This is a genomic window from Paenibacillus mucilaginosus 3016, assembly GCF_000250655.1.
In the GTDB taxonomy this organism is placed as follows: Bacteria; Bacillota; Bacilli; order Paenibacillales; family NBRC-103111; genus Paenibacillus_G; species Paenibacillus_G mucilaginosus.
The window spans coordinates 257,501-313,947 of the sequence record NC_016935.1; the positions used below are offsets into that span (position 1 = coordinate 257,501).

Sequence of the window (56,447 nt, forward strand, 5' to 3'; positions counted from 1 at the left end):
CCGATAGTGAAGCAGTACCGTGAGGGAAAGGTGAAAAGAACCGCGGGAGCGGAGTGAAAAAGAACCTGAAACCGTGTGCTTACAAGAAGTCAGAGCCCGTTAATGGGTGATGGCGTGCCTTTTGTAGAATGAACCGGCGAGTTACGTTCCCGTGCGAGGTTAAGGTGAGAAGCCGCAGCCGCAGCGAAAGCGAGTCTGAATAGGGCGACATAGTACGTGGACGTAGACCCGAAACCGTGTGATCTACCCCTGTCCAGGGTGAAGGTGCGGTAACACGCACTGGAGGCCCGAACCCACGAATGTTGAAAAATTCGGGGATGAGGTGGGGGTAGCGGAGAAATTCCAATCGAACTCGGAGATAGCTGGTTCTCCCCGAAATAGCTTTAGGGCTAGCCTCGGGTTAGCGTTGCGGAGGTAAAGCACTGATTGGGTGCGGGGCCCGCCAAGGGTTACCAAGTCCAGTCAAACTCTGAATGCCGCAAACGTGATGCCCGGGAGTCAGACAGTGAGTGCTAAGATCCATTGTCAAGAGGGAAACAGCCCAGATCATCAGCTAAGGTCCCCAAGTGTGTGTTAAGTGGGAAAGGATGTGGAGTTGCACAGACAACCAGGATGTTGGCTTAGAAGCAGCCACCATTGAAAGAGTGCGTAATAGCTCACTGGTCGAGTGACTCTGCGCCGAAAATGTAACGGGGCTAAACACACCACCGAAGCTATGAGTCCAAGGTGCAAACTTGTTTGCACCCGGGCAGTAGGGGAGCGTTGTATGCGGGTTGAAGGTTGATCGTGAGGACAGCTGGACTGCATACAAGTGAGAATGCCGGTATGAGTAACGAAAAGATCAGTGAGAATCTGATCCGCCGAAAGCCTAAGGGTTCCTGAGGAAGGCTCGTCCGCTCAGGGTAAGTCGGGACCTAAGGCGAGGCCGAAAGGCGTAGTCGAAGGACAACAGGTTGAAATTCCTGTACCACCGTGAACCGTTATGAGCAATGGGGTGACGCAGAAGGATAGTGACGCGAGCTGATGGATGCTCGTCCAAGCAGTAAGGCTGATGTGTAGGCAAATCCGCACATCGTAAGGCTAAGCTGTGATGGGGAGGGAAATTTAAGTACCGAAGGTCATGAGTTCAGGCTGCCAAGAAAAGCCTCTAGCCAGGGAGAAGGTGCCCGTACCGCAAACCGACACAGGTAGGCGAGCAGAGCATGCTAAGGCGCGCGGAAGAACTCTCGTTAAGGAACTCGGCAAAATGACCCCGTAACTTCGGGAGAAGGGGTGCCTCGGTAGGGTGAATAGCCCGAGGGGGCCGCAGTGAAAAGGCCCAAGCGACTGTTTAGCAAAAACACAGGTCTGTGCGAAGCCGCAAGGCGAAGTATACGGGCTGACGCCTGCCCGGTGCTGGAAGGTTAAGGGGAGCGGTTAGGAGCAATCCGAAGCTGTGAACCGAAGCCCCAGTAAACGGCGGCCGTAACTATAACGGTCCTAAGGTAGCGAAATTCCTTGTCAGGTAAATTCTGACCCGCACGAATGGCGTAACGACTTGGGCGCTGTCTCGACGAGAGATCCGGTGAAATTTTAATACCTGTGAAGATGCAGGTTACCCGCGACAAGACGGAAAGACCCCATGGAGCTTTACTGCAGCTTGATATTGGACTTTGGTACGATCTGTACAGGATAGGTGGGAGCCTGAGAAGCCTGAGCGCCAGCTTGGGTGGAGGCGCCGTTGGGATACCACCCTGATCGTATCGGAGTTCTAACCTGGTACCGTGATCCGGTACGGGGACAGTGTCAGGTGGGCAGTTTGACTGGGGCGGTCGCCTCCTAAAGCGTAACGGAGGCGCCCCAAGGTTCCCTCAGAATGGTTGGAAATCATTCGAAGAGTGCAAAGGCATAAGGGAGCTTGACTGCGAGACAAACAGGTCGAGCAGGGACGAAAGTCGGGCTTAGTGATCCGGTGGTACCGAATGGAAGGGCCATCGCTCAACGGATAAAAGCTACCCTGGGGATAACAGGCTTATCTCCCCCAAGAGTCCACATCGACGGGGAGGTTTGGCACCTCGATGTCGGCTCATCGCATCCTGGGGCTGAAGTAGGTCCCAAGGGTTGGGCTGTTCGCCCATTAAAGCGGTACGCGAGCTGGGTTCAGAACGTCGTGAGACAGTTCGGTCCCTATCTGTCGCGGGCGCAGGAAATTTGAGAGGAGCTGTCCTTAGTACGAGAGGACCGGGATGGACGTACCGCTGGTGTACCAGTTGTTCCGCCAGGAGCACGGCTGGATAGCCAAGTACGGACGGGATAAGCGCTGAAAGCATCTAAGCGTGAAGCCCCCCTCAAGATGAGATTTCCCAGTATGTAAGACCCCTTGTAGACGACGAGGTTGATAGGTTCGGGGTGGAAGCGCGGCAACGCGTGGAGCTGACGAATACTAATCGGTCGAGGGCTTATCCACAAGCTTCCGTAAGGAAGCGGCGGCAGTAATATAGATGTTAGATCTTTAGCTAGCAGTTTTCGTTTCCAGTTTTCAAGGTGCAAGCCTTGAACAACCGTTTGGTGATGATGGCGGAAGGGAACCACGCGTACCCATCCCGAACACGAACGTTAAGCCTTCCAGCGTCGATGGTACTTGGACCGCAGGGTCCTGGGAGAGTAGAACGTCGCCAAGCAGCAGCCCCTGTAAGCCCGCCTATGGGTGGGCTTTTTCATGCGGCTATTTCATAAGGGCCCTTAGCTCAGCTGGTTAGAGCGCACCCCTGATAAGGGTGAGGTCGGTGGTTCGAGTCCACTAGGGCCCACCATATAACTTTATAATCGCATGGGGCCATAGCTCAGCTGGGAGAGCGCCTGCCTTGCAAGCAGGAGGTCAGCGGTTCGATCCCGCTTGGCTCCACCATGATTTTATCTAGTATGGCCCGTTGGTCAAGGGGTTAAGACACCTCCCTTTCACGGAGGTAACAGGGGTTCGAATCCCCTACGGGTCATGTTATCCTGGAGGCTTAGTGAAGTGGCTAAACACGGCAGACTGTAAATCTGCTCTCATCGAGTTCGGTGGTTCGAATCCATCAGCCTCCACCACTTCTTTTCAGTAATCTTATTCCCTGATAGCTCAGTTGGTAGAGCACTCGACTGTTAATCGAGTTGTCACAGGTTCGAGTCCTGTTCGGGGAGCCATATGGAGGCTTAGCTCAGCTGGGAGAGCATCTGCCTTACAAGCAGAGGGTCGGCGGTTCGATCCCGTCAGCCTCCACCATATCGTTTTACTTTGGCTTGGAGCCGTGGTGTAGAGGCCTAACATGCCTGCCTGTCACGCAGGAGACCGCGGGTTCGAATCCCGTCGGCTCCGCCATTTTTAATCTCTTGAAGTAAGGCTCGGTAGCTCAGTTGGTAGAGCAGAGGACTGAAAATCCTCGTGTCGGCGGTTCGATTCCGTCCCGAGCCACTTTCTTTTCCCCAAGAGCCATTAGCTCAGTTGGTAGAGCACCTGACTTTTAATCAGGGTGTCGTAGGTTCGAGTCCTACATGGCTCACTTTTTTTATGCGGTCGTGGCGGAATTGGCAGACGCGCTAGATTCAGGTTCTAGTGGTGTAACAGCCGTGGAGGTTCGAGTCCTCTCGACCGCACCACCTGCGGAAGTGGCTCAGCGGTAGAGCATCGCCTTGCCAAGGCGAGGGTCGCGGGTTCGATTCCCGTCTTCCGCTCCAATTATAAAATTCGGCGCTGTAGCCAAGTGGTAAGGCAGGGCTCTGCAAAAGCCTTATCCCCGTGTTCGACTCCGGGCAGCGCCTTTTTTATAGATCTGTGTTCCCTTAGCTCAGCTGGATAGAGCGTTTGACTACGAATCAAAAGGTCGGGAGTTCGAATCTCTCAGGGAACGCTTGACGGGATGTAGCTCAGCTTGGTAGAGCACCTGGTTTGGGACCAGGGGGTCGCATGTTCAAATCGTGTCATCCCGATAAAAGCAAGGAGCCCAGGCGCGGGCTCTTTTGCTTATGAAATTGATGGATGTTTCCGTTTCTCAGGGTAACGCTTCCAAGGCTTCAGTTGCCATCTGAGGAAAGAGCTTTGGGTTTCTTTTTCGGAGAAAGTTGATGTATAATAAGTTCTGTAGCACGGGGCCATAGCTCAGCTGGGAGAGCGCCTGCCTTGCAAGCAGGAGGTCAGCGGTTCGATCCCGCTTGGCTCCACCAATATGCTTCCATAGCTCAGTAGGTAGAGTGCATCCATGGTAAGGATGAGGTCACCGGTTCGATCCCGGTTGGAAGCTTTTGTGGAGAGGTGTCCGAGTGGTCGAAGGAGCACGACTCGAAATCGTGTAGGCGTGTGAGCGTCTCGTGGGTTCGAATCCCACCCTCTCTGCCAGATTTCTGTTTAGATGCATGGAGAGATACCCAAGTGGCTCAAGGGGACCCTCTGCTAAGGGGTTAGACTGCGCAAGTGGTGCGAGGGTTCGAATCCCTCTCTCTCCGGTTTCTTATAATAATACGATCGCTTAGCTCAGCTGGGAGAGCATTACCTTGACAGGGTAAGGGTCGGCGGTTCGATCCCGTCAGCGATCACCAAACATGCCGTCGTAGCTCAGCGGTAGAGCAACGCACTCGTAATGCGTAGGTCGGAGGTTCGATTCCTCTCGACGGCACCAGACCAGTACCGGGTCCGATCCCTGTGGCGGGGATCCTATGGAGAGGTGTCCGAGCTGGCCGAAGGAGCACGATTGGAAATCGTGTAGGCGTCACAAGCGTCTCGAGGGTTCGAATCCCTCTCTCTCCGTTGGCAGCATCCAAGCCCGCGGCCGTTGGCCGCGTAACCGAGCGGTTGTGGTGGAATGGCAGACACGCTATCTTGAGGGGGTAGTGGGCTTACGCCCGTGGAGGTTCGAGTCCTCTCAACCGCATACAAGTAACGACAACATGGCTGCATTACGCAATACGCAGCCCAGAAAGAAGAGCCCGAGCGGCTCTTTTTTTCGTATCCCGGGTTTTTGCGTAACGTCCCTGCATTATCGTGGGGGAGCATAGTTGGTCGCCGAATAGATGCATGGACGAGGGGCATGTGGACTGCAAGGATTTCAAGGAAGTGTGGCATGCTGGGGTTACTTTGGAAGCAGGAAGAACTCCTTGTACAACCCCGGCTTTTTTGGTATCCTTAGCGAATTAGGGAGTTTGAGAGGTGCTGGCGTGGAAAGCCTTCAGGTACGCAAAGTATTGAACAACAACGTCATCATCGCGGTCCACCCGGAGTACGGAGAGACGGTGGTGATCGGTAAAGGCATCGGGTTCAGCCGGAAGCAGGGGGATGCCATCGCCCTGGACAGCATTGAGAAGATGTTCATCCTCACCAATGAGAAGGCGAAGGAGCAGTATAAGCTCCTGATGCATCAAGTGGATGAGAAGCTGATTGAAGTCATGAACGACGTTATTTTCTATATATCGCAGCACGCCGGGGCGCCGCTCAATGAGCAGATTCACATTGCGCTTACGGACCATATTGCCTTCGCGATCAAGCGGTACAGGCAGCACATTCCGATCCACAATCCGTTTCAGTATGAGACCCGGGAGCTCTACCCGCGGGAATACCTGCTCGCCCAGCACGTCATTGATGAGATCAACCGGCGTCTTGGAGTTCAGCTTCCGGAAGACGAAGTGGGATTTGTGGCGCTTCATATTTACAGCGCTATCACAAACCGTCATGTCGTAGAGGTCAAGGAGCATTCGAGACTGGTCACCGATCTCATCGATCTCATTGAGCGCAAGCTGGAGATCAAGATCAAGAAGGACAGCCTGGATTATGCGCGTCTGCTGCGTCATCTTATGGTAGCGCTTGAGCGGATCCGCCGCGGCGAGCGGGTAGAAGAGCCCACGAAGATTGCCGAGATTATCAAAAATGAGTACCCCGAGATGTATTCGTTTGCATGGACGCTGATGAAGGTGATCCAGCAGCGCATGCAGAAGCCGGTCTATGAAGCGGAAGCCATCTATTTGACCATTCATTTGCAAAGGATGCTCCCAAGCGAGGGGTCTTAGAGGGAAAGTGGTCAAATTTGTGAAGAGGGATTGTGCTCCTTACGGGAGCGTGCTATAATCTCTCGTGTAAAGAGCCTTTTGGTTCATCAAACAACGGAATAGTTTCGTGTTACTGATTCGATCAGGCATGAGTGAGCAAGGTCTGCTAATGATTTGGCCTATTTGGGTTAACCTACCCTTAGGACTTTCATTACACCTTGTTTGCGCATGCCTTTTTTCGTTTGCTGAATCTAAGGGTATATGAAGGATAAAAGGAGAGGAAGGCTCATGTTCAAGCAATTGTTCGGCGTGCTGCAGAAGGTCGGTAAAGCGCTGATGCTTCCGGTGGCCATCCTGCCTGCAGCAGGGATTCTGCTTGCACTCGGGAATGTGCTTCACAATGCATCGCTGCTCGAGCTGATGCCGGCACTGAATGCCGGATGGATACAGCTCATTGCTACGGTGATGGAGCAGGCGGGGAACATCGTATTCTCCAACCTGGCGCTTCTGTTTGCCGTCGGTGTAGCCGTCGGTCTGGCCGGCGGAGATGGCGTCGCGGGGATCGCGGCGATCATCGGATTTTTGATTATGAATGTCACCATGGGCGTCTTCAAAGGCGTTACCCCGGAAATGGTGAAGACGGATATGTCGTATGCGAACGTGCTCGGGATCAATACACTCCAGACCGGCGTCTTCGGCGGGGTTATCATCGGGATACTCGCTGCATCGATGTACAACCGTTTCTTCAAAATCCAGCTGCCTTCGTACCTCGGCTTCTTCGCAGGCAAGCGGTTCGTTCCGATCATTACAGCCGTCTCATCGCTGGTACTCGGGATCCTGATGATCTTCATCTGGCCACCGATTCAGAGCGGCCTCAATCACTTCTCGCATAACATGCTGGATGCGAATCCGACGCTTGCGGCCTTCTTCTTCGGCCTCATCGAACGCTCCCTGATTCCATTCGGACTTCACCACATTTTCTACTCGCCGTTCTGGTTCGAATTCGGACAGTACGTGGACAAGGCGGGCGAAATTGTGCGCGGCGACCAGAAAATCTTCTTCGCCCAGCTGAAAGACGGCGTGGCCCTTACGGCCGGTACGTTCATGGTCGGTAAATTCCCGTTCATGATGTTCGGACTTCCGGCAGCTGCGCTGGCGATCTATCACGAAGCCAGACCGGAGCAAAAGAAGTATGTTGCCGGGATTATGGGTTCTGCGGCCCTCACGTCGTTCCTGACAGGGATCACCGAGCCGCTCGAGTTCTCGTTCCTGTTCGTAGCACCGTTCCTCTTCGCGATTCACGCGGTCTTCGCAGGTCTGTCGTTCATGGTGATGCAGATCCTGAATGTCAAGATCGGGATGACGTTCTCCGGCGGGGTTATCGACTTCCTGCTGTTCGGTGTAATTCAGAACCGTACCGCTTGGTGGCTGGTGATTCCGGTGGGTCTCGTCCTTGCCGTGATTTACTACTTCGGTTTCCGCTTCGCGATCCGCAAGTTCAACCTGAAGACTCCGGGCCGTGAAGATACGGAAGGCGCGGCTGACAAGCAGGCCGGTGCAGCCGATGAGCTGCCATCGAACGTGCTCGCGGCGCTCGGCGGTCAAAGCAACATCGAAAACCTCGATGCGTGCATCACGCGTCTTCGCGTTCAGGTCAAGGAATCCAAGCAGGTGGATAAAGACCGGCTGAAGCAGCTGGGTGCTGCCGGCGTTCTCGAGGTAGGGAACAACATCCAGGCGATCTTCGGTACGCACTCGGATATTCTGAAGAGCCAGATTCACGACATCATGCAGGGCCGCGCGGTTACCGCAGCGCCTGCACCGGCTGCTCCGGCGGCACCTGCAGCAGTGCAGACCACCGATGCTTCCGGCGCGGTAACAGAGGAGCCGATCGTGGCGCCGCTGGACGGCGAGCTGGTCGACATCTCCGAAGTGCCGGATGAAGTGTTCTCCCAGCGGATGACCGGTGACGGATTTGCGATCCTGCCGAAGAACGGCATCGTGGCTTCTCCGGTGAACGGAACGATCTACAACGTGTTCCCGAGCAAGCATGCGATCGGGATCCAATCCGAAGGCGGCAAGGAGCTGCTTGTCCACTTCGGGGTCAACACCGTAAAATTAAAGGGCAAAGGCTTCACGGCCCTCGTCGCCCAAGGTGACACGGTCAAGGCCGGCCAGCCGATCCTGGAGGTCGATATCGACTTCGTCAGAGAGAATGCGCCGTCCATTGCAACCCCGGTCATCTTCACGAACCTGCCGGAAGGCGCTTCGGTGAAGCTGAACAAAACCGGTCCGGTGACCCTCGGCGAGAAAGACATCATCACGATTAAGCTGCCTTAAGACCAATCGGTTTCAAACCAAACCGTAAGGTCCAATACGGAGTAAGAGATTGACGCTGTACCGTCCCCATGGGCGGTACGGTGTTATCTTTTCATAAAATAGCAAGGCATCCAGATTCAGCAGCGCTTCTTAATGCTCAAGACATACCCCAAAAAAAACCATATACGGAGGTACTTATCATGCAAAAAACATTCAAAATTACAAGCGAAGACGGTATCCACGCTCGTCCGGCCACAGCCCTGGTAAACACAGCCAACAAATTCAAATCCGAAGTGTTCGCTGAGTCCGGCGGCCGCAAAGTAACGATGAAGTCGATCCTGGGCGTACTGTCCTTCGGTCTGGAGCCTGGCGACACGATTACGTTCCTGGCGAGCGGTGAAGATGAGGCGGAAGTGATGGCGGCGCTGGAAGACATCATGGTTAAAGAAGGGCTGGGGGACCTGCATGAATAATATTCATGGCATAGCGGCTGCCTCCGGGATCGCCATTGCGAAGGCGTTCCGGCTGGAAGCGGCCCACCTCGATATCCGGAAGGCGGAGGGCAAGGACCCGGAAGCCGAAATTCAAAAATTCGAGAGCGCTCTGGAGCAGTCCAGAGCGGATCTCGAAGCCCTGAAGGAACGCACCCGCGTACAGCTGGGCGACGAGAAGGCGGAGATTTTCGAATCCCACCTGCTCGTACTGGGTGATCCTGAGCTGATCGATCCTGTGAAGGAGAAAATCCGCAGCGAGCGCATCAATGCGGAATGGGCACTGCAGGAGGTTGCAGCCGGATTCATCGCCATGTTCGAGAACATGAAGAGTGCCTACCTGCGCGAGCGGGCGGCCGATATGCGCGATGTAACCAAGCGCGTGCAGTCGTACATGCTTGGCGTAAAGTTCGTGAACCTTACGGCGATCGACGAAGAAGTCGTTCTGATCGCGGAAGATCTCACGCCTTCGGACACGGCGCAGCTCAACCGTCAATTCGTAAAGGGCTTCGCCACGAACATCGGCGGCCGGACGTCGCACTCGGCGATCATGGCCCGCTCGCTCGAAATTCCGGCGGTGGTCGGTACGAAGAACGTGCTTGAAGTCGTGCAGGACGGCGACCTCGTAATCCTTGACGGCCTGACAGGTCAGGTGATCGTGAAGCCGGAGCCGGCTGTCGTGGAAGAGTACCGCGAGAAGCAGGCGCAGTACGAAGCCCAGCGGGCTGAGTGGGCGAAGCTGCGCAGCGAGCCTTCCGTTACAGCGGATGGCCACCATGTGGAGCTTGCAGCGAACATCGGCACGCCGAATGACGTGGCCGGCGTAATTGACAACGGCGGGGAAGCGGTAGGCCTCTACCGTACGGAGTTCCTCTATATGGGCCGCGACAAGCTGCCTACAGAGAAGGAGCAGTTCAACGCCTACAAGGCCGTGCTTGAGAAGATGGAAGGCAAGCCGGTCGTCGTGCGTACGCTCGATATCGGCGGCGACAAGGAGCTTCCTTATCTCGATCTGCCGAAAGAGATGAACCCGTTCCTGGGCTTCCGTGCCGTACGTCTATGTCTGGAGCAGCAGGACTTGTTCCGTACCCAGCTCCGTGCGCTGCTGCGTGCGAGCGTATACGGCAACCTGCGGATCATGTTCCCGATGATCGCTACGCTGGATGAATTCCGCGAAGCGAAGGCGATCCTGCTGGAAGAGAAGGCAAAGCTTATCGAAGAGCAGATCCCTGTATCCGACAGCATCCAGCTCGGCATCATGGTGGAGATTCCTTCGACAGCCGTCATGGCGGATCAGTTCGCCAAAGAAGTGGACTTCTTCTCGATCGGCACCAACGACCTCATTCAATATACGATGGCGGCAGACCGGATGAACGAGCGGGTATCGTACCTGTACCAGCCGTACAACCCGGCGATTCTGCGCCTGGTCCAGATGGTCATCGACGCGGCGCACAAGGAAGGCAAGTGGACCGGCATGTGCGGCGAGATGGCAGGCGATGCTACGGCGATTCCGCTGCTCATCGGTCTGGGACTCGACGAGTTCAGCATGAGCGCGTCCTCGATCCTTCCGGCCCGCTCGCAGATCTCCAAGCTGTCGCTGGCGGAGATGAAGAAGCTGGCTGCAGAAGCGCTGCAGCAGCGTACCGCGGCGGATGTCGTTGCACTGGTGAAGCGTGCTACGGAAGATCAGGTTAACTAACGTGTAAGAGCTCTACTCAATCCTATCATCGTCTCACCAAGGGCACCCGAGAGGGTGCCCTTTGCGCATGAAGCAAGGGTACTGAATGCGGCGCGTATGTCTTGGTTCTTGAGAAGACATGGAACGTCCGGTAAGAACGTCAAAACGGTGATTCCCAATTTGTGGTCAGAGAAGATGTGCTGACTCGGGTGCTCCGGTTTATCAGCGAGCAGGGCATAGGGGAAGGCTCTCCCCGCATAGAAAAGTCCCCTTTCGGGCTTCAAACGGGCTTGTCCATGCCTCTGGCTGGGACAAAAACCGGTTTCCGAAAGGGGGAAGCGGAATTTGGGATCAAACTGCCGTCTCACCGATTAACGTGCTTTTTCTCTGCCGGTTACGGAGCCGTTGGTGGTCGTCGTTGTCGTGTAAGTGTCATGGTCGCGGTCTCTCTCACGGCCGCGCAGACCCATCAGACCGGCGAGACCCAGCAGGCCGAGCCAGCCCCAATCCATGCCGTCATCGTCTGCGGCAGAGGTTTGGTTATAGCCGGTGCCCGTACCGCTTGTACCGCTCAGGTTATTGGAAGTGCCGCCGCTGGATGTGCCGTCACTTGTACCGTCGATGCCGCTGTTGGTGTTGATGCCGCCGGACGTGCTGTCGGAGCCGCTCATCGTGCTGGTACCGGACGTGCTGTCTGTGCCGCTTGTCGAAGTACCCGAGCCTGTGCTATTCATGGTGCCGGTGCTGCTGGTACTTGTGCTGCTGCCCGTCATTCCGGAGTCTGTCGTCCCTGCTGCTCCATCGGACGCCAGGGCTGCTGTTCCCAGAGAAGTGGCCAGTGCTACGGTCAGGCAGGTTACGCGCAATGTTTTCAACATGTTCGATCATCTCCTTAAAAATGGGTTTGAATGGCTTGTCAAAAAGGGACGGTCAGTATCAAATCGTCAGCTCTCCTGACGCTGGCGGGCACGGGCTTCGCCGCCCTTCTCCCCAATCTCCTGGTAGAACTCCTTGTCATGGGATTCTGCGGTAGCTTCGCCGCCTTTGCGACCAATCTCCTGATAGAACTCCTTGTCATGCGTCCTTGCCGTAGCTTCGCCGCCCTTACGACCTGCTTCTTCACGGCTCATCTTGTTGTCGTTGTTCTCTGCCATGGGAATCACTCCTTATCGGTTGTTGGTCCTGCCTAGACCTTCCTTACCCTCCTCAGATTTGGATAAAACAGCCAAATGCTATGGGTAGGGAAAAGAAGAACACTTCCCTGCGATCCCGGGTGTGCGATCCATCGTACGCTCGGGCGGGCGGATATCACGGTCACGAACCCCGGTCAGAGCCGGTTATTAGGGGATAAGCTGGTACCGAAAGCCGCCCCAAACGGGAAGAACCCGCCTAGCACGGAACGTGCGGGCGGGTTCGGATACTCCGGTAACCTGTATGAACGACTTATACAAACTCGTCACTCTCAGGGTCATAATAATCAATCTGATCGGGGAAGGAAGCCCGGCCTGCCAAGGCCGCATTCTGCATGATCTGGAACCAGCGGTCGGTTCCTTCATCGGCTTCGTCCTCATCGCTTCCCTGATGCTGTCCGCTGCCTGCGAACCCTTCGCTCATCTGGGCGCTTGGGCCCGCCGCATCGTTCTCCGCATTCCGGTTTGCGGCCGCCTCCCCTGCAGGGGGATTCATTCCGAAGAGGGCTTCCGCTTCGGCTTCCTTCGATTCGTTATACTCTGTCATATGCCCTGCTCCTTTCCTCCGGCGGATGGTATTTCTTACGATTTCCTATTCCCGCCAGAATTATGAATGCCATCTTAGGCATGGCGTAACACTAAACTCAAATCCGCCTAATAAAAGGCTAACACTTTTTTGATACGATGGCTTGGCAGAAGCTCCGAACCCTGGCGTTCGGAGGAAAAATGCAGGAAAAGGCAGGAGGCGGCTTATGGCAAAGGGAATGAGGACGGCGCAAAGCGTGCTGCTGGTGACTGCGGACGCGGCGCTGGCTTCTTATATCGATAGTATTCTGAATAAAGGGCTCGGCATCCGGATCGTGCATGTCCATTCGTTCGCTGAGGCGCGTACCGGATTCGCTCAAGGAGGCTTCTCTGCGGTATTGGCTGACCTGCCAGACGTCTCTGTAGAGGAACTGGGCTTCTGGAAGACGGAGGTGCCTGTCCTGCTGCTCGCCACGGAGGAAGCGAGACCGGCAGCCCGCCGGGCGGTAGAGGAAGGACTGGCATTGCTCTATATGATTCGTGACGGTCTGTCCCCGGATACGCTGATCGGAGCCGTAATGGATGCAGTTGAGCGTCCGGGGACGCTGTGGTAGCACTGCAGGAGAGCAGAGCAGCCAGGCAGGCGATAGGCGTTAGCCGGGGATGAACGGGATCAAGGCGGACAGACGGCTGGGGAAGGAGGGGATGACATTGAACAAGAGCAAGGGGCCGGAGGAGACCCTGCCGCGTTGGAACCGCAAGCTCCTCAATGCCTATTGGTTTTTTGTCATCTCCATGACGGCGGGCGAGACGGCAAACCTCTTTTTGGCGGAATCGCCGGCGTGGGAGTTTATCGTGCAGTCCATTGTGCGCCCTACCCTGCTTTTCGTTGCGATCATGGCTCTGAGCGAATGGGGTTACCGAAAACTCAGTATGTCCAGTCCCTTGATCGTGATCTTCACGGGCCATCTGCTCATTACCGTGGGCGTGTGGGTGCATGCGGTGGTGGACAGCATTCTGCTGATCTACGTGCTGCCACTGCTTGTGTCGGTTTTTTACTTTCAGAAAAAGTATGTCTACCTTGCCAGCGCATTGAATCTGGCATCCTTCCTCCTGCTGTATCTCCTCAATCCCATTCTCTATGAGCGGACTTCGGGCGTGGAGGTTATGACCACCGTGCTTCTTCTGGGTTATGGCAGTCCTTATGTAGCGGCCAAGATCATGGACCGCGGTGTCGATCTCATGCGGGACCTCAAGACGGACGCGCTTACGGGATTATACAACCATATTACCTTCCACGGGTTCCTGGACCGCGCCTTGGAGCGACAGCAGGCCGGGGCGGGCGGTGCCATGCTAGCCGTGATGGACATCGATCACTTCAAAAGCGTGAACGACACGTACGGGCACCGGGCAGGGGACTTCGTGCTGCGGCGCGTGGCGGCGATCATCCAAAGCCGCATCGGTCCGGATGATACAGCGGCCCGGTACGGGGGCGAAGAGTTCGCGCTCTTGATGCCGTCGAGGTCCGAGCAGGAGGCTTATGCGCTGTGTGAGGACATCCGCCTGCAGCTTGCGGCTGCGGCTCATCAGGAGCTCGACGGCCGGGCGGTCACGATCTCGGTCGGCCTCTGCAGGCTGAGACCGGGGATGGACAAGGAGGCCTGGTTCCAGAGGGCGGATGCGCTGCTGTACCGTGCCAAGCGGGAGGGCCGCAACCGGACAGTGAGAGAGGACGACCCCGGGGGCGCCTGAGCGTTTATTAAAAATATCAGATGACGGAAACGAGCCAAAGCGAGTTATCGCTTCTGATATTTCAAAAAGAAAACCGTCCGGAAGCGTGCCCGGACGGTGTTTTTGGGTATTTGGGGTATACCTGCCGGAGATCGTTCGCGATTACCGGCCTTCCATGTTGTAGAAGGTCAGGAGAACGGCGGCGAGGCCGAGCAGGAGATAGAGCGAAGCCTGCAGGAGCGGGAAGGGGAACGCCATGGCAAAAATCATAAGCCAGACGCCCGACAGCAGCGAAATCCAGTTGAAGAGCGAATCCCAGCCGGATTTGCCGTAGCCAAGCAGACTGGACAGGAGCAGGACACCGCCTCCGATAACGGAAGACCAGAGTGCACCACTGCTGCCGGCAAAGCCCATAATCCACGGAGCCATGATGAACCACAGGCCGATCAGTGCCACGAGCGAGCTGCGTTGAGTCATTGATCTGCACCTCCTTGGGTAGAAGGACATCCGGGTCCTTCTGTGATATAGTATATGTAAGCGTTATCACAAAAGTGACACAAGCTTGCGAAAAATAGGATATCATCCCGCACTATGTTGAAAAACAGACAAGCCGGCCGAATCATGGAGAAGGGATACCCCTTCCCATGTAGAATAGTGTGATCTAGGAAGCTCACGTCTGCAGGAACCAAGGAGGAAACGAACAAAGTGAATACCGTAACCGTTCAGCAGCTGGTGGACCGTTTCTCGCTGGAGGTGCTTGCGGGCAAGGACCAGCTGCACCGCACGATCGCGAAAACCCGGGTGTACCGGCCGGGCCTCGAGTTTGCCGGCTATTATGATTTTTTCTCCCATGCGCATGTACAGATCCTGGGCCGCAAGGAGATTAACTACCTGCACAAGCTCACGGAAGAAGAACGGAATCTGCGCATCGGCAACGTGGTCAAATACCATCCGCCCTGCTTCGTGGTGACCCGGGGCCAGGAGGGGCTCAAGTACCTGAAGAAATACTGCGAGGAAGAGGGCATTCCCTTGCTCCGCACGGGAGAGGCGACGAGCAAGGTGATGCCGATGATGGATATCTACCTGGCCAAGGAGCTGGCCGAGGAAGCCGCCATCCACGGGGTATGCGTCAATGTGTCCGGTATCGGCATCCTGCTGCGCGGCAAATCGGGCGTCGGCAAGAGCGAGACCGCCCATACGCTCATCCGCCGGGGACATCGGCTGGTCGCGGACGATATCGTCGTACTCAAGAAGATCTCGCCGGAGACGATCATCGGCACCCACAACGGCAAGACGAAGGAGTTCCTGGCCCTGCGGAGCATCGGGCTCATCAATGTCTCCAGGCTGTACGGGCGCAAGGCGTTCCAGGATGAGACGCGGATCGTGCTCGACATCGAGCTGACGAAGTGGCAGGAGAATGCGCTGAACAACGAGCTGGAGCTCGAACCGAAATACACCGAGTACATGGATGTGAAAATCCCGCATATTGAAATTCAGCTGCAGCCGGGACGCGACGTCGCCGGACTGGTGGAAGCCGCGGCCAATAACTGGTATCTGCGCCAGCAGGGCTACAGTGCGGCGGAGGATTTCATGAAGCGTCTGCAGAGCGAGGATTGAAGTCAAACAGGAAGGGGAGGGTGCTGCGAGAGCGGCACTCTTTTTTGTCATACATGGAATAAGTGAGGGGAACGGAGGCAGCGGTTAGGCCCAAAGCCGTGTAAAAAGGAGAGGTCGGAGGGTAAGAAGGGGGGAAGGCGTTTACACTAGGGAAAGTGGATCTCTTACCCATATCGCTGAGAGGAGAGGAAGAGGATGGAGCATTCCAAACGGCTGCTGATTACCGGAGCGGGAGGAAGGATCGGAAGCTGTCTGGCGGAAGGCCTGAGAGCCCATGGCGGTTATGAGGTGGTGGCGGCCGACCTGAAAGAGGACAAGACGGCGGGCATCCTGCAGCTCGATGTGACCGACGGGGAGCGGCTGAACGAGCTGGCGCAGGGTGTGGATACGATTATGCATTTTGCATGGGCGAAGGATGAAGGGGACTTTCTCGGTAAAGTGCTGCCGGTGAATGTCACCGGGGCGTACCATGTATACGAGGCGGCCCGGCTGAACGGGGTGAAGCGGGTGATCTTCGCCTCCTCGAACCATGCAACGGGCTTCTATGAAGTCGGGGAAGACGTCATGCCGGACGAGCCATACCGCCCGGACAGCTTCTACGGGCTCAGCAAATGCTACATCGAGCTCCTCGGCCGTTATTATGCGGACAAGTACGGCGTGTCGTCCATCAATCTGCGGATCGGGAACTTCCCGGGTGACGACCAGCCTCATTCGGAGCGGGCCGCCCATATTTTTATCTCGGAGCGGGATATGATCTCCCTGGCGGTATGCTGTATCGAAGCGGGTCCGGAGATCGATTTCCTGAGCCTGTACGGGACCTCGGCGAATACGGACAACTATTACGACATCGGCTATCTGGAGGAGCTGATCGGCTATAAGCCGCAGGATGACGGCCGGACACTGCTGGAGGAGGCGAGGCGCCGGCATGTGAAGATCAAGGACGATGAGACCTGCTTCCAGGGTGGAGCGGTAGAGAAGGAGCAGCCGCAGGATAGGCGATAGCCTGGCATGGCTGGGCTGACGGGAATGCTTGGGAGCAGCGGCCGCTGAGCTTCTGAACAGGTACTTGGAGCGGAAGAGGCTCAGCCGACCTGCATGTGAGGGGGGGAGTGACGGAGGGCATGATCCGGGGAGGCGGTTTAGCGGGGCGGGTTTCGGTTAATGAACGGTAGACCGTACCATTCCCCCGTGAAGAGAGGTGAGAAGCATGGATCTGGACAAGCTGCTGATCAAACTGGCAGGCAACGGCTTCATTGTCGTCCTGTTCCTGATGATGCTGACGGATGCGTCGTTCCTCGGAGCCCTGGTCACCGCCCTGCTGCTTTCCATTGTGGCGTGGTTCTTAGGCGACCGCTTCCTTCTTCCGAGAAGCAGCAATGTGATCGCAACAGCCGCCGACGGCGTGCTGGCCGCCATGGTCCTGTGGGCCGCCGCACGGATCGCCCCCTGGGAGATGTCCGTGCCCAAGCTCATCGGTCTGGTCGTCATCCTGGGCGCTTTCGAAGCCCTGTTCCACTTCTTCCTGCAGCGCCGTGACCCGTATTACCGCGGCGAGGCAGGCCGTGCCAAGGCCTAAGGGAAATGAGCACGGGAAGAACGGAAACAGCCGCCAAGCATGGGCTTGGCGGCTGTTTGGCTGCAATGCCCAGGCAGCGGGGAAGGGCCGACCGGGACGTGAAGGGGACTGCACGCTCCTGCACATCGCTGCTGCTCGTAAATGCCGGCCTGACGGTCGGCTTCCTGTGCCCCGGTCAGGCCGCTGCACCCGGGCCTGGTGAGCGGCTGTTCGTTCGGAAACGGCCGTTTATCTTTTGACCACGGTGAAGTTATCCTGGATGAGCAGCCAGTTCTGCGGGAACGGCAGACCGAGCTTCCAGTAGCTTACCCCACGCAGACCGAGCTCTTTGACCAGGTTGAACTTGGCCTGGATGGACCGCGCGTCTTCGAACCAGACGATATGCTGCTTGCGGTTGTTATCCCAGTAGCTGAAATGCGGAGCCTGGGCGGTGTAATCGTATTCGATCGACACCTGCTCCCGGTGGGCGAGCTCAATGGCCTGCTGGGGGCTGAGCGCCTTGGCGTAAGCCCCGCCGGGAACGAAAGGAAGCGTCCAGTCGTAGCCGTACAGGTTCTGGCCCATCATGATCTTGGAGCCGGGCATCTCCGTCAGTGCGTATTCGAGCACCCGCCGCACCTCGCGGATCGGGGAGACGGGCATGGCCGGCCCTCCGCTGTAGCCCCATTCGTAGGTCATGATGACGACGAAGTCGGCGATCTCGCCATGCGCCTTGTAATCATGGGCGGTGTACCATTCGCCGGTCTGGGCGGCGCTGGTCTTGGGGGCCAGGGCCGTGGACATGAGATAGCCCTGCTGGTGGATCCGGTCCGCCGCCTTGCGGAGGAAGTTGTTGTAAGCTTCCCGGTCGACGGGGCGCAGGTGCTCGATATCAAAGTGGATGTCGCGGAAGCCGAGCAGCCGTGCAGTCCGCAGGATGTTGTCGAGCAGCGTGTTCTGGAGCGTCTCGTTCGTCAGAATGACCCGGCCGAGATCGGCGCTGAACTGGTCGTTCTCCAAATTGGTGACGACCATCATCAGCGTAACGCCCTGAGCCTGGGCGATCCGTCTCAGGTTATCGAGCGGGGGAGGCTGCAGGGTGCCGTTGCGGTTGATGCGGAAGGAGAACGGCGCCAGGTAGGTCAGGTAGGGAGCGGCTTCACGGGCCGACTGAGTGAGCCTCGGGGAGACCTCGTCCCCGCGCGGCTCCAGATAGGCGTTGAATTCCGCCGTGCGCTTCGGACCCGGCGGAATGTAGAGCCGGAGGCCGACCCTCAGCGGCTGCCCCGCGTTCAACCCGTTGACCTGGGCCAGCCTGGCGGGTGTCGTGCCGAATCGTGCGGCAATCGAGGTCAGCGTATCCCCGGCCCGCACCCAGTAGTAGCGTCCGACGATGGGAATAACGAGTGCCTGTCCTACTACCAGTGACCTGCCGACCGGGATTTCATTGGCATCTGCAAGCTCCTGCACCGTTACATCATAGGCCTGCGACAGCCGGAAGAGCGTCTGGCCCGGCTGAACCACATGAATCTGCATGCTGTTCCCTCCTTCATGTACACCTTCACCGAAAACCCAATGCCGTTCCAGGCTCGCTGATCGTTTACCCTATTGATATTCGGTCAGGGAGCGGGGAATGTCATGCAATCGGGCGCAGGAAGGAGAATTTACGAAAAAGGACGAGATGGGGCCGTAAGGCAAGCATTGATTCCGGGCGGAAGCCCTATGACAGCCGGGCTCGGAGAGCCGGGATAAGCATGAAGACTGGGCATGATGAACAAGCCAGCAGATGACGAATGCCGCAGGGGCTTGGGAGAAGACAGGCTTCAGGCAGGCGGATTGTACTTGTTGCGGTAATGGCGGCTGAATGCGATGATCAGGGGAACCATGACGATCGTCGGCAGGAACCACAGGATGATGGACACGGAACTCACCCCGAGAAGCCTGGGGGCCCCGAAGACCGTGAAGGCGGTAATGGTTGCGATGCAGCACCCCATCATGGCGCCGATATGTTCGAGTATCCAGTGCCTGCGTGTCTTGGGCACGGACCGCCAGTAATAGAGCTGCTGGGCACCGAGTACAATCCCGATCAGCGGAAAATACTGCAGCAGGGGAAACCCGATGCGGAAGCCGTAAACGCACACCGCGATGCCGCTGAGAAAGAGTAGCAGGGAGAAGCCGAGGTCCCGGAGGCCCCGGTGCGGCGCGCGGCGGCTCTTGATCCGCAGGACCCGCAGACCGTACCAGGCGGAAGCCGAGCTCAGGACCGCTATGAAGATGAGGAACCAGGAGAAGGCGATCAGGCTCTCATCGGCGGACGGATCGAGGAAGATCCGGTACACCCCCATGTAGAGCGCCGACAAGGCTACGAAGCCCATGCAGTATACATAGAACCACCCGCTCCGGTTGTGGGTTCGCCCGCCCTTGACGGTGACCAGCGGAATCCAGAACGTGAACAGGGCGAGAAAGCCCCCTGCAATATGCAGGAGCCGGAACGCATCGAACAGCCAGGCCATGGTCATGGTCCTCCATTGTATGGGTTGCTACCCTTCATCATACCGCAGAGCCGGGGAAGGCAGTAGAGGATAGAAGTCATGGAGGGGCAGGGGGCATTCTGTCGGATCCTGTTCGGTGACGGACTTTAGACGCAACCGGGAGTTCTGGCTATCCTCTCCGGCATTGGGTATGATGGAGGAACAGCCCGGCCTCTCGGCCGGGCGGGAACCAACGGGAGAGATGGACTAATGGAGAATAACCGGCAGATTCGGAGCAACATCTGGAATACCGTCGAGGACCTGAGCGACATGCAGATCAACACCCGGGTAGAGGAAGGCAAATGGACGATCGCCCAGGTGCTTGAGCATCTCTATCTGATGGAGAAGGCCATCACGGCATCAATGAGCCGCGAGCTGAACGGAGGCGAGATTCGTCCTGCGGAGGAGAAGAACTTCTTCCTTACCCTCGACCGCAGCCGCTCGGTACCGGCTCCTGCGCCGCTCGTGCCGGCCGAGGGCTTCTATACGATGAACGAGCTGAAAGACAAGCTGGGGGAATCCAGGAGGACGCTCGAGGAGCTGCTTGCCGGCATTCCGGATGAGGAGCTCGCACAGAGGTCCTTCCTCCATCCGGTGTTCGGGCTCATGGACCTGAGGCAGTGGCTGACGTTCATCGGCGTGCACGAGCAGCGGCACTGGGGACAGATCGAGGAACTGAAGATGGGACTGCCTCCGGAGGAATAATCGCTGGGCGTGCCTCTCCGGACAGTGAGCGGGCGGACGGGGGCGCAGGCGGAGGTAATGGGGCTAGAGCAACCCTTGAAGGAGTGGGGCGTGTGGACAAAAGCGGCAGACATGCGGTGGTCACAGGAGCGAATTCAGGGATGGGGTTGGCCGCATCGGCAGCACTGGCGCAGCGCGGCTTCCGGGTGACGATGGTATGCCGGAGCCGGGAGCGGGGGGAGCAGGCGCTGAAAGAGGCCATCTCTCTCAGCGGATCGGAGGAGCTGGAGCTGATGCTCTGCGATCTCGGCTCGCTGCGGAGCATTCGCGCCTTCGCCGCCGACTTCCGGGCAAAGTACGACAAGCTGGACGTGCTCCTCAATAATGCGGGCGTCTTTGCCTTGAAGCGGGAGTTCACGGAAGACGGCTTCGAATCGATGATGGGCGTCAACCATCTGGGGCATTTCCTGCTGACGCACCTGCTGCTGAAGCCTCTGCTGCAGGCGCCCCAAGGACGGATCGTCGTTGTATCCTCGGGCGCGCACCGCGCAGGAAAGATACATTGGGACGATCCGTTCCTGAGCCGGGGCTTCAACTTCTGGAAGGGGTACGCGCAGTCGAAGCTGGCGAACGTTCTCTTCACGAAGGAGCTTGCCCGCAGGCTGGCCGGCAGCGGGGTCACGGCGAACTGCCTGCATCCGGGGGCCGTGGCGACGAGCATCGGCGTGGACCGGAGGACCGGCTTTGGCCGAAGCGTACTGCGGATGCTGAAGCCGGTCTTCCTTACGCCGGCCGAAGGGGCCTCCACGGCCGTTTATCTCGCGGTAAGCGAGGAAGCCGCCGGTGTCTCCGGCGAATATTACTACAAACAAAAACCGGCCCCCGTCTCCCGCTTGGCCGCCGATCCGGAAGCGGCAGGGAGACTGTGGGCCTGGAGCGAAAAGGCAGTGGGACTAACATGATGATCATGAATGAGAAAATCAAGGCGGCGGAAGTGGAGCTGACCGGCCTCGACGGCGAATCGCTCGGCGTCGTCTCCCGGGACGAGGCGCTGGCGATGGCGAAAAAGCTGAAGGTGGACCTCGTCTGCACCTCGCTGATGAGCTCCCCGCCTCCCTGCCGGCTGATCGGCAGAGGAGCGGCCAAGGAGGCGCAGCAGAAGGAGAAACGGGCCGCCGGCGGCGGAGCGCCGGCCAAGGTGAAGGAGCTGCGGCTGACCCCGCATATCGAGGAACACGACTATGAGACGAAGCAGCGACAGGCGGAGAAGCTGCTTGCTTCAGGTCATGCCGTACAGCTCGTGGTCAAAACCGGCTCCGCCAAGGAAAGTGCGGCGGCCAAAGCGCTGCTGGAGCGGCTGCTGAAGGATCTGGCCCCGGCGGGCAGCGGGGAGTCCGGCATCCAGGTCAGCGGCAAGGGGGCGCAGGTCAAAGTCAACCCGCAGTAAGCGGGGGCGTTCGGCGGGCTTGAAGTGGCGGGTAAGACCGATGGGCCGGCGTTGGCTGCCGGCCTGGCAGCAGCGGCTAACCCCGCCCGCCCCGTCCGCACCTGGCCTGGGGCGACTGCGGGTCGAGCTGCATGAATTCGAGGCGGTTGCCGTCCGGGGAGTGGACCCGGCACTGCCAGTTGCGGTCTTTGCCCATCTGGGGCTCGACACTGAGCGTCACGCCATGGCTGCACAGGTGGGCGGCCATGGCTTCAACGCTCTCGGCCTCCAGGCAGAGGTGCGGGAAGCCGACCGGGCGTTTGACGGGCTGCGGGCGGTTCCGGCCGCCGTAGTACAGCTCGATGAACTGCAGCCGGATACCTGAAGATAGACGATCGGGGTTCGTCCTGATCGTTATGAATTTCAAAGGCTTTGGTCAAAGCCTTGAATTGTGATGAAAGCCCTTTCTTTCCTGCTGGATTCAGCTTACTCCAATCCGGGAGCCCGCAAGACTTAAGGATAGGCTGACCGCCTGCTTCTTTCAAAGCTTCTCCCGGTGACAGTTCGTCGAACGGTCTGGAATATTTTCGGAGGCCATTGTACAATAAGGAAGCGCGAACCTCCGTTCGCCGCCAGTCGCCGTCCATCATCCCAAGCTAAGTGCACACCCGAGAAGGAACAGGGGGATCCTACGATGCCGTTCGTCTTCCAGGCCGCTGTCTATCCCGAACGTCCCGGCTGCTACATCATGAAGAATGAGGCGGGGCGCATATTGTATGTCGGCAAGTCCAAGAATCTGCGGAGCCGTCTGCGCTCCTACTTCCAGACCAACCACAAGCGCAAGAGGCTGCGCCAGCTCGTCGAGGAGATTGCTTCGATTGAAGTCATGCTCGTCAACAACGAGGCGGAGAGCCTGCTGCTCGAAAATAACCTGATCAAGATCCACAAGCCGCCGTTCAACCGTGCGCTGAAGAAGGACAACTCCGGGTACGCTTATCTGCACATGACGGCTGAGCGGCTGCCCCGTCTGGACGTGTACTACCGCGACCGACGGCCCTCGGCCGTCCGTGCGGCATCGGCCGCTTCCGGAGAGAAGAAGCCGGAGACACCGGATAAGGAGCAGCGCTTCGGCCCCTACCGGAGCTCGCGCTTTCGCAATGCGGTCATGGAGTTCGTCGCCGACCACTACCGTCTGCGGACCTGCACCACGATGCCGAAGCGCGTCTGCCTGCTCTACCATATCGGGCGCTGCAGCGGCGTCTGCGAAGGGAAGATCTCCGAGGAGGAATACCGAGAAACGGCCCGCCAGGCCGCTGAGCTGCTGCTGCGCCACGGAGATGATCTGATCGCCGCCATGTACGGCAAGATGGAATATTATGCGGAGCGGCTTCAATTCGAAGAGGCCGCCTCCATGCTGCGGCATATCCGGGTGCTCGAGCAGATGCCCGCCAAGCAGATTGTCGACCGCGAAGCCCTGGTCGATCAGGATGTGCTGTATTTCGGCGAAGAGCGCGTTCTCGTCGGCAAAGTACAGGAGGGCATGCTCCGGGACTTCGACCTGCTTCCGCTGGATCAGGGGCTGGGCGATGCCGCCTGTGACAGGTTCCTCGTCTCCCGCTATTCGGCGGAGCGGCCTCACGAGCTCATCGTCAACCGGATCTGCGACCCCCGCATGGTGCGCTCGCTGCTCCACCGGGGGGGCGGCCCGCCGGTCAAGATTACGCAGCCGAAGCGGGGACTGAAGTACGAGCTGCTGCAGCTGTGCAAGGAGAATTACGAGTACCGCCTGCAGCGGGAGCTGCAGGGATGTTAGCAGCTTTGATGCCTGTGTTACTGTTACAGCCCTTATACCTTATTCATTCCGGCCGGCCTTTGTCGAAGGGCCGGCTTTTTGCTGTCAGCCCCGGGCATCCAAATCCGCACATCCATTGGTAAAGTGGCCGTTTCCTGCTTGTCTGCGGGGACGTTCCAGGCATACAATAGAGCGGCAGTCATCTTACCGATAAAGAGGTGCCAGCCAAGTGATCTACGGACGTGACGTAACGAGAAAGGTTATTTGTATCGGCCCGAATTTCCGGGCGTTCCGGGAAGAGAAGGGGATAACCAATGACGGGGAGCTGTCCCTGTCGCTGAAATCGCCCGAGAGTCTTACCTTCGGCGATACCGTTCGGGTATCCCGGGAGATGGGGGCGTTCATCTGCGAAGTCGAGATGGCGGTCATTATCGGCCGGGATGCGAAGAATGTCAGCGAAGATGAGGCCGCATCGGTCATCGCCGGCTATGCCATCGCCAACGACATGACGGCAGCCGACCATTTTGGTGACGGTCGCTTGAAGATGTATGATGAAATGACCCCGATCGGACCGATGGTGGAGCTCCGCGATCCTTCGGATGTGGAGCTCGAGCTGTGGGTGAACGGTCAGCGGATCCAGCAGGGGCATACGTCGGAGATGCTCTTTGCGCCTCTGTGGCAGGTCGCCCATCTCTCCCGGATCATGACGCTCCGCAGGGGAGACGTCATCTTGTCCGGTACGCCGGCGAACCCGCAGGTGTGCCAGCCGGGAGATCGGATCGAGCTCCGCAGTCCGCAGCTCGGCACGCTAAGTCATACCGTCGTGGTGGAGCCTTGATTCGTCAAGGCTCTTTTTTTCTGCCTTGAATTGACCTATGGATAATTATAAGCCCTTCTTACCACTTCAGCATACCGCCGTCCGTCCGCTTCAGGCCCCGGATCTTGCCCAGATCCTCAGCCAGACGAAGGGCGGCCAGGTCTTTCATCTTGGCTTCGACCATGACGTCGATCCGTTCCATCCCCGCCTCCCGGCAGCCGCGAAGGAAGGCGGCCAGCGGCTCCGGGTTAATATAGTCGGCATGGGAGCGGAAGTCTTTCTCCTCTTTCGGGGAGGAGACATGAATCTTCATCGGACGCCCGCCCCACGTGGCACGGATTCTCCCGAGAACGTCCAGCGGATCCGTGCCGGAGGGGTTGCACCAGTCGTGGTGAAGGTCGAGCATCATCGGGCGGCCGAGCCGTTCACAGACCTCCAGCGTCTCCAGGAGGGTGTAGGTTTTGTCATCATTCTCGAAGGTCATCCGCGCCGCCACAGGAGCAGGCACTTCCGGAAATTTCTCATACAGGCGTTCCATGGCGGAGGCCTTGTCCCCGTAAACCCCGCCCACGTGAATGTTGATCACCGCCGAATCGTCCAGACCCATGCCGTCCAGCAGGGCCGCATGGTATTCGAGGTCGCGGATGGCCGCTTCCACGACCGGATCTTTGCCGTTCAGAAGGGTGAACTGGTTGGGATGCATGGAGAGGCGGATGTCATGGCGGCGGGCGAACCCGCCGAGCTCCGCCAGCTCCTTCTTGTACACTTCCCCCACATCGATCAGGACTTCCGGGTGGGTGGCCAGCGGGATGAGGGAGGAGGAGAGACGGAAGAGCCGGATCCCGTGGGCCGCGTTGTAATAGAGAATGCGCCGCGTCGCCTCGAGGTTCTTGCGGCCGACCTCGATCGCCCGCTGCATGGCCTCCTCCCGGGGCCGCTGGGAGAACAGCTTGTAGGTGAAGGTGGAGCTGGGGGTGTTATTGAAGATGGCAAGCGCCATTGAGACGTAGCCGATCCGGATCTCCATGAGGGTGCTCCTTCCGCTGCTGCACTGCAGAACTTTAGCCATATGTTATTAGTAATTTAACTCAAAAGGGGCTCCCTCACCCGGGTATTTGATTAGGCCAGGCGATACGGAGGGTATGTAATCCGTAACTGGTGCCCAAACAGAGGGCGAGGAGAATACGAAAGGTGCGAATCCAAAGGGGGGAAGCCGCATGGACCACCGGTTTCCGGGCGACCCGCGGGCCGGAGCCTGCCGGCTGCCGGACGGGTATGCCGTACTGGCCGAAAGATATGCCAACACCGCGCTCAGTGCGGCGGTGAACGTGACGGGCGACTGGCCTGCCGGAAGGGCGGCTGTACGTGCCGCGCTTGCGAATGCAGCCCGGAAGAAGGCGGAGCTTCCGCCGCCGCATGAGGCTGGCCGTTGGCTGTACCTTCAGGCCCGGCGGGAGGCGCTGAGGATGCGGCGAAAGGAAGGCCTGCCCGGCTGGTCCATGTCCCGAGCAGAGGCGGCGGAGGCCGTGCTTCCCGGAGGGGCTGCGCCGTATGAGGCGCTCGGCCGCGTACAGGAGCAGGACCGGGGCCTGTTCCTGCTGCGCGAGCTGGGCGGCCTCGGCGAGGCGGAGATCGCCCGGGCCGTGAACCTGACGCTGAACGCGGTGCGCGTGCGGCTGCGGCGGACGGAACGCCGCTGGGACAGCGCTTCGCTTGCGGCGGTATGCCGGAGCTTGGCGGCCCGCCGCCTGCCGCGGGGATGGGCGTCGGCCATGGCGGAGTAAGCGCCCGTGAACGGGCCTGCCCGTATACGCTCGGCTTGGCAGCGTGCAGTCGGCGGAGCGACTCGCTCTTATCTGCTGCGGCGTGCTGTGCTGCTCAAGAAGCCCGGCGAAGGAGCGTCCCGCTGTGTTGCATGGGGACGTCTCCGCGGATGGGCGGTGCGTCCGGTCCGCGTGCAGCCTCCGCTGAAGGCCTCTTCGCCTAAGCGCAGGTGGGGTGGGCCATGCTGCCGAACGGACAGGCAGCAATCTCCTGTCGGCGCCGGCCGTTCCCCTGCGCGGCAGGGCGGACCGCCTTTGCGTCTCCGCTGCCGCAGTTCGTGCTGCTTTTCTCCCCGGCTATCTTTCCTGGTACTCCTCCGGATTCGGTTCGATTGGTTCCCGGCGGTGTAATAAAAGGTACGAATCTAAGATGGGGGTGGGACAAGTATGGAAGCTAATCCAAAGCAGGGGCTGAGCCCGGAGCAGGAGAAGGCGATCGGGGACAATATGACGAAGTATGAGAAGCATTACTCGGAAGAGGGCTTCTGGTCCAAGATCAAGAAGTACGCCAAGCAGGCCGGTGAGGTCGTAGTGCATGCCGGGCTGCTGCTCTACTATGCGCTGAATAGCCCGAAGACGCCGACCCGTGCCAAAATGCAGATCTACGGGGCGCTCGGCTATCTGATCCTTCCGGTCGATCTCATTCCGGATTTCGTGATCGGCATGGGTTTCCTCGACGACTGGGGGGCCTTGGCACTGGCGATCAAGTCGGTCAGCGAGGCCATCGACGATGAGGTGAAACGCCAGGCGAAAGAGAAGGTCGACGATCTGTTCGGAGGGACGGAAGAGGACGGACAGCCGAAGAGCACCGTGATGAACAGCCCAGCTCAGGAAGTACGGCAGCCATAATGCAGGATCTGCAGGGACGACAGCAGGGCGGGACGCCAAAAGAGCACGGCCCCGAGGGGCCGTGCTCTTTTCATGCGAAGGTCTTCTCCGCTTTATGTGGAGTTACTTTTTGGCATTGGTAAAGTGGTTTACCAGGACGGGAAGCATCTTCGTATTCTGAACCATGACCGAACTGCACAGGGGACAATACGGCTGTTCTTCGAAAGCGAAGTTATCACGCATCCAGCTGTTGCATCCTTCTTTGCTGCAGGTCCAGACAGGTGTTTCTTCTTGTGGGGCCGGTTCCATGGTTCGTTTGGAAAAATACATGTAATGTCCCTCCGTGGTATGGTTATTCAATCCAGTTCAATCGAAAAGAACTGCCCGGGAGGGACAGTTCTTTTATGGATGCGGGCGAATTACAGCTTGACTACATTCTCGGCTTGTGGTCCGCGGTTGCCTTGAACCACATCGAACTGTACGCGCTGGCCTTCGTCCAGGGATTTGTAGCCTTCTCCTTGAATGGCGCTGAAGTGAACGAATACGTCCTTGCCGCCTTCCACTTCGATGAAGCCAAATCCTTTTTCCGCGTTAAACCATTTCACTGTTCCTGTTTCCATGACCGCCATTCCCTCCAACGTTCTGCTAAATGTGCGTATACCGCCGTGAAATAAAAAAATCTACATGACATAACGGGCAAACATGTATGTGATGTCATTACCCATTACTCTATGTAGATTCCCGGCAATTTATACGCGATACTTTATTATACCAGATCCTGATTCTGGAAACAATAAGGTACGGATTGACTATACAGCGTATTCCCTGTAAAGTTTGTGTGATGAGGAGGCTTCCAGATGCCAGCGCAAAACTATAAGTTAAACGAGATCGATCTCCGGTTGGAGCCGTATCTGACCGAATTATATAGACTGCACCGCACCCGGGCGGCAGCGATCGATTGGAGCTATCATGAATTTATCCCTTGGGAGCTCGGACGAAGCTTCAAAGAGCATCCCTGGTCGATCGATCAGCGGACGCTGCCCGATCCGATCTACCTGGCTGTTGAAACGTCATTGCTGACCGAAGTCAACCTGCCCTTCTTCTATCATCATCTGGCTGTTACATTCAAAGGATCGCTGAAGGTGCTTCAGGATTTCGTACATACCTGGGTATCCGAGGAGGATCAGCACTCTTCGCTTCTCGAGACTTACCTGATCATTACCCGCAACGCCGACCCGGCGGCACTGCACCAGCTGCGCAAGACCGTAGTGGAAGGCGGCTTCGTGCCGGACTTCGATACGGCCATGGAGACCATGGTGTACACGGCTGTGCAGGAACTGGCGACCATGGTGTTCTACAATAATGTCGCGAAGTCGGCCGGTCCGTACGACAAGAACCTGGCCTCGCTGCTTCGCCGTCTCGCGAAGGACGAGTCCCTTCATTTCGCTTTCTACCGCGATGTAGTCAAGGGTTATCTCGGCCAGGACCACAACTTCGTATACTATATTCACAAGGCCATGACGAGCTTCGCCATGCCCGGACGGGACATGCCCATGTTCAAGGAACGGATGGATGTCATCGCCCAGGAAGCCGGCTATGGGCCGGTATCCTATTTCAACCAGGTGTTCGACCACCTTATTCAGGTGTGGGGCATCCAGGATATAAAGCCGAGCCGCACCGAAGCGGAGAATGCCCGCCTCGACCTGCTCGAGTACCATGGCAAGTTGAAGCGGATCAGTGCCCGTCTGGCCGCCAGAGGGATGAAGTAACCGACCGCCGTCATTCGCTGAGCCGCAGCGTACCCTCTTGTTCCCGACATCAACCGTGGGGAGCAGGGGGGTTTTTGGCATAGAGAGAAAGGGATTGAACGTACTTGGGGAGGAAAAGAACCATGAGCGAGATCCGGTACTATGAGGAATGGGCGATGAATGCCTGGCCGTGCCTGCAGACCCAGGCGGTGGACGGCTGGCTGTTGCGCTGGGCGGACGGTTATACGAAGCGGGCCAACTCGGTCCAGCCGCTGTATCCGGCCCACCTGCCGCTCGGGCAGAAAATCCGGGAGGCCGAGGCGTTCTACCGTCGGCTGGAGCTGCCTGTTATCTTCAAAATGACCGAGGCATCCGAACCGGCGGGGCTGGACGCGGAGCTTGAGAAGCGGGGGTACGCGCTGGTGGAGCCGGTGAGCATCCAGACACTGCGCTTCGGGGAGAACGACCTGCCGCAGCCCGCCCACGGGGAGATCGAGCTGTCGCCGGGCTTGACGAAGGAGTGGCTCTCCTCCTTCCTCGCGATGAGCCCAAGCCATGCGCCCCATAAGGAGACGATTCGCCGGTTGTTCGCACAGCCGCTGTCGGACTGCTGCTTCGCCGCCCTGAAGGTGAACGGCGAAACCGCCGCCTGCGGGTTATCCGTGCTTCACGGCGGGGAGGCGGGGCTGTTCGACATCGTAACCGGGCCGGCCTACCGGCGCCGGGGGTACGGGGAAGCATTAATCCTGCACCTGCTGCACTGGGGCAGGGAGCGCGGAGCCCGGGGGGCCTTCCTGCAGGTGCTTGCGGAGAACGAGCCGGCCGTAAGGCTCTATGCCAAGCTCGGATTCACCGAAAGGTTCAGGCAGTGGTACCGGGTGAAGCAGGAGGTTCGGGACTAGGCGGCAGGCAGCCCTGGAGGCGAGTGCATGCGCGTGCCAGGGGTGGAGATGAATGGAAGAGCGCAGAGGCCGCCATACTATGGCAGAAGAGGCTGGGAAGGAGAGGTCCGCATGCCATCCAAGGACGGAGTCATGGAGAGCGCCGGCCGGCCCCGCCGGCTTCTGGCCCTGCTCAGCAGCTTCGGCGTAACGAGCCTGCAGCGGCAGAATCCCTATATCGTAGCCTGGTGGTCGGCGGCTTTTCCGGGCTTCGGCCACCTGCTGCTCCAGCAGTATATCCGGGGCGTGCTGCTGACGCTGTCGGAGGTGTTCACGAACACGCTGGCCCATATCAACGAGGCCATCGTCTACTCCTTCAGCGGGAGATACCTCATGGCGCGTGAGGTGCTGGATCCCGTCTGGCTCTATGGATACTGCGTGATCTATCTCTATGCGATCTGGGACAGCTACCGTTCGACCCTGGAGACCAACCGGCAGTGCGAACTGGCGGAGATCGAGAACGCCCGGCTCCAGGCGATGGTGCTGCGCCCGGTCACGATCCAGTATCTTGAGCGCAAGAGCCCGCGGGCGGCTGCGGCTGCCTCCTTCTTCTTCCCGGGTCTCGGCCAGCTGTACAATCACCGCGTGGGACTCGCCTTCTATGCGATGATCTGGTGGTGGGTGTATCTGTACTTATCCAATCTCCATGCAAGTCTGCTCGCGCTGCTTCTCGGCCATCCGGCCGAGTCGGCCGCCATGCTGAGGCCGCACTGGCTTCTGTTCATGCCGTCGGTGATGTGCGGCTCGATCTATCATGCATACGTTACGGCTGTAGAGCACAACCGTCTGTTTCGGGTCGAACAGCGCCAGTATTTGAAGGAGCGCTATCCTGCGGCCGGCTTCAAAATTTTGCCTTAAGGGGGAGCGAGGGTGCTTGTCATCGGCACATTCGAACACCGGGTAGAGCTGGAGCAGGCGCTCCTTCAGCTCGAATATCAGGGCGTTCCGCAGCGCTGTATTCTGGCCGTCCCGATGGCCGTCACCCCGCAGGGACCCTTCAAGTATTCGGGCCAGCCATCCGATCTGTCGGCCAAATCCTTCGAAGTCGGCATGGCCTGCGCTACAGCGTTCAGCGTGCTCGGGATCAGCGCAGGGTTCGTCCTGGAGCCCGGGCCGATCATCTGCGGAATCATCGCAGCGGTCGGCGGCTTTTTTCTCGGGCAGGGCTTGTACCGGAAGTATACGGCCAGCTCCGGCCAGCTTTCTCCCCTGCGGGCCCCCCGGCTGCCGGAGGTAACGGTGATTGTGCGATGCAGCCGACAGCAGGTTCCCCAGGTGGCGGAGGTGATGTGGAAGCATCATGCCCTCACGGTAGGAGAGGCGGAGGACGAAGGGGAGCCGGAGGAGCGGGAGGCCGGCAGGCATAAATCGGCCGGGTCCGGCGCATAGTATGAGGGCTGTGAAAAAATGGTACAGAGGAGGCACCACCTATGGCAACCAGCCGCAATCATCAAGGCGCCCACGGCATCGGCCAAACGGAAGAGCAGCTGAACAACCAGGCGCAGGCCGCCGTTCAGATCCAGGGCGAAAGCGAAACCGACCAGGAAGTGCTGGCGGCAGCGAACCGCGAAGATTCGGAGCTCGACGAAATCATCGAATCCTAGGAGACTCCGGGAGAAAACCATGGACTTGCGTCTATGGTTTTTTTGTTTGTCTGCGCTGTGCCGGGATGGCGGTGCCCGGCTGTTCTCAACTGAGAAGCTTCCGGGGGAGGAAGGATTTAATGCACATCTCTGGAATAAGATTGAATTACAGCTTACTAGCGAGGATGTATCTTTTTGGAAGCGGCCTTTGTGCGAAGCGGGGCGGAGCGCAAAAAGATATACCCGAGCGCCAGGAGGAACGCATGAAGCTCAGTTTCCAGCTCAAGATGATTGCAGGACTGTCGGTCATTATTCTTCTCTCGTGCGGCCTATCGGGGTATCTCTCGTATATCAACCAGCTGCGGCTGTTCGAAGAGGAAGTGGGGAGGCAGTATGAGAAAAACGTCGAAGGGGCGCTGTCCCATCTCGAGCTGCGGATCGGGGAGATGTACCGGATTTCGAATTACATCGTGTTCAACAGCCTCATCGAGAAAGCGGTTACCGAGTTGATGCACGGACGGGTTCAGGGGGACATCGGGGAATACGAGACGCACAGCCGTCTCGAGGATCTGCTGCGGCAGGTGAAGCTCGACGCCCCGTTCATCGATTCCCTGTACATTTATGATCTGGAAGGTCGCAATTATTACTTCGGCCACATGAAAGAGACCCTGGGCAGCCTGGACCCGGAGGTGTTCCAGCAGATCAAATCGCGGGCGGGCGCCTCCAGCGGAGAGCTCGTGTGGACGCGGGTCCGGGTGCCGAGCTATGTGGAGCGGGCCGGGTACTCGGATGCGGTCATAGCGGCGCGGTGGCTGCGCAGCAAGTCGCTCGGCACCTACGGGCTGCTGGTCATGGTGCTTGACGAGTCGCTGCTCGGCAGCCCGCTGCAGGAGCTGTTCCGCGGCGACCGGGGAGGCATCTATCTCTACGACGCGCAGGACCGCCTCCTCTATCTCAAGGAGACCTCCGGCACGGAGCCGGCGCTGGCGGAGCTCGAGGGCGGCCAGCGGATCCGCAAGGAAGGCGGTGAAAGCTACCTCTATGCGGTGCACTCCTCGGCGACCTACAACTGGACGCTGGTCTCCCGGGTGTCGCTTGCGGCCCTGCAGGATAAGAGCCGCGTCACGCTGCAGATGGCTCTCGTGTCAGCGCTTGTCGCCATCCTGCTCGGCGGGATGCTGATCGTGCTGCTCAGCGGCCGGCTGACCCGGCCCCTGAAGGACCTGGTGAAGGCAATGAGGGCCATGCGCGAAGGCGACTTCAACGTGCGCATCCAGCCGCGTACCCATGATGAGCTCGCCTTCATCGGCGAGGGATTCAACACGATGGCGGCCAATGTCCGCTCGCTGATCGAGGAGGTATACCTGCGGCAGCTCAGCGAACGGGAGGCGGAGCTGAAGGCGATCCAGGCGCAGCTCAACCCGCATTTTTTGTACAACACCCTGAATGGCCTGTATTGGAAGCTGTACGTGAAGGATGACCGGGAATCCGCGGAGCTGGTCTCCGCCCTCTCGGGTCTGCTGCGCTACTCGCTCGAGCGGGCGAGTACGGATACGGAGCTGCGGGAAGAACTGCGGCAGATCCGCAACTATGTGGAGATCCAGAAGGCGTTCGTCGAAAGCCGGTTCGAAGCGGAGATCGAGGCGGAGGAGACGGTGCTTGCCTGTGCCGTGCCGCGGCTGCTCCTGCAGCCGCTGGTCGAGAACGTGTTCGTGCACGCGTTCCTGAGCGGGCCGGAAGACAAGCGCCTGTCGGTGCGTGCCTACGCCGAAGGGCAGGTGCTGGTCGTGGACATTGCCGACAATGGGGCAGGCATGGAGGAGGGGCAGATCGTCCGCCTCCTCCGCCCTGTGTCCGAAGAAGAAGGCGTGCGGCCGTCGATCGGCATCCGCAGCGTGCTGCGGCGCATCGACCTCCTGTACGGAGAGCCCTATGGGCTCGGCATCGAGAGCAGCCCGGGGCGGGGGACGCAGGTCCGGCTGCGGCTGCCTCTGAGGTACCGGGGCGGGGAAGGGGCAGAGGCCTGGGAAGGTGTGGAATACGGAGCTGCAGAGGCGCCGTGCGGTGACGGGAGGCCCAAGAGGCCGGGAGAAGCAGGCTGCTCTACGACAGGGGAGGGATGAAGATGATCGGAAAGCTGCTCATTGTCGATGACCAGGCGATCTTCCGTCAAGGCATCGCCAAGATGATCGGGGAGCACGAGCTTGGCTGGCAGGTGGCGGGGGAAGCGGAGAACGGACGGGAGGCGGTCGAGCAGATCGCGGCGCTTCAGCCCCATCTCATTCTGACGGACATCCGCATGCCCCACATGGATGGACTCGAGCTGGCCGAGTATGTACACAGGCACCACAAGGAGACGGCGGTCATCATCCTGACCGGGTATGAGGATTTCAAGTACGCTCAGGCGGCGCTGAAGTTCGGGGCGATCGACTTCCTGCTCAAGCCCTGCAACGAGCAAACCCTGATCGAAGTGCTGGGGCGTGCTTACGAGCACTTCCGGGAAGGCATGCTGCGGGCCCAGCGGCAGGCGGCCGACCGGCGTGCGCTCGAAGAGCATGTGGTGCGCTCGCTGCTGCTTGGTCTCCCCTGTGACGACCGGCTTGCTCAGCGGGCAGGGGCGGCCTATGCGGGGAAGGAGCTGGTCCTGCTCCGCGTCGAGTCGTATTTTCCGCCGGGCAAAGCGTACCGCCGTGCAGACCTGGGACTTCTGCAGTTCGCCCTCTTCAACATGATCACCGAGCTGGCCGAGTGCCCTCCTTATCACGGAAGGCTCGTCTCGGTCCGCCACGACCGGTTCGCCCTCTTCACGGAACTTGTGGAGGAGGAGCCGGCCCGGGGGCTGGAGCAGCGGATTGCGGAGGCCTGCCGAACCTATCTGGGGCTGGCGGTGACGGCGCACCGGTGCGGACCGGCCGGGGAGCCCGAAGGCTGGAGCGGCCTCTACCGGGGAGCGGAAGAGCAGCGTGCGGTGCCGGCTGCAGAGCCCCGGCCCCCCGGCTGCCCGCCGCGAACGTGACGAGGATCCGGGAGATGCAGACGGAGCTCGAGACCCGGCTGGTGCTCGGGCAGATGGCGCAGGTCAAGGAGCAGATCGAGGCGATGCTCGGCCGGCTCCCGTCCATGCCGCCTGAGGATGCGAGGATCGAGACCCTGTCGTTCGTGATGGCCCTCGGCCGCACGGTCTCCCGCCTCTTCGGGGGAGAAGAGGCCCGCTTCGATGTCGCGGTGCCGATTGAGTCGCTGCCGGCACTGGCCGATACGGGGGCGATCGTGGCCTTCGCGCAGGAGCGGGCGGAGCGGTTCCTCGCCCAGTTCGCGGCCTGGCAGGAAGACAAGAACCGGAATCTGGTGACGAAGACAATGGCCTATGTCGAAGAGCATTACATGGAATCGTGCTCGCTCGCCGAAGTGGCCGAGAAGCTGCACATGAGCGGCACCTATTTCTCCAAGGTGTTCAAGCGGGAGACGGGGGACACGTTCACGAACTATGTCACGAAAGTGAGGATGGAGAAGGCGAAGCTGCTCCTGAGCAACACCGATATGAAGATCTTCGAGGTAGCGGCCGCGGTCGGCTACGATGACCCTAATTATTTTACGAACGTCTTCCGCACCACCCAGAAGATCTCTCCCACCGAATTCCGCAAGAGGCACCGGTAAGGCACGAACGCCGGCCTGAGCGCCCGAGGAGCCTGGGAAAAAAGGGGTGGATGAAGCACGTCCAGCCCCGCTCAAACCCGTTCACGTTGATCCCCAAGCACAGCCATAGGAAGGAGCCGCACGAGGGTGCCGGCTCCTTTTTGCCGTATCCGGACATCCCGGCTTCCCTGCAAATTGCAGCACGCGCCTGCCTGTACAAACACAGCAAATTACAGAATTATGGCTAGATATTCAAGGATTCGTGCGGGGGGGAGGCACTACAATAGGGGATGCCGAAGCCGGCACATCAAGGTGTGCGGCTTAAACCGCGTGGCGGGAGGGGAGCGCAGAGGTGCGAAGGGTTACGGCAGGCGAGCCATAAGGAGGGATAACGATGAACGTTCGTAGGCTGCTGAGCGGGGGCTGTGCGGGGGTGCTGCTGTTTTCGGGCATAGGGGTTTCGAACGCAGCGGGTACTGCAGGAGGTTCGGGCGGTGTGTCAGCCCCACAATTGAAAACGGTTACATATTCAGGTGCCGGAGCTGCCGGCGAAGCGGCGGTAAACGGTACGGCTCAAGGAGGTGCTCCAGCGTCCGGGGAGGCGGTTCCGCGGCTTGCGGCCGATGCTGGCGGTTCCGCCGGCACGGCAGAAACAGAAACCCAGGCGCTCGCTACAGCGGTGCAGGTGGACCGCTTCGGGCAGTGGGTCTCGGCCACCTTCCCGGAGAAGGTGACCAGTGAGAGCCAGCTGCTGGAGGATGTGGCGGCGGATGCGGCGTATTACGGCGCGCTGCAGGCGCCGGATTGGGACCCCTACGGGGGGCTGAAGGGCAGCCGGGAGCAGTATGGCTTGAATGCTACAGGCTTCTACAGCATCCAGGAAGCCGCCGGACGGAAGGTGATGGTAACGCCGGAGGGCAATCTGTTCTTCAGCCTGGGGGTCAACGGGATCGCCCCTACGGATACGTATACGGTGGTCACAGGCCGGGAGGGGATCTATGAGTGGATTCCGCCCTACGAGAGCGAGTACAAGTCGGCATTCCTGAATACGAAGGATAACTTCTCGTACTACCTGGCCAACCGCATCCGCAAGACAGGCCAGCCCTACACCTCGAGGAGTCTGTATACCGAGGGCATCCAGCGCATACGGAAGTGGGGCTTCAATACGGCCGCCGGCTGGACCCCGGTCAATCTGTCGCGGGAGTTCAGCGTCCCGCACGTGCCCTTCCTGCCGCTGAGCGACATGGCGTGGGCCAAGGTGAACGGGCTGAAGTTCTTCGACATCTTCGTGGACGGGGCGGAGGCGAAGCTCGATGCGGCGCTGGGCCCGTTGCTGACGGAGCACAAGAACAACCCGTATATCATCGGCTATTTCTTCGGCAATGAGAGCTACTATCACAAGCTGGCTCCGGATCTGCCCAAGATGAAGGGCAGCGAGGTGGCGGCCAAGCGCAGGCTCGTGCAGATGCTGCAGGAGAAGTACGGGACGATCGAGGCGTTCAATGCCGCCTGGAACGGCACCTATGCCAGCTTCACGGCGCTCATCGACGCTCCGCTGTATATTGATTCGCAGCAGGCCCAGTACGATGTCGACGACTTCGTGAAGCTGTATCTCGATACGTTCTTCGGAACAGTATCCCGGGTGTTCCGCAAGTATGACCCGAACCACCTGCTGATCGGCGACCGGTGGCTGACCCTGCCCGTGAATAATGTGAAGGTGCGCGGCTTCCTGGCGGAGGCGGCGGGCCGGCACCTGGACGTCATTTCCATTAACCATTATTCCAAGAATCTCGATACGGTCATGCTGAACCACATTCATCAGGCCTCCGGCGGCAAGCCTATCATGCTCACCGAGATCGGGTACGGAAGCAGCGAGCAGGGACTCGGGGCGCCGACCCAGATGCTCGTCGCCGACCAGAACGAACGGATGCTGCGCTACCGCAACTATGTGGAAGGCGCCGCCTCGCTCGGCTATATCGTAGGCGTCCACTGGTTCGCCTACCTGGATCAGGCGGCCACCGGCCGGTGGGCCGAAGGCACCACCGGGGAACGGTATAACTTCGGTCTGCTGAATGTGGCCGACCGCCCCTATAAGCCGTTCCTCGAAGGAGTCATGGCGTCGAACAAGGACATCTATCCGGTGCTGCTCGGCCAGCGGGTCCCGTTCAAGCATGAGTTCGGGGACGTGCCGAGACAGCCGGGTACGAACAAGATGGAGATCCCTTATACGCCGGCGCCCATCCCGATCGACGGTGAGGTGAACGGCTTCCCCGGCGATGCGGCGGCGGTCACACTGGGGCCGGGCCAGCTGGTGAACGGCACCGGCGGGGAAGGCATGCAGGGCGAATATACCTTCGCCTGGGATGAGAACCGGCTCTACGTAACGGCGGTCATCAAGGACCCGACCCCGATGAAGAATAACAATCCGAATATCAACGTCTGGAGAGGGGACGGGGTGGAGCTGTTCTTCGGTCCCCAGGATCTGACGACGCCCGGCGATCCGCTGTTCCTCGACCGGCAGCTGATCGCAAGCGCCGGACTGAACAACGGGCAGCCGTTCTGGTACTGGTACTTCACGAACCGCCAGAAGCCCGTGGAGATGGCGGTGAAGCTCCTGCCGGACGGCAGCGGCTATGTGCTGGAGGCGGCGCTGACCTGGGACAGCATCAATCTGCAGGGGCAGGCGGATACACGCTTCCTGTTCGACTTCGGCTTCGACGACAGCGAGGACGGCAATACCCGCAAGCGCCAGTGGGTGTGGAACGGCACCTCGGCCAACAGCACGAACCGCGGGCACTGGGGCCAGGCGACGCTCGTCAAGCGGGCGGCTCCGGCCATCCGGATCACGGGTGTAGAAGAAGGCGGAGATTATACGGATGAAGTGCTGCCCGTCGTGGAAGTGGAAGACGCGACGGGGGTAAGGAGCCGGACGGTGACACTGGACGGTGCACCGTGGACCGACGGCACGCCGGTGACGGCACCCGGCTCGCACGAGCTGACCGTCGAGGCTGTGAACACCGTAGGCATTACGGCGAAGAAGACGGTGACGTTCGCCGTCTACGGCTCTACGGCTCTGGAGCTGTCCCCGGCCGCCGGGCAGTACAGCGATGAGGTGCAGCTGGAGGCGAAGCTCAGCGGGTCTTCGGGCGGCCCTGTGCCGGGGGCGGAGCTCAGCTTCGAGGTGAACGGCTCGGCGGCGGGCACCGCGGTCACGGACGCTCAGGGCCGGGCAGTGCTTCCTTACCGCATCAGTACGGGGCCGGAGAGCGGGCAGCTGTCCGTGAAGGCGGCCTATACGCCGGCGGCGGGCTTGTATCTCCGGCCGGCCGCTTCCGAAGGCGCGCTGACGGTCCGGCCGGAGGACGCGGCCCTGCAGTACACCGGCGAGACCTATGTGAAGGAACGCCGGCCTGCGGTGCTGTCCGCGCAGGTGGTGCAGGCGGACGACGGCAGCGCGGGAGCGCTCTCCGGCCTGCCGGTGCGCTTCACCGTGTCGGAGGTGCGTCCGGACGGCACGCTGCGGGAGCTGGCCGGCGTGACCGACAGCGTCTACGCTACCGGTGCCGACGGCCGGGCCGAAGCCGCAGCCCAGCTGCCGCCGGGCCTGTATGAAGTGCGGGCGGAGCTGCTCGCCGGCCCGCTCTACAAGGCTCCTGCACCCGTACGCAGCACGTTGGCCGTTGCGGCACCGGTGGCCGGCCACAGCGTGACCGTGAACGGGACCGTGCCGGGAGGGACCTTCCTCGGCAAGCCGGCGGGGACCCTTGTCTTGAACAGCATGGTTTCGTATGACCTGGCCGGCGGTCTGACGGGGGCGCTGCGAGTCTCCGGGGAGCCCGGCGGGGCGGAGCTGTACGTGAAGTCGTTCGACTGGCTCGTGATCGCCGGAGACCGGGCTTACGTCCAGGGCACGGCCGTCTCGGGCAGGCAGACGTATACGGTCCGGCTGCTGCTGAAGGAGCTCACGACAGTCTCGCTCTATGTGTGGAAGGGCCGGGACACCTCGGCCGAGCCCGTCCACAAACAGCTGAACGCCCAGCTGACCGGCGCGGTGCTGACGCTTCCCTAAGCGGGAAGACGAAGTCCGCTCCCGGGCGGACGCCTATGAAACCCGCAGGTCCCGCAAGTCCGGGGCCTGCGGGTTTTTGAAATTATTTGAGGAAGGCGAAGCCGTTCATCTTGGGTACCCGCCCCGAAGAGGCAAAGCTTCTCCTGGCCGGGAGGACAAGCGGTCCAATCTTTGCTCAAAATAGTCAAGAATTATGGCTAAATATTCAAGGAAGCGCTTACTGTGAAGAGGTATGATAGGAACTGTAGGAAACGACTGGGAGCCGCTTCACCGAATAGCAAGCAGGCCGCCCGGAAGGAGGGATGGTATGAAATCCGTACAAACGTCAAGGCTGGGCAGCCTCGGCGCAGAAGAGCGGCCGGGACTCTCCGGCGAGCGGCTGCGCCGGCGCAGGCAGTGGAAGCAGAACGTGCCGCTGCTGCTCATGTTCCTGCCCGGAGTCCTGTTCTATGTCATATTCAAATACGTCCCGATGGGCGGCCTGGTAATCGCGTTCAAGGATTACAACTTCGCGGACGGTGTGTTCGGCAGCCCCTGGGTGGGCTGGGCGAACTTCGAGCTGCTGTTCAGCCAGGCGCAGACCTTGAACATCATCCGCAATACGCTGCTCCTCAGCTTATTGTCGCTGGTGGTGGGATTCCCCGTGCCGATCGTGCTCGCAATCCTGCTGAACGAGGCACGGCGCATGTGGTTTAAGCGAATCGTGCAGACACTGGTGTATCTGCCGCATTTTCTCTCGTGGGTCATTGTGGGGGGCATCGTGCTCTCGCTCTTCTCCCTCGAATCGGGCTCGATCAACCGCTGGATCACGAGCCTGGCCGGAGAGCCGTATCCGTTCCTGTACGAACCGGTCTCCTGGATCGCGGTCTTCATCGGTTCGGGGATCTGGAAGGAGATGGGGTTCTCGGCCATCATCTATCTCGCGGCATTGACCACAATCGATCCGCACCTGTACGAATCCGCAGCGATGGACGGCGCCGGCAAGCTGCGCCAGATCTGGCACATCACACTGCCCGGCATCTCGTCCACCGTCATTCTGCTGCTGATCCTCGGGGTCGGCAAAATTATGGAAGTCGGCTTCGACCAGGTCTGGGTGCTCCAGAACGAAGCCGTATCGAGTGTCTCGGGGGTCATCTCCACGTACATCTACACCTTTGGAATCCAGCGCGGGCAGTTCAGCGTGACGACGGCCATGGGGCTCTTCGACAGCCTGGTCGGCTTCATCCTCGTGCTCACCGCGAACTCCATTGCGCGGCGGTTCAACCAAGGGCTTTGGTAGAAAGGAGGCAGAGCCGATGAAATCCACCTTCACCGAAAAAATATTCTATACCGTTAATTATCTCATCCTGTTCCTGATCGCCATGACGTGCCTGCTGCCGCTTGTCCATCTGGCATCCTTGTCGCTGAGCGACTCGCATGCGGTCCTCTCGGGCCGCGTCACCCTCTGGCCGGTGGGCTGGACGCTCGAATCGTATCAGATGCTGTGGGAGGGCACACGGATCGTTGAGGCCTTCGGCAACTCGCTGATCATTACCGTCGTCGGGGTCATCCTCTCGATGATCTGCACCATTCTGACGGCCTATCCGCTCTCCCGCCGGTATTTCTTCGGGAGACGGTGGTTCCTCCTCGCGGCGGTGTTCACGATGCTGTTCGCCGGCGGCACGATCCCGACGTATCTCGTCATCAAGGAGCTGGGGCTCGTCAACAACTACGGCGCCCTCTGGCTGCCCGCCCTGGTGAATACGTACAACATGCTCGTGCTGCGGACGTTCTTCGAGAACATTCCGGAGGAGCTCGAAGATGCGGCCCGGATGGACGGCTGCGGCGAGTGGCGCATGCTGATCGGGATGATGCTGCCGCTGTCGCTGCCGGCGCTGGCCACGCTGACGCTCTTCTACGGCGTGGGGTTCTGGAATTCGTTTCTCAGCGTACTGATTTACATTAATGAGACCGACAAGTATAATCTCACCGTACTCGTGCAGCAGATGATCCGAAAGCAGTCGCTGCTGCAGGAGCTGGTATCCGTCCAGCCGGAGGATGCCGCCAATCTTACGCCGGAGGGTATCAAGGCCGCCGGTGTCATGGTCTTGATCATCCCCATGATGATCGTGTATCCCTTCCTGCAGAAATACTTCGTGAAAGGCGTCATGCTGGGGTCGATCAAGGGGTAGCCGGAGCTTGCGAATAGAAGAGAGAGGGTGCTGTGCAAGTGAAACGTATCGGTAAAAAGGTTGTTGCCTCCTTGATCGCCTCCCTGTCCATGGGGCTGCTGCTTGCGGCCTGCACGGACAGCGACCAGAAGCCGAAGGAGGCGGTGGACGATCCGTCGAAGCCGCCGGCCAAGCAGGATATCTCCGTCACGATCTATGACAAAGGGGCGGTCCCGAAGGCGGAGGGTACGGTAGAGAGCAACCGCTGGACGAAGTGGATCAACGAGAAGGGGCCGGCGAACGTGAAGTTCGTGGCGGTGCCGCGGTGGGAGTCGCAGGAGAAGCTGAACGTGCTCTTCTCTTCGGCCAGCGCGCCCGATCTCATTTTCGAATATGCGCCCCATATCAAGAATCCGATCTACGACCAGAAGCAGATGATGCCGATCGACGAGCTCATTGAGAAGCACAGCACGGAATACAAGAAGCTGCTCGCGGACAATCCGGCCCTCCGCAAGGTCGGCATGAAGGCGGACGGCAAGCTCTATGAGTTCGCGCGCCTCTCCGAGGTCGTGCCGATCCATGCGATCCTGATCCGCGAGGATTGGCTGCAGAAGCTGAACCTGCAGGCGCCGAAGACCACCGAAGAGCTGTACCAGGTGGCGAAAGCGTTCGCCGAGAAGGATCCGGACGGCAACGGCAAGAAGGACACCTACGGCATGGCGATCTCCTTCCAGTCGGGGTATGTCGTCGACCAGATCTTCCAGGCCACCCGGTGGGTTGTGACCGACGGCAAGCTCGTCCGCAACTGGGAGAACTTCCGCCACATGGCCGAGTTCAAGAAGCGTCTGTTCGATGAAGGCATCGTCGACCGCGATTACCTCAATGACAAGAACGGGGCCAAGGCCAAGCAGGACTTTATCAACGGCAAGATCGGCATCTATCCGCTGCAGATCAGCTGGCCGAGTTTCACCAACGGCGAGCTGGCGGGCCTGAAGAAGAACGTGCCGGACGCCAAAGTGGCTCCGATCGCCTATCCGAAGAGCCCGGCGGGCGAATTCAATCCGGCCTTCACGAATCCGGTCCAGGCAACGGCCTTCGTTAACCGGGCCGCCAAACACCCGGAGGCGGTGATGAAGTACGTCGACTTCCTGGTGAAGCAGGATACGGCGAAGACGCTGAAATACGGCATCGAGAACGAGCACTGGAAGGTGGGGCCGACGGGCTGCCCGGTGCCGATCGATCCGGAGAAGTCGAAGAATGAAGTGAACTGGACGGCCGATTACCAGATGCTCTCCTCGGGCATCCTCGATGAGAAGTGCGGCAAGACCGTGTCCACCTTCAACAGCGAGGTTCCGATTCAGAAGGAAGGACTGGAGCTTTACCAGAAGGCGCTGGCGATCTACTTGGATCTCTCCAAGCCTTATGTGGAGCTGACCCATCCGGAGCATATGCCGCAGCTGCCCAAGGACATCAACGTCATCTCCGACAGCATGACGAAGCCGATCGACGATATCTGGGTGAAGGCGGTGCTGGGCGGCAAGGAGTATACACCTGAGCAGGCCATGAAGGATGCGCAGGATACGTGGAACAAAGGGAACGGCAAGAAAGTCGAGGACTGGTTCCTGAACTGGTATGAGAAAGACCGCGATAAAGCCTTTTTGGCCAAAGACATCTATGACATCATGAAGAAACAGCATAACCTCAAATAAGCACACGGACTTCCAGGCGGCCCCCGCGACAAGCAGCGGGGGCTTGGTCCACCTCCCCCCCAGGATTCGCAGCTCCTTCGTACACCAACATCCCCTACTCACCCGACTTGATGTCCATATCACTGGCGTAGAGACGCGTATATAGACGGGGCGTTTCCGGGCAGCCGGGGCGCTTCCATACCAGCTGCGGAGCAACAGACAGACAAACAGCACTCGATTCTGGCGGTTCCACATCACTCTATTCAGGAGGGAAGCGCGATGAATCTTCGAAGAGGTTTGTTGATGTTGTGCCTGTGGTCACTGATGTTCTCCACTTTCACGGGATGGGCCCCGCAGGGCGGGGTACAGGCGGCAGAGCCCGCCGCATCCGTATTGAACGACGAGTTTCAGAGCTGGAGCCTCACCCATGAGCACTCCCCGACCCTGACGCTCGAGAGCGCCGGCACAGGGGGCTTCGATCCGACCCGGGTGAAGCGCAGCGCGGCTTACAAGGAATTCATCACCTACAAAACGGCGGAGCCGCTGCAGTCCTTTGCGGTCTACGGGTATTACCATCCGCAGGGAAAGCCGTACGATCATCCGCTGTTCTATGTATCGCCGAACGGAACCGACTATACGAAGGTAACCCCCGGACTGATCGAGCTTGGCGGGTATTTCCCGCTGATCATCTATGAGCTGGAGGGGCTTCCTGCAGGCAGCGTGTATCTGAAGATCGAATACACCGGGGGGCTGATCGTCCGCTCGCCCCTGATCGGCAGGGTGGTGCTGAACGGACCGTCCGTCGTGGTGCCGGGCATGCCTCCGGGAGAAGTGTCCGCGGGTTCGAAGCTGACACTCTCGTCCACGGCCGGCGCGTCCATTTTTTACACGACCGATGGAAGCGACCCCAGGACCTCCCCTGCAAAAAAGCTTTATACAGATGGGATCGGGCTGAGCGGAATCTCTTTGCTGAAAGCTTATTCACAGTTTGGGACGAATACGGCTTCGGCCAGTGCCGTGAATACGTTCCGCTATATCGTCAAAGGCACGCAGGACCGCGTCGTACCGGTAACCGAGGACGTCTATGTGGATGGTACGGTGCCGGATACCAATCGGGGAACCGAGCCGCTGCTCTTCATGAAGGCGCTCAAGAACCGCGAAGCCTATCTGAAGTTCGACCTGTCGAAGGTGGATGCGGGAACACAGAAGGTATACCTGAACCTGTACGGCCAGACGTACGATTCGTCCCAGGCTCCAGCGAGGCTGAAGCTCTACGGCGTGGACAGCAGCTGGTCGGAAGGGACGATGACCTACAATACGAAGCCGCTGCCCACTCCGGCTCCCGCGGGGGCCGAGATCGGCGAAGCCGTATGGCCGTATGAGCCAAGCGGATGGATGTCCATTGACATTACGGGATATATCAAAGGGCAGAAGGCTCTGGGCAAAACCACGGCGAGTGTGGGGATCGTGAACACCACCGACGGGGCAGCCTATGTGAACGCCAAAGAGGCCGGGGGGAATGCGCCTTACCTGCTGCTCGTTCAGGGACAGCCGGGGACAGGACCCGGAGAGGAGCCTGTGAACCTGCCGGGGCTCGTGGACCCGCTGGATACGTTCGAGCATGTGATGGCCCGCACGAATATGCGGACCGAAGGGGCCGATGCCCAGTATCTCGGCGGAGACCTGAAGCGGGCGACACGTTCGACGACGGCGCTCGGGTCGCTCACCTACAAGACGGCCTATGATATTCAATCCTTTGCCATCCACAGCTATTTCTTCATGGGCGTGGCGGTCGATCCGCTGAAAGTGTATGCATCACCGAACGGCACCTCATTCACGGAAGTGGTGCTCCAGCCGTACAAGAGCGGTGCGCCGGTCTCCAACTGGCAGATGTTCGTCTATGAAGCCAAGGGACTGCCTGCAGGCACCCGATATCTCAAGATTGAGGTAAAGGGCGATGTCAAAGCCTGGACACCGCAGATCGGCAAGGTCATCCTGAACAAGAATGTCATGTCGGTCTTGGCCGTGCCTGATCACGGAACCGTTGTCGGCCAGCCGATATCCGTGACGCTGTCGACTCCGACGTCAGGAGCTCAAATCTTCTACAAGCTGAATGCGGAGACGGAAGCGAGGCCTTATACGGGAGCGATCAGCGTTCAGGACTCGACGACGCTTCATGCGTTCGCTATAAAGAACGGCCTGGAAGCAAGCGCGCCGCGCTCGTATGTCTACCGTTCGAAGGCGGATTGGGTCGTGGATAAGTACGGGCAGATGAACTCGGCGGATTTCCCTGAGAAGGTGAAGACCGATGACGAGCTCCGTGCCGATCTGGCCGCAGACAAGGCTTACTATGACGGACTGCAGGCGCCGAACTGGGATGCCTACGGCGGACTCGTCGGCAGTAAAGAGACGTATGGCCTTCAGGCCAAGGGCTACTATAACGTTCAGACGGCGGCGGACGGCCGCAAGATCCTGGTCACACCGCTGGGCACGGCCTTCTTCAGCGTAGGGATCAACGGCATTTCGCCGAACGACACGTATACGATGGTGACCGGACGCGAAGAGATCTTCGAATGGCTGCCGGATTACGCAAACACCGAGTACAAGTCAGCCTTCATGGGTACCAAAGACTACTTCTCCTACTACCTTGCGAACTATATCAAGAAGACGGGGACGCCCTACACGTCGGAGGCGTTCTATCAGACCAGCTGGGCGCGGATGAAAAAGTGGGGCTTCAACAGCGCGGGAGGCTGGTCGCCTACGCCGCTGTCGGAGCAGTTCAAGGTACCGTACTTCCCGTTCCTGCCGCTTGGCAGCCTGGAATGGGCGAAGATTGAGGGTGTCAAGATCTTCGATATCTTCGCGGACGGCGCGGAGGCCAAGCTGGAAGCGGCACTGGAGCCGGTGCTGACGCCGAACAAGAACAATCCGCTCATCGTCGGTTATTTCCTAGGCAATGAGAACCACTACCAGAAGATCGCTCCGGAGATTCCGAAGCTGAAGGGCAGCGTGGTGGCGGCCAAACGCAGACTCGTACAGATGCTGCAGGAAAAGTACGGGACGATCGAGGCGTTCAATACCGCCTGGAACGGCACCTACGGCAGCTTCGCCGAGCTGAACGACGCTGTGCTCTATGTCGATTCGCAGCAGGCGCAGTATGATGTCGACGATTTCGTGAAGCTGTATCTCGATACGTATTACGGCACGATTGCCCGGGTCTTCCGCAAGTATGACCCGAATCATCTGCTGCTCGGCGACCGCTGGCTCACGATCCCGATGAACAATGCGAAACTGCGCGGATTCATGGCCGAAGCGGCCGGACGCCATATGGATGTTATCTCGATGAACCACTATGCCAAGAATCTCAATGTGACGATGCTGGGTGAAGTGCATGCCAAATCGGGAGGCAAGCCGCTCATCCTGACGGAGAACGGTTTCGGCACGATGGAGCAGGGCCTCGGTTCTCCGCTTCTTGTCGCCGACCAGAATGAACGGCAGCTGCGGTACCGGACTTATGTGGAAGGGGCGGCCTCGCTCGGGTATGTGGTGGGGGCGCACTGGTTCACGTATCTGGACCAGGCGGCTACGGGCCGTTGGTCCGAGGCGGATGACGGCGAGCATTATAACTTCGGCCTCGTGAACGTGGCCGACCGCCCGTACAAGACGTTCCTGCAGGGCGTCATGGCCACGAACCATGACATCTACAGCGTGATGCTCGGCCGCAAGGAGCCGTTCCGCTACGACTTCGGCGATGCTCCCCGGCAGCCCGGCAATAACACGATGGCGATTCCGTACACGCCGGTGCCGGTGCCGATCGACGGCGAAGTAAACGGCTTCCCGGCCGGGGCTCCGAAGTTCGTGCTGGATGAGGCGCAGCGTGTGGTCGGCACCGACGGAGCGGGCATGTCGGGCGAATATACCTTGGCCTGGGATAACACGAACCTGTACGTGACGGCGTCGATCACCGATCCGACTCCGATGCGCAACCAGTACACCGACATGAACGTATGGCGCGGGGACGGCGTGGAGCTCTTCTTCGGACCCGGCGACCTGACGACGCCGGGCGACCCGCTCTTCAACGACCGGCAGCTGATCATGAGCGCCCAGCCGACGGCCGAAGGGCAGCCGTTCTGGTACTGGTTCAACACGAGCCGTCAGAAGGCCGTGAACATGGCCGTCAAAGCGAGGAGCGGCGGGTATGTGATCGAAGCCGCGATCCCGTGGGAGACGGTGAACATGCAGGCGTCGGAGGGACTTCAGTTCCTCTTCGACCTCGGCTTCGACGACAGCGAGGACGGGGAGAACCGCAAGCGGCAGTGGATGTGGAACGGCACGAACACGAACTCCACCGAGCGCAGCAACTGGGGCAAGGCCACGCTGGTGAAGCCGTAAGGCGAAGGCAGCGTGGGTTGGACCGCTGACGTTCAGAGGCGGCAGGATCATAAGGAAAGCAAAGGGCAGTCCCTGCGGGGACTGCCCTTTGCCGCTTGGATGCCGATGCATTCCGCGCTGTAGAATGCGCTTGGATGTGCGCGGTGATCCGATGGTCAGACCGCAGCGGCCGTGGAGCTTGGGAAGGCGGGGAATAGACCGGCCCGGTGGCCGGCCGTGCGCTGTCTCCTGTAATCACTGGTAAGCGATTGCCCAGCCGGACAGGGGAGGGAGACGTAATCCGAGGGCTCCGATTGTGTTCGTCCGAGGAGAGGCCCCCCTATCTAGACGTCATGGCTGTTGTCCGCATCCCCCTCCACATAAGACAGAAGCTGCTCCTGCAGCCGGATGACGGCGGAGGACCGCAGACTGAAGACCGTGACGTTCTCGCCGACAACATGGGCCCGGAGCAGGCCTGCACAGCGCAGATTGGAGATGTGCTCGTGCGTGATGCCCTTGGACAGGCCGACGTGCCGGAGAATGTCCGTGAACGAGCGGGGGCCGCCGCTGACATAGCGGAGAATGCGCAGACGGCTCCGTTCGCCGAGACTGCGCAGAGTCCGGTACAGGGGAGGAGAAGGCCCATCGTCGGGCTGAGGCGCATGCAGATCGGCCGGATACTGGCAGAGCAGCAGACCGCCTCCATAGAGATAGAAGACGTTGCCCGGCTGGAAGTGGTACTGCGGCGTCAGTACGAGCTGCCGGATCCCGCCGTCTTCCTCGAACCGCAGGCCGTTCGTCAGCTCCTCGGCGAGTTCGGCCGGCGGCAGCGTGCCGAGGAGCGCGCGGTGCTGGCCGGCGGCTTGCTCCAGGCGGACGAGCATGTCCTGATCAAAGCCGGCGAAATACTGCTCGTACCAGGGCCGCAGCAGCCCGGCGAGCCATTGCTGCAGCCCGGCCAGGTCACCGGTGACGGCAGGCAGCCGGGGGGCGAGCAGCTCGTACATGTCTCCGGGGGAGAGCTCTTCGAGCCAGTCGAGGAAGGACGCCGGTCCACCCCGGCCCGGGTACAGGTGAGCGAGAAGATAGACGAAGCGCCACTCGGGGCGGAGCTCCGAAGCGTCGAGATGGGACCGGAAGCCGGGGCTGAGGCGATCCCGGACACCTGCATGCCAATCGGCACCGAGGTCAATCCGTTTGTGCCAGATCCGGCACAGGTACGTGTGCAGGCTGTTGATCAGTTCATAGGTGGGTGCGAACTTGATGTCGATCGGCGTGCTCATGGGCGATATCCTTCCTTTGGGGGCCCGAAGCCAAGAGCGGGACCCAAAATGCTTAGGTCAAGTCTAGCAGGAAAGATCAGGCCCTTCAATAAGCGGCCCCGCACTGCAGGGGCCTCGACCGGCCTCAGGGGCCTGCCCTGCCGGCTGGAGATCAAACGAAATGGCACGCTGCGAATCGCTCTTCCACCACCTGCCGGTAGGCCGGCTCTTCCTCTCGACACCGGGGCATGACGTATGGGCAGCGGGTGTGGAACTTGCAGCCGGGCGGCGGTGCGGCCGGCGAGGGGATATCCCCTCTCAGCACAATGCGTTCCCTCCGCGCTGCCGGATCGGGCACCGGCACCGCGGAGAGCAGAGCCCGGGTGTAGGGATGCAGCGGCCGGGTGAAGAGCTCGTCGCGGGGGGCCAGCTCGACGAGGGAGCCCAGGTACATGACACCGACCCGGTCGCAGAGATGCTCCACCACGCTGAGGTCATGCGAGATGAAGAGGTAGGTCAGGCTGCGGCTCTCCCGCAGATCGCTGAACAAGTTGATGATCTGGGCTTGTATGGAGACGTCCAGAGCGGAGACCGGCTCGTCGGCCACGAGCAGCTCCGGCCGGAGCGCCATAGCCCGGGCGATGCCGATCCGCTGGCGCTGCCCCCCGGAGAATTCATGGGGGTAGCGGTCCATCTGGCCGGGCGGCAGGCCGCACAGCTCCATCACTTCCGCCACCCGGCTGCGGACCTCCTGCCGGGTCGCCCGGCCGTGCTCGAGCAGGGCTTCCCCGATCGCGTCGCCGATGCGCAGCCTGGGGCTGAGCGAGCTGTACGGATCCTGGAAGATCATCTGCAGCTCCGGCCGAAGGCGCCGCAGTTCTTCCTTCGGGAGGGCATACAGATCCCTCCCTTTGTAGAACACCCCGCCGGACGTTTTCTCCGTCAGACGGAGGATCGTGCGGCCGGCTGTGCTCTTGCCGCTGCCCGATTCACCGACGAGTCCGAACGCCTCGCCCCGCCGCAGCGTGAGGGAAAGGCCATCCACCGCCTTCACGTGGCCGACGGTGCGTCCGAGGAAGCCGCCGGTGACCGGGAAGTGCGTCTTCAGGTCTCTGACATCCAAGAGGCTGCCGCCGTCCGTGGAGCCGACCGGTGCACCGGTATGCGGGTGCAGGGAACTCCGGTTCATGGGGCGCTCACCTCCCGCCCGTACAGCCAGCAGGCCGCCTCATGGCCGTCCGCGATCGGCAGAAGCTCCGGCTGCCGGCTGCGGCAGAGGTCCGAAGCCTGCGGGCAGCGGTCGCTGAAGTGGCAGAAATCTCCGAGCCCGGCCAGGCTCGGGACCTGGCCGGGAATCGTATAGAGCCGGGGCTCGCGCCGGTGGAGCACCGGCTTGGCCCGGAGCAGCCCCTGGGTGTACGGGTGCTGCGGATGGCGGAACAGCTCCAGCACAGGGGCCTGCTCTACGATCCGGCCGGCGTACATCACCACTACGTGGTCGGCCATTTCGGCAACGACCCCGAGGTCATGGGTGATGAGCAGGATGGAGGTGCCCCGCTCCTCCTTGATGCGCCGCAGCAGGTCCAGGATCTGTGCCTGGATCGTAACGTCGAGCGCCGTTGTCGGCTCATCGGCAATGAGCAGGCGCGGATGGCAGGAGAGTGCCATGGCGATCATGATCCGCTGCAGCATCCCCCCGCTGAGCTCATGGGGATAGCTGGCATAGACCGCCTCCGGCCGGGCGATGCCGACCAGGCGGATGAGGTCGAGTGCCTCCAGCCGTGCGGCCCTGCGGGAGACGGGGCGGTGCTCGAGGATCGGCTCCGTCAGCTGCTCGCCGATCGTCAGGACCGGATGCAGCGAGGTCATCGGCTCTTGGAAGATCATCGCAATTTCATTGCCGCGGATCCGCCGGATGTCATTCGGAGCGGCCTGCAGCAGATCCCTGCCGCCGAAGAGGATCTCCCCGCCGGCGATGCGGCCGTGAGGCCCCTGGATCAGCTGCAGAATGGAGAGAGCGGTGACGCTCTTGCCGCAGCCGGACTCCCCGACGATGCACACCGTTTCGCCTTCCCGGACGGTAAGGCTTACATCGTTGACCGCTTTGACGATGCCTTCCTCCGTGGCGAAGTGGGTATGGAGGTGACGGATCTCCAGCAGGGGCGGCTCTTCCCGCAGCGGCAGGTTCTTTGTCTCGTTCCGGGTTGTCATCAGAGCTTCACCTTCTTTTTCGTTTGGGGTCAAGCGCGTCGCGGAGGCCGTCGCCCAGCAGATTGATCGAAATGACCGTTACGAAGATGGCCAATCCCGGCGGGACCCACAGCCATGGACGCCGCTGGAAGTCGATGAGCGAATTCGCCGCATCGATCATATTGCCCCAGGAGGGGGTCGGCGGAACGACGCCGAGGCCGAAATAGCTCAGCGTCGATTCGCCGATGATGGCACCGCCGACGCGCAGTGTAGCCGCCACGAGCAGCAGCGGCATGATATTCGGCAGCAGGTGCTTGAAGAGCTTGCGCCGGTCTCGCAGGCCCAGCGCTTCCGCAGCCAGCATGAACGGCCGTTCGCGGAGGCTGAGAACTTCACTGCGCACCATGCGGGCCAGTCCCGGCCAGCCTACCAGGCTGAGCAGCAGCATCACGATGTAGAGCCGGTAGTCGGCGGGCACCTTCAGCTCTGAGAGCACGGCGGCCATGATGAAGAGCAGCGGCAGCTCGGGAATGGTCATGAGCACGTCGGCTGTGCGCATCACGACCTGGTCCACACCCCGGCGGTAGTAGCCGGCGGCAATCCCGAGCGCAGCACCGATCACGACGGACAGCGTCATGGAAGCGAGCCCTACGGTGATCGAGATGCGGCCGGCCTGCATCAGACGGGTCAGGATATCGCGTCCGAGCTGGTCGGTGCCGAGCCAGTGACTTGCACTGGGCGGTGCCTTGATCTGCCCCGTGTTGACGAGTCCGGAGCTGTAAGGGGAGAAGAGCGGACCGAGGAGACAGAAAAGCGCGATGAAGATCAGAAACCCGCAACCGAGCATAGCCATACGGTTGCTCCGCAGCCGGTGCAGCGACTGTCTCCACAGGGAGGCAGCCGGTACGGAGAGTGGCTCGGGCGCAGGGGGGAGGCCGGCTTTGTTTGGGGCGGAAGGGAATAGCAGTGCCATGGATTCCTCCTACTTCATGTTTCCTATTTGAGCCGGATCCGGGGATCGGCGAGGCGGTACAGCAGATCCGCGATCAGATTGCTGACGACGGTCAGCGCGGCGATGAACATCGTAAATCCCATGAGGACGGGATAATCCCTCACCGCGAAGGCCTGCATATAGACCGACCCGATCCCGGGCCAATTGAAGACTTTCTCCGTAATGATGGCGCCCCCGAAGAGGGCGGGAATCTCAAAGCCCATCAGCGTGATAGCCGGCAGCAGAGCGCTGCGGAGCGCGTGCTTGCAGAGGACCGTGCGCTCCTTAAGGCCCTTGGCCCGTGCGGTCCGTACAAAATCCTGCCGGATGACTTCCAGCAGGTTCGTGCGGAAGTAGCGGGTCAGCGAGCCGACGCTGAGCAGCGCGAGCACGACGACGGGGAGGAACATGTGGTCGGCCACCTCCAGCGCGTAGGCAAGTCCGGTGCTGCGGCTTCCCGTGGTGATCATGCCTCCGGGCGGAAGCCAGCCGAGGTCGACGGCGAAGATCTTGATCGCGAGCAGGCCGATGAAGAAGGCAGGCAGCGACATCGCTCCGAAGACGAACAGCGTGACGAGGGCATCGAACCAGGAGTGCTGCCGGACCGCAGAGAGAAGACCGACCGCGATGGCCGCCGCCCAGGTAAGCACAAGGGAGGCGAACGCGATCAGGAACGAGTTGCCGATAAAATGAAAAATCAGTGATGTGACCGGCTTCTGGTGCTGCAGCGAGAAGCCGAGGTCCCCCTTCACTGCCTGCCCGAGCCAGGTGAAATACCGCGCCACGAGCGGCTTGTCAAGCCCGTACAGTGCCTTGAGCTCGAGCTTGCGAGCCTCCGTCAGCTTCGGGCTCGAATCCACGAAGTCGCCGGGCGTCAAGGCATACAGGGCGAAGATAAGCAGTGAGGCCCCGAGCAGCGTTACGACAATGTAGAACAGCCGGTTAAGCAGGTACGATGGCATGGGCGGTCAAGCTCCTTCCCGGCTACTTGATCTCCAGATTCGGGAGAGAGGAGGACAGGCCGGTATAGCCGTTCGGCCGGAAGCCTTCCACCCGGGCATTATGGGCCGAGAGGATCTTGCGGTAGGCGAGGAAGATGAACGGCGGATCCTCGGCGATCTCCTTGTACAGCTCGGCGTAAGCCGCTTTGCGGGCCGCAAGGTCGAGCGTGGCGGTCCCTTTCTCGATCAACTCGTCAACCTTCGGATTGGAATAGCCGTTCGTGCCTGTGAAGCTGCCGCCCGCCTTCGAGGAGAACTGGTTCACTCCGTCGGAAGGATCGGGAAGCAGCGTCGTTGAGAAGGAAGCGAGGTCATGGTCTCCCTTGGTGGTGCGGGCGAGCAGCGCATTGTAGTCCATCAGCTCGGATTCGAGCTGGATGCCGAGCGCCTTGTAATTCTCTTTGGCGATCGGAATCAGAATATCGCTCACCGCCCCCTTCGTTGTGAAGTAGCGGACAATGAGCTTCTGGCCGTCCTTCTCGCGGACCCCGTCGGCTCCCGGCTTCCAGCCGGCCTCATCGAGAAGCTTCTTCGCCTTCTCGGGATCATACGGATAAGGATTGATGCCTTCCTCCGTGTAGGCCCAGGAGACCGGTGATACCGGTACGTTCGCGATCTGGGCATACCCCTGATAGGCGGCCTGGACGGTCTTCGCGCGGTCAAGACCGTAGACGAACGCCTGGCGCACCCGTTTGTCCTTGAACGGGGCTTTGCTGTGATTGAATTTGATATAGCTGTAAGCCGTGGAGGTATAGATATTGATATTCGCATAGCCGAGCTGCTTCAGGAGATCCAGATTGTCCGGATTCGCGGTGAAAGAGCTGTAATCCGTCTCGCCGGTCTGGAAGAACTGTGTCGCGTCCCCTTCGGTCGTCTTGTAGATAAAATGCCCGACCTTCGGCTTGCCCCCGTAGTAGTGTTCATTGGCGGTAAACCGCACTTCCTGGCCGGGGATGTATTGGTCGTATTTGTACGGGCCGGTCGCCAGGGGCTTGGCGTGCAGCGATTTGAGGTAATCGAGCTGCCCCGGGGCGTAGTTCTTGCCGTAATAAGCCTTCGAGAGCGGCTGTCCGCCAAGGAGCAGCAGTGAGCGGGCGTTGACCTTCTCTGTCGTGATGCGGATCGTGAGGGGATCGATAACCTGAATGCCCTCGATCGCATCCGCCTTGCCTTCCTTGTAGGCTTGACCTCCTTTGATATGGGTTTCGGTCAGATCGGTCTCGCCGTCGTAGGCCTTGTCATGCAGGAGGGTCAGGGTGAAAGCGACGTCTTCGGCGGTCAGCGGAGAACCGTCACTGAATTTGAGATTGGGGCGGAGATAGTATGTATAGACAAGACCGTCGGGACTGATCTCCCACTTCTCGGCGAGATCGGGAACCGGCTTGCCGTTCTCGTCGATATTAACCAACGGTGAAAACATCACCGAGGTGACATTACCGTCGTAGCCGTTCTGGTAAAAATACGGGTTGAACACGCCGCCGGGCTCCGTCAGCGAAACGACGACGGTGTCGGTCCGTGCCGTCGCGGCGGCGGGGGATTTGGATTTGTCGGACGCCGGAATAACGGCATCTTTGACGATCTCCGGCTGGGCGCTGCTCCCTGCGGGCTGCTGTGCGGCCGGGACATCGGTGCCGCCGGATTCCGGGGCGGTGCAGCCGGTCAATAGGGCGGTCACCGTCATGACGGCCAGTGCGGTTTTCCATGGCTGGGGTTTCACTGATATCTCTCCTGTTCATTAGCAAGAATTTATGAACCTCATAATTCAGATGGAATAACTAAGAATTTAATAATATACTGGTAGTATATGGGATGCCCATTAGTTTTGTAAAGGGAGAACTCTGATTTATTTCTTTCGATACCAAACTATGCGCAGGGCTGGGATTCAAGTGCGGATTCCCGTACCGGCGGTTCTTCAGCCGCCGTGTATGATATAATGGCGGCATGCGAAGGAGCGAACGACCCATGAATGTCAAAGAAGAATCCAGGCCGGGCGGGGCTTCACCGGAAGCCGCGGCCTGTCTCTATACGTATGCCTGCCACGAGGACGAGCTCGAGCTGTGCGGGCTGGAGCTCCGCGAGCTGTTCGGCTGCCCGGCCGAGGGCGGCTGGCTGCGTTCGCCCCGCGTGCTGGACCCGGGGCGCAGCCCGTTCCTGAAGCAGCGGCTTGACGTGCGCTTCGAGGCAGACAGCCTGCCGGCGCTGCTCGAACGGCTGCCGGAGCTGGAGCTCGGCGGCGGCACGTTCAAGGTCGTCTACGCCGAAGCGGGGCTCGGCGCCGACTACGGCGGGCAGCGCGCGCTGGAGCGCCAGGCCGGCGCCCGCATCCGCGGCCGGGCGGACATGCGCACGCCGCAGCACGTGCTCGGCCTCGCCTGCGCGGACGGCCGCTGGCTGCTCGGGCCCCTGCACCGCGCCGAGGCTCACTGGCTGCGGCATGCGCAGAAGCCGCAGAACTACTCCACCGCCCTCAGCACCCGCGTCGCCCGGGCGGTGGTGAACATCGCCGTGCCGGAAGGGGCCGGACGGCGGCTGATCGACCCGTGCTGCGGCATGGGCACGGTGCTGGTCGAAGCGCTGTCGATGGGCATCGACAGCGAGGGCTGCGACATCAACCCGCTGGCCGTGCGCGGAGCGCGGGCGAACCTGCGCCACTTCGGCTTCGCGGAATCGGCGGTCCGGCTTGCCGACATGACGGGCGTGGCGGGGAGGTACGACGCGGCCGTCCTCGACCTGCCGTACAACCTATGCTCGAAGCTCTCGGCCGAGGAGCAGGCGGGGCTGCTGTCGGGGGCCCGGCGGCTGGCGGAGCGGGCCGTCATTGTCGCGACGGAGGAGATCGGGGCGGAGATTGCCGCCGCAGGCTTCCGCATCGCGGGGCACGCCGTGCTCCGGAAGGGCTCGTTCAGCAGGCAGGTGTACCTCGGTCTCTAAGGGGCCGGATGCATTTCGTATGTTTCCGGGTAAAAACGGTTATAACTGCTTCTATCCGCAACGTGCGAAGGAGGTACCCCCTATGAACGGATTCTGGCATGATCTCCGGCATCACCCGACCCTGCTCGGCGCGTTCCTGCTGGGGATCGGAACGATCGGCATGCTCGACGGGATCATCTTCCACCAGCTGCTGCAGTGGCACAGCGTCAATATGCATACGGACCGGCAGCATCAGATTATAAGCGACGGCCTCTTCCATCTCGCGGTGACGGTGGTCATGGTCTGGGGCGCGGTGGTTCTGTGGAACAGCGGCCGGGCAGACGAACCCGGCGCGAGGAAGCTTTTCCTCTCGGGCCTGTTCACCGGCGCCGGACTGTTCAACTTCGTGGAAGGCATCATCAACCATCATGTGCTGCAGCTTCATCATGTGCATCCGGGGGATTACCAGACCGCTTATGACCTGGCTTATGACGCCTCGGGGCTGCTTCTGCTGCTTGTCGGCCTGGTGCTCTACCGGGGCTCGCAGAGCCGAGCCAGATAAGGAATCCGGCTTTTGGCCTGCCCGCGGCAGGTTCGGGGACCGCTTGTCTTCTCAGGGAGACAGCGGTCCTTTTTTATGCCGCGTGAGCCTGTTCTTTCGAAATCGGTGCCGTTCCTGCGAGGTGTGGCGGAGCAACAAATTTGGGAATATCCGCTAGAAATCGAGGGAGGAATTTGGCGAATGATGTCGAATAAAAAATACGATTACTATTAAGCGAATACGATTATTACTAAGCGAAACTTACGATTACTACTAAGCGAAACTCCGGAGGGACCCCATTGATTCTTCAAGTGCTGATCGAAGATCTGGTGCTGGTCATCGGCCTGTTACTTATCACCATGTTT

At 60.0% G+C, this 56,447-nt stretch carries 48 protein-coding genes, 22 tRNA genes and 2 rRNA genes (2 of these 72 running past the window's edge); 56 read left to right on the plus strand and 16 right to left on the minus strand.

Features of this window, described 5'->3' with window-relative positions:
• The 28 genes from PM3016_RS01160 to ptsP all read left to right on the plus strand — a co-directional run.
• A 23S ribosomal RNA gene (locus PM3016_RS01160) occupies positions 1–2,446 on the plus strand; it begins 484 nt to the left of the window's first position.
• 97 nt (positions 2,447–2,543) lie between these two features.
• Positions 2,544–2,660: ribosomal RNA gene (gene rrf / locus PM3016_RS01165) — 5S ribosomal RNA — on the plus strand.
• Between the two features lie 55 nt (positions 2,661–2,715).
• Positions 2,716–2,792, plus strand: a tRNA-Ile gene (locus tag PM3016_RS01170).
• 19 nt (positions 2,793–2,811) lie between these two features.
• Positions 2,812–2,887 (plus strand) — tRNA-Ala (locus tag PM3016_RS01175).
• A 16-nt stretch (positions 2,888–2,903) separates the two neighbouring features.
• Positions 2,904–2,975: transfer RNA gene (locus tag PM3016_RS01180), tRNA-Glu, on the plus strand.
• 9 nt (positions 2,976–2,984) lie between these two features.
• Positions 2,985–3,069, plus strand: a tRNA-Tyr gene (locus tag PM3016_RS01185).
• A gap of 20 nt (positions 3,070–3,089) precedes the next feature.
• Positions 3,090–3,165 (plus strand) — tRNA-Asn (locus PM3016_RS01190).
• A 3-nt stretch (positions 3,166–3,168) separates the two neighbouring features.
• Positions 3,169–3,244, plus strand: a tRNA-Val gene (locus PM3016_RS01195).
• Between the two features lie 19 nt (positions 3,245–3,263).
• Positions 3,264–3,340 (plus strand) — tRNA-Asp (locus PM3016_RS01200).
• Between the two features lie 20 nt (positions 3,341–3,360).
• A tRNA-Phe gene (locus PM3016_RS01205) sits at positions 3,361–3,433 on the plus strand.
• Positions 3,434–3,448: 15 nt separating this feature from the next.
• Positions 3,449–3,521: transfer RNA gene (locus PM3016_RS01210), tRNA-Lys, on the plus strand.
• A gap of 10 nt (positions 3,522–3,531) precedes the next feature.
• A tRNA-Leu gene (locus PM3016_RS01215) sits at positions 3,532–3,618 on the plus strand.
• Between the two features lie 3 nt (positions 3,619–3,621).
• Positions 3,622–3,696: transfer RNA gene (locus PM3016_RS01220), tRNA-Gly, on the plus strand.
• A gap of 12 nt (positions 3,697–3,708) precedes the next feature.
• Positions 3,709–3,780 (plus strand) — tRNA-Cys (locus PM3016_RS01225).
• Between the two features lie 15 nt (positions 3,781–3,795).
• Positions 3,796–3,869, plus strand: a tRNA-Arg gene (locus PM3016_RS01230).
• A 5-nt stretch (positions 3,870–3,874) separates the two neighbouring features.
• A tRNA-Pro gene (locus PM3016_RS01235) sits at positions 3,875–3,948 on the plus strand.
• A gap of 158 nt (positions 3,949–4,106) precedes the next feature.
• Positions 4,107–4,182 (plus strand) — tRNA-Ala (locus PM3016_RS01240).
• 4 nt (positions 4,183–4,186) lie between these two features.
• A tRNA-Thr gene (locus tag PM3016_RS01245) sits at positions 4,187–4,259 on the plus strand.
• Between the two features lie 5 nt (positions 4,260–4,264).
• Positions 4,265–4,354: transfer RNA gene (locus tag PM3016_RS01250), tRNA-Ser, on the plus strand.
• Between the two features lie 19 nt (positions 4,355–4,373).
• Positions 4,374–4,461, plus strand: a tRNA-Ser gene (locus PM3016_RS01255).
• Positions 4,462–4,478: 17 nt separating this feature from the next.
• Positions 4,479–4,554, plus strand: a tRNA-Val gene (locus PM3016_RS01260).
• A gap of 5 nt (positions 4,555–4,559) precedes the next feature.
• Positions 4,560–4,634 (plus strand) — tRNA-Thr (locus PM3016_RS01265).
• Between the two features lie 39 nt (positions 4,635–4,673).
• Positions 4,674–4,762 (plus strand) — tRNA-Ser (locus PM3016_RS01270).
• A 41-nt stretch (positions 4,763–4,803) separates the two neighbouring features.
• Positions 4,804–4,886: transfer RNA gene (locus tag PM3016_RS01275), tRNA-Leu, on the plus strand.
• Between the two features lie 283 nt (positions 4,887–5,169).
• Complete coding sequence (gene glcT / locus PM3016_RS01280; protein ID WP_013914059.1) at positions 5,170–6,015, plus strand: glucose PTS transporter transcription antiterminator GlcT; 846 nt, start codon at positions 5,170–5,172, stop codon at positions 6,013–6,015.
• 267 nt (positions 6,016–6,282) lie between these two features.
• Positions 6,283–8,334 (plus strand): glucose-specific PTS transporter subunit IIBC, encoded by a 2,052-nt coding sequence (gene ptsG / locus PM3016_RS01285; protein ID WP_014368174.1) that lies wholly within the window; start codon positions 6,283–6,285, stop codon positions 8,332–8,334.
• Between the two features lie 179 nt (positions 8,335–8,513).
• Positions 8,514–8,786, plus strand: coding sequence for an HPr family phosphocarrier protein (locus PM3016_RS01290; protein ID WP_013914061.1), 273 nt, complete (start codon positions 8,514–8,516; stop codon positions 8,784–8,786).
• Positions 8,779–10,503 (plus strand): phosphoenolpyruvate--protein phosphotransferase, encoded by a 1,725-nt coding sequence (ptsP, locus tag PM3016_RS01295; protein ID WP_013914062.1) that lies wholly within the window; start codon positions 8,779–8,781, stop codon positions 10,501–10,503. Before PM3016_RS01290 ends, ptsP begins: the two co-directional genes overlap by 8 nt.
• Before the next feature lie 350 nt (positions 10,504–10,853).
• Here ptsP and PM3016_RS01300 read toward each other — a convergent pair whose 3' ends face one another.
• The 3 genes from PM3016_RS01300 to PM3016_RS01310 form a co-directional block, all read right to left on the minus strand.
• Positions 10,854–11,360: a WGxxGxxG family protein gene (locus tag PM3016_RS01300; RefSeq protein WP_013914063.1), complete on the minus strand. Its 507-nt coding sequence runs from the start codon at positions 11,358–11,360 to the stop codon at positions 10,854–10,856.
• A gap of 66 nt (positions 11,361–11,426) precedes the next feature.
• Positions 11,427–11,636 (minus strand): KGG domain-containing protein, encoded by a 210-nt coding sequence (locus tag PM3016_RS01305; protein WP_013914064.1) that lies wholly within the window; start codon positions 11,634–11,636, stop codon positions 11,427–11,429.
• Between the two features lie 289 nt (positions 11,637–11,925).
• On the minus strand, positions 11,926–12,219 hold the full coding sequence (locus tag PM3016_RS01310; RefSeq protein ID WP_013914065.1) for a hypothetical protein: 294 nt from the start codon (positions 12,217–12,219) through the stop codon (positions 11,926–11,928).
• Between the two features lie 205 nt (positions 12,220–12,424).
• Between PM3016_RS01310 and PM3016_RS01315 the strand changes: the two genes are divergently transcribed.
• Positions 12,425–12,811, plus strand: coding sequence for a hypothetical protein (locus PM3016_RS01315; protein WP_014368175.1), 387 nt, complete (start codon positions 12,425–12,427; stop codon positions 12,809–12,811).
• A 91-nt stretch (positions 12,812–12,902) separates the two neighbouring features.
• Positions 12,903–13,949, plus strand: a complete 1,047-nt coding sequence (locus PM3016_RS01320; RefSeq protein ID WP_238540567.1) for a GGDEF domain-containing protein — start codon at positions 12,903–12,905, stop codon at positions 13,947–13,949.
• Between the two features lie 141 nt (positions 13,950–14,090).
• Here the strand turns inward: PM3016_RS01320 and PM3016_RS01325 are convergent, their stop codons facing one another.
• The gene (locus PM3016_RS01325) at positions 14,091–14,405 is read right to left on the minus strand and encodes an SPW repeat protein (protein WP_014368177.1); all 315 of its coding nucleotides are present in this window, start codon (positions 14,403–14,405) and stop codon (positions 14,091–14,093) included.
• A 228-nt stretch (positions 14,406–14,633) separates the two neighbouring features.
• On the opposite strand from PM3016_RS01325, the gene hprK reads away from it, so the two are divergent.
• The 3 genes from hprK (at position 14,634) to PM3016_RS01340 (ending at position 17,121) form a co-directional block, all read left to right on the plus strand.
• Positions 14,634–15,545: an HPr(Ser) kinase/phosphatase gene (hprK, locus tag PM3016_RS01330; protein ID WP_013914069.1), complete on the plus strand. Its 912-nt coding sequence runs from the start codon at positions 14,634–14,636 to the stop codon at positions 15,543–15,545.
• A gap of 195 nt (positions 15,546–15,740) precedes the next feature.
• Positions 15,741–16,547: an NAD-dependent epimerase/dehydratase family protein gene (locus tag PM3016_RS01335; RefSeq protein WP_013914070.1), complete on the plus strand. Its 807-nt coding sequence runs from the start codon at positions 15,741–15,743 to the stop codon at positions 16,545–16,547.
• A gap of 205 nt (positions 16,548–16,752) precedes the next feature.
• The gene (locus PM3016_RS01340; protein WP_013914071.1) at positions 16,753–17,121 is read left to right on the plus strand and encodes a DUF2512 family protein; all 369 of its coding nucleotides are present in this window, start codon (positions 16,753–16,755) and stop codon (positions 17,119–17,121) included.
• Positions 17,122–17,349: 228 nt separating this feature from the next.
• On the opposite strand, the gene PM3016_RS01345 is transcribed toward PM3016_RS01340, so the two are convergent.
• Both PM3016_RS01345 and PM3016_RS01350 read right to left on the minus strand, forming a co-directional pair.
• Positions 17,350–18,636, minus strand: coding sequence for a glycoside hydrolase family 18 protein (locus tag PM3016_RS01345; RefSeq protein WP_013914073.1), 1,287 nt, complete (start codon positions 18,634–18,636; stop codon positions 17,350–17,352).
• Positions 18,637–18,923: 287 nt separating this feature from the next.
• Positions 18,924–19,613, minus strand: a complete 690-nt coding sequence (locus PM3016_RS01350; protein WP_013914075.1) for a hypothetical protein — start codon at positions 19,611–19,613, stop codon at positions 18,924–18,926.
• A gap of 228 nt (positions 19,614–19,841) precedes the next feature.
• Here PM3016_RS01350 and PM3016_RS01355 point away from each other — a divergent pair, with 228 nt between their 5' ends.
• The 3 genes from PM3016_RS01355 (at position 19,842) to infC (ending at position 21,762) form a co-directional block, all read left to right on the plus strand.
• A complete protein-coding gene (locus tag PM3016_RS01355) occupies positions 19,842–20,336 on the plus strand; it encodes a DinB family protein (RefSeq protein ID WP_013914077.1) in 495 nt (164 codons plus the stop codon).
• A 92-nt stretch (positions 20,337–20,428) separates the two neighbouring features.
• Positions 20,429–21,277, plus strand: coding sequence for an SDR family oxidoreductase (locus PM3016_RS01360; protein WP_081484294.1), 849 nt, complete (start codon positions 20,429–20,431; stop codon positions 21,275–21,277).
• On the plus strand, positions 21,274–21,762 hold the full coding sequence (gene infC, locus PM3016_RS01365) for a translation initiation factor IF-3 (protein WP_013914079.1): 489 nt from the start codon (positions 21,274–21,276) through the stop codon (positions 21,760–21,762). Before PM3016_RS01360 ends, infC begins: the two co-directional genes overlap by 4 nt.
• A gap of 76 nt (positions 21,763–21,838) precedes the next feature.
• Here infC and PM3016_RS38360 read toward each other — a convergent pair whose 3' ends face one another.
• Positions 21,839–22,168, minus strand: coding sequence for a VOC family protein (locus tag PM3016_RS38360; protein ID WP_187296715.1), 330 nt, complete (start codon positions 22,166–22,168; stop codon positions 21,839–21,841).
• A gap of 267 nt (positions 22,169–22,435) precedes the next feature.
• Between PM3016_RS38360 and PM3016_RS01375 the strand changes: the two genes are divergently transcribed.
• Positions 22,436–23,554 carry a GIY-YIG nuclease family protein gene (locus PM3016_RS01375; RefSeq protein WP_013914081.1) on the plus strand — a complete coding sequence of 373 codons (1,119 nt, stop codon included), beginning with the start codon at positions 22,436–22,438 and terminating at the stop codon, positions 23,552–23,554.
• 208 nt (positions 23,555–23,762) lie between these two features.
• Positions 23,763–24,371 (plus strand): fumarylacetoacetate hydrolase family protein, encoded by a 609-nt coding sequence (locus tag PM3016_RS01380; RefSeq protein ID WP_013914082.1) that lies wholly within the window; start codon positions 23,763–23,765, stop codon positions 24,369–24,371.
• A 58-nt stretch (positions 24,372–24,429) separates the two neighbouring features.
• Here PM3016_RS01380 and uvsE read toward each other — a convergent pair whose 3' ends face one another.
• Entirely contained in the window at positions 24,430–25,377 is a 948-nt protein-coding gene (uvsE, locus tag PM3016_RS01385) for a UV DNA damage repair endonuclease UvsE (RefSeq protein WP_013914083.1), read from the minus strand.
• A gap of 190 nt (positions 25,378–25,567) precedes the next feature.
• Between uvsE and PM3016_RS01390 the strand changes: the two genes are divergently transcribed.
• Both PM3016_RS01390 and PM3016_RS01395 read left to right on the plus strand, forming a co-directional pair.
• Entirely contained in the window at positions 25,568–26,134 is a 567-nt protein-coding gene (locus PM3016_RS01390) for a sigma factor-like helix-turn-helix DNA-binding protein (RefSeq protein ID WP_014368179.1), read from the plus strand.
• Between the two features lie 426 nt (positions 26,135–26,560).
• Positions 26,561–27,022: a YkvA family protein gene (locus PM3016_RS01395; RefSeq protein WP_014368180.1), complete on the plus strand. Its 462-nt coding sequence runs from the start codon at positions 26,561–26,563 to the stop codon at positions 27,020–27,022.
• A 102-nt stretch (positions 27,023–27,124) separates the two neighbouring features.
• Here the strand turns inward: PM3016_RS01395 and PM3016_RS01400 are convergent, their stop codons facing one another.
• On the minus strand, positions 27,125–27,331 hold the full coding sequence (locus tag PM3016_RS01400; protein ID WP_014368182.1) for a cold-shock protein: 207 nt from the start codon (positions 27,329–27,331) through the stop codon (positions 27,125–27,127).
• A gap of 89 nt (positions 27,332–27,420) precedes the next feature.
• Entirely contained in the window at positions 27,421–27,621 is a 201-nt protein-coding gene (locus PM3016_RS01405) for a cold-shock protein (protein ID WP_014649098.1), read from the minus strand.
• Between the two features lie 237 nt (positions 27,622–27,858).
• Here PM3016_RS01405 and PM3016_RS01410 point away from each other — a divergent pair, with 237 nt between their 5' ends.
• The 13 genes from PM3016_RS01410 to PM3016_RS01465 all read left to right on the plus strand — a co-directional run bounded on the left by PM3016_RS01410 (position 27,859) and on the right by PM3016_RS01465 (position 47,208).
• On the plus strand, positions 27,859–28,770 hold the full coding sequence (locus tag PM3016_RS01410; RefSeq protein WP_013914088.1) for an acyl-ACP desaturase: 912 nt from the start codon (positions 27,859–27,861) through the stop codon (positions 28,768–28,770).
• Positions 28,771–28,892: 122 nt separating this feature from the next.
• Positions 28,893–29,651, plus strand: a complete 759-nt coding sequence (locus PM3016_RS01415; protein WP_014368184.1) for a GNAT family N-acetyltransferase — start codon at positions 28,893–28,895, stop codon at positions 29,649–29,651.
• A gap of 111 nt (positions 29,652–29,762) precedes the next feature.
• Entirely contained in the window at positions 29,763–30,548 is a 786-nt protein-coding gene (locus PM3016_RS01420; RefSeq protein ID WP_014368185.1) for a hypothetical protein, read from the plus strand.
• Between the two features lie 12 nt (positions 30,549–30,560).
• Entirely contained in the window at positions 30,561–31,079 is a 519-nt protein-coding gene (locus PM3016_RS01425; RefSeq protein ID WP_014368186.1) for a hypothetical protein, read from the plus strand.
• Positions 31,080–31,120: 41 nt separating this feature from the next.
• Positions 31,121–31,294: a hypothetical protein gene (locus PM3016_RS38365; protein WP_013914092.1), complete on the plus strand. Its 174-nt coding sequence runs from the start codon at positions 31,121–31,123 to the stop codon at positions 31,292–31,294.
• A gap of 242 nt (positions 31,295–31,536) precedes the next feature.
• Positions 31,537–33,396, plus strand: coding sequence for a cache domain-containing sensor histidine kinase (locus PM3016_RS01430; protein ID WP_014368187.1), 1,860 nt, complete (start codon positions 31,537–31,539; stop codon positions 33,394–33,396).
• 2 nt (positions 33,397–33,398) lie between these two features.
• Positions 33,399–34,289 (plus strand): response regulator, encoded by an 891-nt coding sequence (locus PM3016_RS39235; protein ID WP_238540412.1) that lies wholly within the window; start codon positions 33,399–33,401, stop codon positions 34,287–34,289.
• A gap of 14 nt (positions 34,290–34,303) precedes the next feature.
• Entirely contained in the window at positions 34,304–34,930 is a 627-nt protein-coding gene (locus PM3016_RS39240; RefSeq protein ID WP_238540413.1) for a helix-turn-helix transcriptional regulator, read from the plus strand.
• Positions 34,931–35,303: 373 nt separating this feature from the next.
• Positions 35,304–38,978 (plus strand): sugar-binding protein, encoded by a 3,675-nt coding sequence (locus PM3016_RS01445; protein ID WP_014368188.1) that lies wholly within the window; start codon positions 35,304–35,306, stop codon positions 38,976–38,978.
• 307 nt (positions 38,979–39,285) lie between these two features.
• Positions 39,286–40,257: an ABC transporter permease gene (locus PM3016_RS01450; RefSeq protein ID WP_013914098.1), complete on the plus strand. Its 972-nt coding sequence runs from the start codon at positions 39,286–39,288 to the stop codon at positions 40,255–40,257.
• 16 nt (positions 40,258–40,273) lie between these two features.
• Complete coding sequence (locus tag PM3016_RS01455; RefSeq protein WP_013914099.1) at positions 40,274–41,149, plus strand: carbohydrate ABC transporter permease; 876 nt, start codon at positions 40,274–40,276, stop codon at positions 41,147–41,149.
• 38 nt (positions 41,150–41,187) lie between these two features.
• On the plus strand, positions 41,188–42,837 hold the full coding sequence (locus PM3016_RS01460; RefSeq protein WP_238540414.1) for a type 2 periplasmic-binding domain-containing protein: 1,650 nt from the start codon (positions 41,188–41,190) through the stop codon (positions 42,835–42,837).
• Between the two features lie 282 nt (positions 42,838–43,119).
• Positions 43,120–47,208: a CBM96 family carbohydrate-binding protein gene (locus PM3016_RS01465; RefSeq protein ID WP_041619012.1), complete on the plus strand. Its 4,089-nt coding sequence runs from the start codon at positions 43,120–43,122 to the stop codon at positions 47,206–47,208.
• 323 nt (positions 47,209–47,531) lie between these two features.
• Here PM3016_RS01465 and PM3016_RS01470 read toward each other — a convergent pair whose 3' ends face one another.
• The 6 genes from PM3016_RS01470 to PM3016_RS01495 form a co-directional block, all read right to left on the minus strand.
• On the minus strand, positions 47,532–48,470 hold the full coding sequence (locus PM3016_RS01470) for an ArsR/SmtB family transcription factor (RefSeq protein ID WP_014368191.1): 939 nt from the start codon (positions 48,468–48,470) through the stop codon (positions 47,532–47,534).
• A gap of 151 nt (positions 48,471–48,621) precedes the next feature.
• Positions 48,622–49,638, minus strand: coding sequence for an ABC transporter ATP-binding protein (locus PM3016_RS01475; protein WP_014368192.1), 1,017 nt, complete (start codon positions 49,636–49,638; stop codon positions 48,622–48,624).
• Positions 49,635–50,660 (minus strand): ABC transporter ATP-binding protein, encoded by a 1,026-nt coding sequence (locus PM3016_RS01480; RefSeq protein WP_014368193.1) that lies wholly within the window; start codon positions 50,658–50,660, stop codon positions 49,635–49,637. Before PM3016_RS01480 ends, PM3016_RS01475 begins: the two co-directional genes overlap by 4 nt.
• 7 nt (positions 50,661–50,667) lie before the next feature.
• Complete coding sequence (opp4C, locus tag PM3016_RS01485; RefSeq protein WP_014368194.1) at positions 50,668–51,612, minus strand: oligopeptide ABC transporter permease; 945 nt, start codon at positions 51,610–51,612, stop codon at positions 50,668–50,670.
• A 23-nt stretch (positions 51,613–51,635) separates the two neighbouring features.
• Positions 51,636–52,592 (minus strand): ABC transporter permease, encoded by a 957-nt coding sequence (locus tag PM3016_RS01490; RefSeq protein ID WP_014368195.1) that lies wholly within the window; start codon positions 52,590–52,592, stop codon positions 51,636–51,638.
• A gap of 22 nt (positions 52,593–52,614) precedes the next feature.
• A complete protein-coding gene (locus PM3016_RS01495) occupies positions 52,615–54,348 on the minus strand; it encodes an ABC transporter substrate-binding protein (RefSeq protein ID WP_014368196.1) in 1,734 nt (577 codons plus the stop codon).
• Positions 54,349–54,593: 245 nt separating this feature from the next.
• Here PM3016_RS01495 and PM3016_RS01500 point away from each other — a divergent pair, with 245 nt between their 5' ends.
• From PM3016_RS01500 to PM3016_RS39245, 3 genes are all read left to right on the plus strand, one after another.
• Positions 54,594–55,562, plus strand: coding sequence for a TRM11 family SAM-dependent methyltransferase (locus PM3016_RS01500; RefSeq protein WP_013914108.1), 969 nt, complete (start codon positions 54,594–54,596; stop codon positions 55,560–55,562).
• Positions 55,563–55,644: 82 nt separating this feature from the next.
• On the plus strand, positions 55,645–56,103 hold the full coding sequence (locus tag PM3016_RS01505; protein WP_013914109.1) for a DUF2243 domain-containing protein: 459 nt from the start codon (positions 55,645–55,647) through the stop codon (positions 56,101–56,103).
• 278 nt (positions 56,104–56,381) lie between these two features.
• Positions 56,382–56,447, plus strand: the start of a protein-coding gene (locus PM3016_RS39245) for a LytS/YhcK type 5TM receptor domain-containing protein (protein ID WP_238540415.1). 336 nt of this gene lie beyond the right edge of the window; 66 of the gene's 402 nt are visible here — the first part of the coding sequence; the start codon lies at positions 56,382–56,384; its stop codon lies off the right edge, out of view.

Bases quoted from the DNA above. Each gene is read 5' to 3' on its own strand.
- PM3016_RS01320 (WP_238540567.1), top strand. From the start codon at position 12,903: ATGACATTGAACAAGAGCAAGGGGCCGGAGGAGACCCTGCCGCGTTGG.
- PM3016_RS01400 (WP_014368182.1), bottom strand. From the start codon at position 27,331: ATGTATTTTTCCAAACGAACCATGGAACCGGCCCCACAAGAAGAAACA.
- PM3016_RS01395 (WP_014368180.1), top strand. From the start codon at position 26,561: ATGGAAGCTAATCCAAAGCAGGGGCTGAGCCCGGAGCAGGAGAAGGCG.
- PM3016_RS01420 (WP_014368185.1), top strand. From the start codon at position 29,763: ATGCCATCCAAGGACGGAGTCATGGAGAGCGCCGGCCGGCCCCGCCGG.
- PM3016_RS01315 (WP_014368175.1), top strand. From the start codon at position 12,425: ATGGCAAAGGGAATGAGGACGGCGCAAAGCGTGCTGCTGGTGACTGCG.
- ptsG (WP_014368174.1), top strand. From the start codon at position 6,283: ATGTTCAAGCAATTGTTCGGCGTGCTGCAGAAGGTCGGTAAAGCGCTG.
- PM3016_RS01480 (WP_014368193.1), bottom strand. From the start codon at position 50,660: ATGACAACCCGGAACGAGACAAAGAACCTGCCGCTGCGGGAAGAGCCG.
- opp4C (WP_014368194.1), bottom strand. From the start codon at position 51,612: ATGGCACTGCTATTCCCTTCCGCCCCAAACAAAGCCGGCCTCCCCCCT.
- PM3016_RS01415 (WP_014368184.1), top strand. From the start codon at position 28,893: ATGAGCGAGATCCGGTACTATGAGGAATGGGCGATGAATGCCTGGCCG.
- PM3016_RS01325 (WP_014368177.1), bottom strand. From the start codon at position 14,405: ATGACTCAACGCAGCTCGCTCGTGGCACTGATCGGCCTGTGGTTCATC.
- PM3016_RS01390 (WP_014368179.1), top strand. From the start codon at position 25,568: ATGGACCACCGGTTTCCGGGCGACCCGCGGGCCGGAGCCTGCCGGCTG.
- PM3016_RS01355 (WP_013914077.1), top strand. From the start codon at position 19,842: ATGGAGAATAACCGGCAGATTCGGAGCAACATCTGGAATACCGTCGAG.
- infC (WP_013914079.1), top strand. From the start codon at position 21,274: ATGATGATCATGAATGAGAAAATCAAGGCGGCGGAAGTGGAGCTGACC.
- PM3016_RS01455 (WP_013914099.1), top strand. From the start codon at position 40,274: ATGAAATCCACCTTCACCGAAAAAATATTCTATACCGTTAATTATCTC.
- PM3016_RS38365 (WP_013914092.1), top strand. From the start codon at position 31,121: ATGGCAACCAGCCGCAATCATCAAGGCGCCCACGGCATCGGCCAAACG.
- PM3016_RS01300 (WP_013914063.1), bottom strand. From the start codon at position 11,360: ATGTTGAAAACATTGCGCGTAACCTGCCTGACCGTAGCACTGGCCACT.
- PM3016_RS01430 (WP_014368187.1), top strand. From the start codon at position 31,537: ATGAAGCTCAGTTTCCAGCTCAAGATGATTGCAGGACTGTCGGTCATT.
- PM3016_RS01340 (WP_013914071.1), top strand. From the start codon at position 16,753: ATGGATCTGGACAAGCTGCTGATCAAACTGGCAGGCAACGGCTTCATT.
- PM3016_RS39235 (WP_238540412.1), top strand. From the start codon at position 33,399: ATGATCGGAAAGCTGCTCATTGTCGATGACCAGGCGATCTTCCGTCAA.
- PM3016_RS01470 (WP_014368191.1), bottom strand. From the start codon at position 48,470: ATGAGCACGCCGATCGACATCAAGTTCGCACCCACCTATGAACTGATC.
- PM3016_RS01475 (WP_014368192.1), bottom strand. From the start codon at position 49,638: ATGAACCGGAGTTCCCTGCACCCGCATACCGGTGCACCGGTCGGCTCC.
- PM3016_RS01450 (WP_013914098.1), top strand. From the start codon at position 39,286: ATGAAATCCGTACAAACGTCAAGGCTGGGCAGCCTCGGCGCAGAAGAG.
- PM3016_RS01375 (WP_013914081.1), top strand. From the start codon at position 22,436: ATGCCGTTCGTCTTCCAGGCCGCTGTCTATCCCGAACGTCCCGGCTGC.
- PM3016_RS01505 (WP_013914109.1), top strand. From the start codon at position 55,645: ATGAACGGATTCTGGCATGATCTCCGGCATCACCCGACCCTGCTCGGC.
- PM3016_RS01465 (WP_041619012.1), top strand. From the start codon at position 43,120: ATGTTGTGCCTGTGGTCACTGATGTTCTCCACTTTCACGGGATGGGCC.
- PM3016_RS01445 (WP_014368188.1), top strand. From the start codon at position 35,304: ATGAACGTTCGTAGGCTGCTGAGCGGGGGCTGTGCGGGGGTGCTGCTG.
- PM3016_RS01305 (WP_013914064.1), bottom strand. From the start codon at position 11,636: ATGGCAGAGAACAACGACAACAAGATGAGCCGTGAAGAAGCAGGTCGT.
- PM3016_RS39240 (WP_238540413.1), top strand. From the start codon at position 34,304: ATGCAGACGGAGCTCGAGACCCGGCTGGTGCTCGGGCAGATGGCGCAG.
- ptsP (WP_013914062.1), top strand. From the start codon at position 8,779: ATGAATAATATTCATGGCATAGCGGCTGCCTCCGGGATCGCCATTGCG.
- PM3016_RS01410 (WP_013914088.1), top strand. From the start codon at position 27,859: ATGCCAGCGCAAAACTATAAGTTAAACGAGATCGATCTCCGGTTGGAG.
- uvsE (WP_013914083.1), bottom strand. From the start codon at position 25,377: ATGGAGATCCGGATCGGCTACGTCTCAATGGCGCTTGCCATCTTCAAT.
- PM3016_RS01350 (WP_013914075.1), bottom strand. From the start codon at position 19,613: ATGGCCTGGCTGTTCGATGCGTTCCGGCTCCTGCATATTGCAGGGGGC.
- PM3016_RS01500 (WP_013914108.1), top strand. From the start codon at position 54,594: ATGAATGTCAAAGAAGAATCCAGGCCGGGCGGGGCTTCACCGGAAGCC.
- PM3016_RS01345 (WP_013914073.1), bottom strand. From the start codon at position 18,636: ATGCAGATTCATGTGGTTCAGCCGGGCCAGACGCTCTTCCGGCTGTCG.
- PM3016_RS01335 (WP_013914070.1), top strand. From the start codon at position 15,741: ATGGAGCATTCCAAACGGCTGCTGATTACCGGAGCGGGAGGAAGGATC.
- PM3016_RS01310 (WP_013914065.1), bottom strand. From the start codon at position 12,219: ATGACAGAGTATAACGAATCGAAGGAAGCCGAAGCGGAAGCCCTCTTC.
- PM3016_RS01290 (WP_013914061.1), top strand. From the start codon at position 8,514: ATGCAAAAAACATTCAAAATTACAAGCGAAGACGGTATCCACGCTCGT.
- PM3016_RS01405 (WP_014649098.1), bottom strand. From the start codon at position 27,621: ATGGAAACAGGAACAGTGAAATGGTTTAACGCGGAAAAAGGATTTGGC.
- PM3016_RS01490 (WP_014368195.1), bottom strand. From the start codon at position 52,592: ATGCCATCGTACCTGCTTAACCGGCTGTTCTACATTGTCGTAACGCTG.